This window comes from Microcystis sp. LE19-195.1E, assembly GCF_027532095.1.
Classification (GTDB): Bacteria; Cyanobacteriota; Cyanobacteriia; order Cyanobacteriales; family Microcystaceae; genus Microcystis; species Microcystis aeruginosa.
Map to the genome: position 1 here is coordinate 1 of NZ_JAPZSZ010000011.1, position 41,304 is coordinate 41,304.

At 41.6% G+C, this 41,304-nt stretch carries 47 protein-coding genes, 1 pseudogene and 1 riboswitch; of the genes and pseudogenes, 33 read left to right on the forward strand and 15 right to left on the reverse strand.

Annotated features, from left to right (window positions below):
• The first annotated feature begins 183 nt into the window (after window positions 1–183).
• From O9300_RS00730 to O9300_RS00755, 6 genes are all read left to right on the forward strand, one after another.
• Window positions 184–630: a hypothetical protein gene (locus tag O9300_RS00730; protein ID WP_287969460.1), complete on the forward strand. Its 447-nt coding sequence runs from the start codon at window positions 184–186 to the stop codon at window positions 628–630.
• A gap of 103 nt (window positions 631–733) precedes the next feature.
• Window positions 734–1,297, forward strand: coding sequence for a hypothetical protein (locus O9300_RS00735; RefSeq protein ID WP_287969461.1), 564 nt, complete (start codon window positions 734–736; stop codon window positions 1,295–1,297).
• The gene (locus O9300_RS00740; protein ID WP_287969463.1) at window positions 1,294–1,527 is read left to right on the forward strand and encodes a hypothetical protein; all 234 of its coding nucleotides are present in this window, start codon (window positions 1,294–1,296) and stop codon (window positions 1,525–1,527) included. Before O9300_RS00735 ends, O9300_RS00740 begins: the two co-directional genes overlap by 4 nt.
• Entirely contained in the window at window positions 1,505–1,963 is a 459-nt protein-coding gene (locus tag O9300_RS00745) for a hypothetical protein (RefSeq protein ID WP_287969464.1), read from the forward strand. Before O9300_RS00740 ends, O9300_RS00745 begins: the two co-directional genes overlap by 23 nt.
• A gap of 46 nt (window positions 1,964–2,009) precedes the next feature.
• Window positions 2,010–2,174, forward strand: coding sequence for a hypothetical protein (locus O9300_RS00750; protein ID WP_287969466.1), 165 nt, complete (start codon window positions 2,010–2,012; stop codon window positions 2,172–2,174).
• The gene (locus O9300_RS00755; RefSeq protein ID WP_287969467.1) at window positions 2,167–2,382 is read left to right on the forward strand and encodes a D-Ala-D-Ala carboxypeptidase family metallohydrolase; all 216 of its coding nucleotides are present in this window, start codon (window positions 2,167–2,169) and stop codon (window positions 2,380–2,382) included. Before O9300_RS00750 ends, O9300_RS00755 begins: the two co-directional genes overlap by 8 nt.
• A gap of 450 nt (window positions 2,383–2,832) precedes the next feature.
• Here O9300_RS00755 and O9300_RS00760 read toward each other — a convergent pair whose 3' ends face one another.
• Window positions 2,833–2,988 (reverse strand): DUF2256 domain-containing protein, encoded by a 156-nt coding sequence (locus O9300_RS00760; RefSeq protein ID WP_190718840.1) that lies wholly within the window; start codon window positions 2,986–2,988, stop codon window positions 2,833–2,835.
• Between the two features lie 36 nt (window positions 2,989–3,024).
• Here O9300_RS00760 and O9300_RS00765 point away from each other — a divergent pair, with 36 nt between their 5' ends.
• Window positions 3,025–3,825, forward strand: coding sequence for an RNA methyltransferase (locus O9300_RS00765; RefSeq protein WP_287969469.1), 801 nt, complete (start codon window positions 3,025–3,027; stop codon window positions 3,823–3,825).
• 27 nt (window positions 3,826–3,852) lie between these two features.
• Complete coding sequence (locus tag O9300_RS00770; RefSeq protein ID WP_287969470.1) at window positions 3,853–5,034, forward strand: serine hydrolase; 1,182 nt, start codon at window positions 3,853–3,855, stop codon at window positions 5,032–5,034.
• 3 nt (window positions 5,035–5,037) lie between these two features.
• Here O9300_RS00770 and O9300_RS00775 read toward each other — a convergent pair whose 3' ends face one another.
• Window positions 5,038–5,304, reverse strand: a complete 267-nt coding sequence (locus tag O9300_RS00775) for a glutaredoxin family protein (protein WP_002750529.1) — start codon at window positions 5,302–5,304, stop codon at window positions 5,038–5,040.
• A gap of 8 nt (window positions 5,305–5,312) precedes the next feature.
• Here O9300_RS00775 and O9300_RS00780 point away from each other — a divergent pair, with 8 nt between their 5' ends.
• The 8 genes from O9300_RS00780 (at window position 5,313) to O9300_RS00815 (ending at window position 13,648) form a co-directional block, all read left to right on the forward strand.
• Entirely contained in the window at window positions 5,313–5,552 is a 240-nt protein-coding gene (locus O9300_RS00780; RefSeq protein ID WP_287969472.1) for a hypothetical protein, read from the forward strand.
• A 571-nt stretch (window positions 5,553–6,123) separates the two neighbouring features.
• Complete coding sequence (locus tag O9300_RS00785; RefSeq protein WP_002731745.1) at window positions 6,124–6,828, forward strand: Uma2 family endonuclease; 705 nt, start codon at window positions 6,124–6,126, stop codon at window positions 6,826–6,828.
• A gap of 183 nt (window positions 6,829–7,011) precedes the next feature.
• Window positions 7,012–8,085: a ParA family protein gene (locus O9300_RS00790; RefSeq protein WP_287969475.1), complete on the forward strand. Its 1,074-nt coding sequence runs from the start codon at window positions 7,012–7,014 to the stop codon at window positions 8,083–8,085.
• Window positions 8,069–8,830 (forward strand): HEPN domain-containing protein, encoded by a 762-nt coding sequence (locus O9300_RS00795; RefSeq protein ID WP_287731708.1) that lies wholly within the window; start codon window positions 8,069–8,071, stop codon window positions 8,828–8,830. Before O9300_RS00790 ends, O9300_RS00795 begins: the two co-directional genes overlap by 17 nt.
• Before the next feature lie 146 nt (window positions 8,831–8,976).
• Window positions 8,977–10,695 carry an ABC1 kinase family protein gene (locus O9300_RS00800; RefSeq protein ID WP_287969477.1) on the forward strand — a complete coding sequence of 573 codons (1,719 nt, stop codon included), beginning with the start codon at window positions 8,977–8,979 and terminating at the stop codon, window positions 10,693–10,695.
• A 36-nt stretch (window positions 10,696–10,731) separates the two neighbouring features.
• The gene (locus tag O9300_RS00805; RefSeq protein WP_002734118.1) at window positions 10,732–11,109 is read left to right on the forward strand and encodes a hypothetical protein; all 378 of its coding nucleotides are present in this window, start codon (window positions 10,732–10,734) and stop codon (window positions 11,107–11,109) included.
• Window positions 11,110–11,238: 129 nt separating this feature from the next.
• Window positions 11,239–12,576 carry an anthranilate synthase component I gene (locus tag O9300_RS00810; protein WP_287969478.1) on the forward strand — a complete coding sequence of 446 codons (1,338 nt, stop codon included), beginning with the start codon at window positions 11,239–11,241 and terminating at the stop codon, window positions 12,574–12,576.
• A 106-nt stretch (window positions 12,577–12,682) separates the two neighbouring features.
• On the forward strand, window positions 12,683–13,648 hold the full coding sequence (locus O9300_RS00815; protein WP_287969479.1) for a permease: 966 nt from the start codon (window positions 12,683–12,685) through the stop codon (window positions 13,646–13,648).
• A gap of 479 nt (window positions 13,649–14,127) precedes the next feature.
• On the opposite strand, the gene O9300_RS00820 is transcribed toward O9300_RS00815, so the two are convergent.
• The 3 genes from O9300_RS00820 to O9300_RS00830 all read right to left on the reverse strand — a co-directional run bounded on the left by O9300_RS00820 (window position 14,128) and on the right by O9300_RS00830 (window position 16,127).
• Window positions 14,128–14,382 (reverse strand): type II toxin-antitoxin system RelE family toxin, encoded by a 255-nt coding sequence (locus O9300_RS00820; RefSeq protein ID WP_002746390.1) that lies wholly within the window; start codon window positions 14,380–14,382, stop codon window positions 14,128–14,130.
• Complete coding sequence (locus tag O9300_RS00825) at window positions 14,379–14,588, reverse strand: hypothetical protein (protein ID WP_002760925.1); 210 nt, start codon at window positions 14,586–14,588, stop codon at window positions 14,379–14,381. The genes O9300_RS00820 and O9300_RS00825 overlap by 4 nt, the downstream gene beginning before the upstream one ends.
• A gap of 948 nt (window positions 14,589–15,536) precedes the next feature.
• Window positions 15,537–16,127 carry a PEP-CTERM sorting domain-containing protein gene (locus O9300_RS00830; protein ID WP_287969481.1) on the reverse strand — a complete coding sequence of 197 codons (591 nt, stop codon included), beginning with the start codon at window positions 16,125–16,127 and terminating at the stop codon, window positions 15,537–15,539.
• A gap of 458 nt (window positions 16,128–16,585) precedes the next feature.
• Window positions 16,586–16,720: riboswitch (guanidine-I (ykkC/yxkD leader) on the forward strand.
• 68 nt (window positions 16,721–16,788) lie between these two features.
• Between O9300_RS00830 and O9300_RS00835 the strand changes: the two genes are divergently transcribed.
• The 13 genes from O9300_RS00835 (at window position 16,789) to O9300_RS00895 (ending at window position 27,720) form a co-directional block, all read left to right on the forward strand.
• Entirely contained in the window at window positions 16,789–17,967 is a 1,179-nt protein-coding gene (locus tag O9300_RS00835) for an agmatinase family protein (protein WP_287766111.1), read from the forward strand.
• Between the two features lie 51 nt (window positions 17,968–18,018).
• A complete protein-coding gene (locus tag O9300_RS00840; RefSeq protein WP_287667454.1) occupies window positions 18,019–18,375 on the forward strand; it encodes a hypothetical protein in 357 nt (118 codons plus the stop codon).
• A 15-nt stretch (window positions 18,376–18,390) separates the two neighbouring features.
• Window positions 18,391–18,747 (forward strand): hydrogenase maturation nickel metallochaperone HypA, encoded by a 357-nt coding sequence (gene hypA / locus O9300_RS00845; RefSeq protein WP_036402098.1) that lies wholly within the window; start codon window positions 18,391–18,393, stop codon window positions 18,745–18,747.
• Between the two features lie 58 nt (window positions 18,748–18,805).
• Entirely contained in the window at window positions 18,806–19,495 is a 690-nt protein-coding gene (gene hypB, locus O9300_RS00850; protein WP_287969482.1) for a hydrogenase nickel incorporation protein HypB, read from the forward strand.
• Window positions 19,496–19,558: 63 nt separating this feature from the next.
• Window positions 19,559–20,599 (forward strand): aliphatic sulfonate ABC transporter substrate-binding protein, encoded by a 1,041-nt coding sequence (locus O9300_RS00855; protein WP_287969483.1) that lies wholly within the window; start codon window positions 19,559–19,561, stop codon window positions 20,597–20,599.
• 142 nt (window positions 20,600–20,741) lie between these two features.
• Complete coding sequence (locus O9300_RS00860) at window positions 20,742–21,557, forward strand: ABC transporter permease (RefSeq protein ID WP_271929506.1); 816 nt, start codon at window positions 20,742–20,744, stop codon at window positions 21,555–21,557.
• 70 nt (window positions 21,558–21,627) lie between these two features.
• Window positions 21,628–22,386, forward strand: a complete 759-nt coding sequence (locus O9300_RS00865) for an ABC transporter ATP-binding protein (protein ID WP_271929508.1) — start codon at window positions 21,628–21,630, stop codon at window positions 22,384–22,386.
• Between the two features lie 511 nt (window positions 22,387–22,897).
• A complete protein-coding gene (locus tag O9300_RS00870) occupies window positions 22,898–23,860 on the forward strand; it encodes an orange carotenoid-binding protein (RefSeq protein WP_012265170.1) in 963 nt (320 codons plus the stop codon).
• Window positions 23,861–24,089: 229 nt separating this feature from the next.
• A complete protein-coding gene (gene frp / locus O9300_RS00875) occupies window positions 24,090–24,416 on the forward strand; it encodes a fluorescence recovery protein (protein WP_002746320.1) in 327 nt (108 codons plus the stop codon).
• A gap of 167 nt (window positions 24,417–24,583) precedes the next feature.
• On the forward strand, window positions 24,584–25,099 hold the full coding sequence (locus O9300_RS00880; RefSeq protein ID WP_079210141.1) for an alpha/beta hydrolase: 516 nt from the start codon (window positions 24,584–24,586) through the stop codon (window positions 25,097–25,099).
• Window positions 25,100–25,172: 73 nt separating this feature from the next.
• Window positions 25,173–26,087 (forward strand): DNA adenine methylase, encoded by a 915-nt coding sequence (locus tag O9300_RS00885; RefSeq protein WP_287969485.1) that lies wholly within the window; start codon window positions 25,173–25,175, stop codon window positions 26,085–26,087.
• Between the two features lie 29 nt (window positions 26,088–26,116).
• Window positions 26,117–26,893, forward strand: a complete 777-nt coding sequence (locus O9300_RS00890) for a type II restriction enzyme (protein ID WP_287969487.1) — start codon at window positions 26,117–26,119, stop codon at window positions 26,891–26,893.
• 143 nt (window positions 26,894–27,036) lie between these two features.
• Window positions 27,037–27,720 carry a DALR anticodon-binding domain-containing protein gene (locus tag O9300_RS00895; RefSeq protein WP_287969489.1) on the forward strand — a complete coding sequence of 228 codons (684 nt, stop codon included), beginning with the start codon at window positions 27,037–27,039 and terminating at the stop codon, window positions 27,718–27,720.
• Between the two features lie 320 nt (window positions 27,721–28,040).
• Here the strand turns inward: O9300_RS00895 and O9300_RS00900 are convergent, their stop codons facing one another.
• A complete protein-coding gene (locus tag O9300_RS00900) occupies window positions 28,041–28,871 on the reverse strand; it encodes a hypothetical protein (protein WP_287969491.1) in 831 nt (276 codons plus the stop codon).
• A gap of 367 nt (window positions 28,872–29,238) precedes the next feature.
• On the opposite strand from O9300_RS00900, the gene O9300_RS00905 reads away from it, so the two are divergent.
• Window positions 29,239–29,733 carry a hypothetical protein gene (locus O9300_RS00905; protein ID WP_287969492.1) on the forward strand — a complete coding sequence of 165 codons (495 nt, stop codon included), beginning with the start codon at window positions 29,239–29,241 and terminating at the stop codon, window positions 29,731–29,733.
• 277 nt (window positions 29,734–30,010) lie between these two features.
• A complete protein-coding gene (locus O9300_RS00910; RefSeq protein WP_287969493.1) occupies window positions 30,011–30,601 on the forward strand; it encodes a Uma2 family endonuclease in 591 nt (196 codons plus the stop codon).
• A 259-nt stretch (window positions 30,602–30,860) separates the two neighbouring features.
• Here O9300_RS00910 and O9300_RS00915 read toward each other — a convergent pair whose 3' ends face one another.
• Both O9300_RS00915 and aroC read right to left on the reverse strand, forming a co-directional pair.
• Complete coding sequence (locus O9300_RS00915; protein ID WP_287969494.1) at window positions 30,861–32,063, reverse strand: glycosyltransferase family 4 protein; 1,203 nt, start codon at window positions 32,061–32,063, stop codon at window positions 30,861–30,863.
• A 13-nt stretch (window positions 32,064–32,076) separates the two neighbouring features.
• Complete coding sequence (gene aroC, locus O9300_RS00920) at window positions 32,077–33,177, reverse strand: chorismate synthase (RefSeq protein WP_287969495.1); 1,101 nt, start codon at window positions 33,175–33,177, stop codon at window positions 32,077–32,079.
• A 255-nt stretch (window positions 33,178–33,432) separates the two neighbouring features.
• Here aroC and sfsA point away from each other — a divergent pair, with 255 nt between their 5' ends.
• Complete coding sequence (gene sfsA, locus O9300_RS00925; RefSeq protein ID WP_287969496.1) at window positions 33,433–34,152, forward strand: DNA/RNA nuclease SfsA; 720 nt, start codon at window positions 33,433–33,435, stop codon at window positions 34,150–34,152.
• A gap of 128 nt (window positions 34,153–34,280) precedes the next feature.
• Here the strand turns inward: sfsA and O9300_RS00930 are convergent, their stop codons facing one another.
• From O9300_RS00930 to O9300_RS00960, 7 genes are all read right to left on the reverse strand, one after another.
• Window positions 34,281–34,892 carry an NYN domain-containing protein gene (locus O9300_RS00930; protein ID WP_061432916.1) on the reverse strand — a complete coding sequence of 204 codons (612 nt, stop codon included), beginning with the start codon at window positions 34,890–34,892 and terminating at the stop codon, window positions 34,281–34,283.
• Between the two features lie 22 nt (window positions 34,893–34,914).
• The gene (locus O9300_RS00935) at window positions 34,915–35,583 is read right to left on the reverse strand and encodes an energy-coupling factor ABC transporter ATP-binding protein (RefSeq protein ID WP_287969497.1); all 669 of its coding nucleotides are present in this window, start codon (window positions 35,581–35,583) and stop codon (window positions 34,915–34,917) included.
• Between the two features lie 282 nt (window positions 35,584–35,865).
• Window positions 35,866–36,135: a UPF0367 protein family gene (locus O9300_RS00940; protein WP_002742026.1), complete on the reverse strand. Its 270-nt coding sequence runs from the start codon at window positions 36,133–36,135 to the stop codon at window positions 35,866–35,868.
• A 188-nt stretch (window positions 36,136–36,323) separates the two neighbouring features.
• Window positions 36,324–37,988 carry an HsdM family class I SAM-dependent methyltransferase gene (locus O9300_RS00945; RefSeq protein WP_287969498.1) on the reverse strand — a complete coding sequence of 555 codons (1,665 nt, stop codon included), beginning with the start codon at window positions 37,986–37,988 and terminating at the stop codon, window positions 36,324–36,326.
• Window positions 37,981–38,247: an AccI family restriction endonuclease gene (locus O9300_RS00950; protein ID WP_502846384.1), complete on the reverse strand. Its 267-nt coding sequence runs from the start codon at window positions 38,245–38,247 to the stop codon at window positions 37,981–37,983. Before O9300_RS00950 ends, O9300_RS00945 begins: the two co-directional genes overlap by 8 nt.
• A gap of 212 nt (window positions 38,248–38,459) precedes the next feature.
• Window positions 38,460–39,398 carry a Bpu10I family restriction endonuclease gene (locus O9300_RS00955; protein WP_287969502.1) on the reverse strand — a complete coding sequence of 313 codons (939 nt, stop codon included), beginning with the start codon at window positions 39,396–39,398 and terminating at the stop codon, window positions 38,460–38,462.
• On the reverse strand, window positions 39,313–40,626 hold the full coding sequence (locus O9300_RS00960; RefSeq protein ID WP_287969504.1) for a DNA cytosine methyltransferase: 1,314 nt from the start codon (window positions 40,624–40,626) through the stop codon (window positions 39,313–39,315). The genes O9300_RS00955 and O9300_RS00960 overlap by 86 nt, the downstream gene beginning before the upstream one ends.
• Window positions 40,627–41,166: 540 nt before the next feature.
• Here O9300_RS00960 and O9300_RS00965 point away from each other — a divergent pair.
• Window positions 41,167–41,304: pseudogene (locus O9300_RS00965) on the forward strand (photosystem II D2 protein (photosystem q(a) protein)); the annotation flags it as partial.

Here is a 41,304-nt window from a genome sequence, read left to right on the forward strand (position 1 = left end):
GACCGACGACTGAAAATTTCTGGAGCCCAGTGGAATGAAGAAAATATCCCTCAAGTGCTTAAACACCGCTGTGCTTACCTAAATAACAGTCTTTAGCTATTGAATAGTATTTATGTTCTGACAAAACTGACTTGCTCCCAGGACGATGCGCGTCCAACGTGGGGGGAAATTTCTTTTAGATTAATGAATGAATCTAGCACGACAATTACTCAATCAGAGTTACTGTCATTGGCTAATAAAATTAAAACAGAGTTTGGAGTCGCTAACGGGTATATTTGGAGAAAAGGAAGAAAATTATACTCTTATATAGAAAAAGACAAGGGGTATCAATTGCAGTTATTGTGTCGAGATGTTTCTACAGCAAAAGAGTTAATCAATAAAATTTTAGCTTTGCAAAATCACACCCCTGATTGGAAGTTTTTAAAATCTAACATTGCCGATGATGAAAATGAATCTTTCCCCTATAACCCCGGTAATCACACAATTTTAGGGAAAAGCCGCAAAAAACCCCGCCGCCGTCCGATGGTTGATGTTCGCTTCCAGTATGGCACGGCTACTATCTGGGGAGTGAATAAGCCGATCGCTCTTTACGATCGCTCGTTTACTTTTATCGATCCGATTATTAGTTGATATTTCTCTCCTTACGGAAGGTCTATACCTTTCCGAATTTTTCTAGAAGCCAGAAGCTTTGCTAGAAATAGAGTACAACTTACGCGATCTTAAATGAGACTTTATGTCGAGACGATTCAACAATCTTGAGGACGTGGTAAACACCTTCACTGAAGAGCAGCTTCTTGCGCTTCCGGCAAACAACAAATATCGAAAATACTTGGAATGGAAGCGTGATCCAGAGAAGCGAAGACTTCCTGAAACGTCAGTGCCTACAAAAGGCCGAGCGCGAGAGGTGGCACTTTCTCCTTTTGGCCAGCCCTTCGATGTTGATAAGCGGGTGATAGTAAAAATGACTACACGAGCATTCGATAAACTAGCTGATCTAGGTGGGGCGAGTTTATACAACGTTGTCACCATCCTCCCCGATACGGCTCGACCGATGGGGGGATTCCTTCCGGCTAAGGCTATTCTATCTCAGCGATTAGCAGCTCCTCGAACCGTTTCCGCAAGCTCGAATAGAATCACTGGCCGATCCTATAAAACCAGTTCAGGGCCTAGTTATACGATCCCCTTTGGTCGCCTGAGCGCTAGTTCTTTCGAGTTTGCTGCTCAAAGCTCGATCGCATTAAGTCAAGAAGTCAATTACATTATTACGTTTACCCCTGAAAGGTTGCGTCAAAGATGATGATCGAAATTGGGCAGTTAAGACAGGCTTTTTCTCTTTGGATACCTACAGGACAATCGCTGGAGGATTTAGATCTGCTATTAAACGATTTTTCCGTAGCAAGAAACGCTTTAGATAATTTTTTACAAGGAGTTATCTCTTTTGAGAATTATCTTGATATAGCTAATAGCTGTGGCGTTGACATTGATGATTACCTGGGAATAGTTGATGACAACTTATCAGTTCTCTAACACTAATAATTGGCAGCAGATCGCTAGTGCCAACTTAGTAGCGCAAGATGTGCAGCCATTGGCAGCCAGGCGATTTTTCCCGATTCCCGATTATATTGTTCCCGTACAAATTGAGTCTCCCGTCCTAGCAATTTATCCTTTTTCGGCAATGGCCGAAAATAATTGGAAATATGCCGGAACTGCTTATCAAAGGATTTTTACAGGGATAAATGTAGGAGGGACTGCGGATACTTGGCTAAATGCTCGAAAATTTTATTTAGATCAAGTTTCTATCCTGCAATTCCAAAAGGTTTCTACTACTTATGAGTTGTTGTTAAGGATTCCTTACTGGATTCGTCAAATAAGTTTAGTCGTCTTGGAATATACCGGACCGATTATCGACACATCCGAGCAAAAACTCGATCTAATCTTGGAGAGATTACCTAATTTACCATGATTCCACTCACTTTATTGGCTGTTGTTTGTCCTTTATTCTTTTTAAAATGTCACAAAAAAATAAAATTGCATTACTTCTTGTCGGCGCGGGATTATTAAGCGGAATTGTCTTGAGTTATTATCTTCCCCCCGAAAAATTGACTATGGCTCTGACTGCACCGACTGCTGTAGTGGGCGCCGGACTAGCGCAATGGAATAGTAAGGATGATTGAGACAATTAACTCTCAACATCTTTGGGGTCGAGCGGTTGATATCCGTCCGCTCAATCAGGGACACTTGGTTAAGTTTCAGGCGTGGCTAGATCAGCACTGGTATGGAGCGCTAGGGTATGGAGCGGCCCGCGGTTTTATTCACCTCGACACAAGAAACGCTAAAGGTTGGCGTTCCGGTGGTCAAAAAGGGCCACGATGGAATTATTAGGGTCGTTGTCATTTCCAATTAATCAATCGCCATTAAAGCGATTGATTTTTTTCTAGGGGTATCAGCTTACTAAATTAGCCGTAAAATTAAAAGCTAATAGAGTACCTAAAACAATAGACCTCTTGCAGAAATCAAAAATCGTTGTTAGGGTTAGGAGTCAGTAGCCAGTAGTCAGTAGTCAGGAGAATTAAAAATGAGCATTAATCAATTAAATGGTCTATTTACAGATTTTATGCCATTTAATCCTTATTTTTGCCGTTTTTGAACCATGAAAAATTAATTATGCAAGAGGTTTAATTAATTATCCATCTAAACCGTCAGCCGTCAGTCGAACGCTTTTTCACCGGATTAGTAAACAGTGAACTAAAAACTCAAATCTGATCCCTGATCAGCTGTCTCCTGTCTCCTGTCTCCTCACCTAAGGGAAGATTTTTGCTGTTTGCAGGAGATCTACTGATTCACCGAGGACTTGCGACGACGACAGCGTTCTGAACAGTATTTGACCTCATGCCAACAGTTTTGCCACTTTTTGCGCCAAGTAAAGGATAAACCGCAAACGGGACAAATTTTACTGGGAAGATCGGACTTCGAGACCTGACGTGCCATGATTAAACTTAAAAAGTCAAAAACTGCGCCTTATCTATGAGTGTAGATGAAAATAATCAGAGTTCCCCACTTGATCGCCTGAGAATTATTTTGGTTGAACCAGCCGGAGCCTTAAATGTGGGTTCCACCGCCAGAATTATGCGGAATATGGGCTTAAGTCGCTTAATTATCGTCAATCCTGCCTGTGATATCCTGGGAGAAGAAGCGCGACGCATGGCAGTACACGGGATTGAAGTCCTAGAAAACTGTTCACGGGTAGCCACCCTTGGGGAAGCTTTGCAGGGTTGTCATCGCATCATTGCCACCACCTCGAAACCCCGTCACCTGAATACTCCCCTCGAAACACCCCAGGCCGCCTTACCCTGGTTACTCACCCCTAACCTGGAATCGGCCTTAATTTTCGGGCCAGAAGACCGGGGTTTAAGTAACAGCGAACTGAACCACGCCCAGCGTTTTGTCGGTATTCCCGCTAATCCTCAATATTCCTCCCTCAATCTCGCCCAAGCGGTGGCGGTTTGCTCCTACGAACTGTACCAAATGGCGACGGAAAATAGGCTCGAACCCCCGTTAGAAACGCCCCCTAATGCCACTTTTGAGGCTCTAGAAGGCTATTATCAGCACTTGGAGAGCTTTTTGCTCAAAATTGGCTATCTTTACCCCCACACCGCCGCCGCTAGGATGGAGAAATTCCGGCAATTTTATCATCGGGCCCGGCCCACGGTGGAGGAATTAGCCCTGCTGCGGGGTATTATCGGTCATATTGAAAGTATCGGGCAACTTTTTCTCGGTCTTGATAGTCTCAAGGGCAAGAAAAAAAATTCTCCTAGCGATCGATAATAAATCTGGATACCCTTGAGGAAAACCGTGACTCGTCAAGTAACTCGTCGTCCTACTAAAGTCCAATCTGGCCCTGGGTCCCCTAGGGCCATGGACTTAAACAACAAAAAAAAGTCTTTACCGGTTAAAAGGGCAAAAAAACAGCGTAAAACTAACCTAATCGCCTCTTTTCTCCTTCAGCTTCTTCGCTTCTCTATCCTTGGTGTCGGTTTAGGTGCGATCGCTGGTACGGTTTTAACCGTGGTGGATCCGAGCAAATTACCTCTACACCCAAAACCCACCACTACCAATCCCCCGACTCCCCAACCCGTCACCCCAAAACCGACCACGTTAGTTTTCAACGAAAATCTCAGCAGCCTCAACCAGAAATTACAGGCTTTAGCGGTCAAATATCCGAAATTACAGGCGGGAGCTTTATTTATTGACCTCGATAACGGTGCTTACGCTAATTTTCGCGGAGATACTATTTTTGCTGCCGCTAGTACGATTAAAATCCCGATTCTGGTCGCCTTTTTTGAGGATGTGGATGCGGGAAAAATTCGTCTCGATGAAACCCTTGTGGCCACTAAGGATGTCATGGCCAGTGGGTCCGGGGATATGCAGTATCTAGGAGTGAATAAAACCTATACTGCCCTAGAAACCGCCACTAAAATGAACGTAATTAGCGATAATACCGCTACTAATATGTTAATTAAGCGCATGGGCGGCAAAAAGGCTCTTAATCAGCGTTTTCAAGCTTGGGGTTTGACCAGTACGGTAATTAATAACGCTTTACCAGACTTGGAAGGAACCAATACCACAAGTCCGAGAGATTTGGTGACAATCTTAGGAAAAGTTAATCAAGGGGAATTACTTAGTTTACGTTCCCGCGATCGTCTATTGAATATTATGCAGGAAACGCGCACTCGCACCCTGCTGCCGCAAGGTATCGAGAAATCCGCCGATATTGCCCATAAAACCGGTGATATTGGCTCGATGTTAGCGGATGCGGGGATTATTGATATGCCCAACGGGAAACGCTATCTAGGAGCAGTGATGGTCAAACGTCCCCACAATGATAGTAACGCTAGGACTCTGATTCAACAAATATCGCGCACGGCCTACCAACACTTTAAATGGTATCAAACTCAACCCGCAGCCAAACCGCAACCGGTCGCCCAATCTTCTCCCTCTCCTAGTCCGGTCGTTATTCCTGGTCCGGGTAATTAGCTCCTAGGTTAAATTATTGGCTAAAAGACGGGCCAATTGTTCGGCATTTGCCCGGGGGGAAAGACGAGGAAGGATTTTTTCCCCCGTGGCCAGTTTTTGACAGAGGACGGGGATTTCGTACTGATAAGCGTTAAACCAATCCTCTCGACTGGTAATGTCCCTAATTTCTAACTGCCACTCCGGTTGACGGATTTTTTCTAGTTTCTCTAGCAACCCTTCGCAAAGATGACAGTCCGGTTTACTGTATAAAATTAGTTCTATGGTAGTCATAAATATTTATGTTCATTACCTCCACGATTAGTCTCTCATCAACAATTCTACAAACTCCCACACCCACAACGACTTTAAATAATAATTTAGTTAATTCAGGTAGTCAAGATCTAGTCTATATCGGTGTGTTTCTTCTGGCAATTACCCTAGTCATTGTTATTGGTATTATCAATCAAAAAATTGAATACGCTCTCATTTTTGCCGCCACTCTCACTGTTATTTTAATTGCTTTCTTCTGGTTTTTATAAGTCCTTCAACCAAGGAAATTGAGGGCAAACCCCCCTTAATAAAGCTTGACGGCTCTCGTTGATTCACCTTCACCGAATTGTTAACTAATTCGAGTTCAGACTTGACAAAAATCTCCCTAGGACCGAGCGGAAGAACGTAGGTTGGGTTGAAGCATGAAACCCAACGCTCGATTATGTTACGCTACCGCTAAACCATGCTATAAATAATTGTGCCTCCCTACTTATACAAGCAAAAAGCTGCATCTCACATTTGCAGAAATACCGACAATTAGCAATTATCAGTGACTATTAAATTGGTACAAAAATATGAACAATCGCGTGTAAGCATCCCACCGAAAAACTAATGCGCTCCGGGGTTTGGGGGGTAGAACCCCCCAAAAGCTTGGATTGAGTGATAAAACCGAAAGTAACGCCCGATTTTAGCAGAAAGTTTCCCCTTAAAAATCGCAACTTAGTTGATTTACAAAAATGAGATGTACCCCAAGCAAAACGATCGGACTTATAATATAAGTGTATTGATTGTGGCTTGTGGCTAGAATCACCCCAAATTGACTCAATGGGTTTATAAACGATGACAACCCTAGATATTGCTACCGATATTGTCTGTCCTCCCACCGATTTATGGAGTGATGAACCACCCTTGGAAAGTGATCTGCATTTACAACAAATTATTTTATTATTATCTTGTCTTGATTGGCTCTGGCAAGATAGAAACGATTACTATGCCTCGGGCAATTTGACTATTTATTATAACGAAAGACAACTGAAACAGCGAGATTTTTGTGGACCAGATTTTTTCGTGGTTTTAGATACGGAGAAACGTCCCAGGAAAAGTTGGGTTGTCTGGGGAGAAGGGGGTAAATATCCCAATTTAATCATCGAAATTCTCTCCGATTCCACCGCTAATGTGGACAGAAAAGCCAAAAAGGAACTATATCAGCATACTTTCCGGACTCCTGAATATTTTTGGTTTGATCCTAATACTTTAGAATGGCAAGGATTCACTTTAATCGAGGGACAATACCAACCGATTACCCCTAATGAAAACGGTTATTTATGGAGTAAGCAACTAGGATTATATTTAGGGATTTTTGCCAATAAATTGCGCTATTTCACCGAATCGGGTGAATTGGTTCCCACCCCTCAAGAGTCGGCCCGACAGGAAAGATTAGCCAAAGAACAGGAAAGATTAGCCAAAGAAAGAGAACAACAACGGGCGGAAAAATTAGCCCAAAAGCTGCGAGAATTGGGCATTAATCCCGATGAAATTGCTTAAATATCCGGTTGGGGGTGTTAGGGCAGAAACCATGGCGCAATTTTTCCTTAATTGCTAGGCATTAACACGAGGAATCCGAAGGTTAGCCCTATTCTTCCCTAGAAATCATGGCAAAATCTGCTTAACCCCCACTGATGTTATAATAATGACCAAGGGCAACAATCTTCAAATATAATTAATGCCATGGTGCAAAAAATAGCTTTTTTTAATCATAAAGGTGGAGTCAGCAAAACTACAACCACTTTTAACCTTGGTTGGATGCTTACTGAGAAGGGCAAAAGAGTAATTATTGTCGATACCGATCCCCAATGTAACTTAACTGGTATGGCTTTGACTAATGAAAGTGAAGATAGGGAGGAAAGACTACAAGCCATTTACAATACTTACTCTAATATTAAAACAGCTTTAGCACCTGCTTTTGAGTCTCAACCGAGATTAATCGAAGCTGTGGACTGTATTCCTATTGATGGTCGTGATGACTTATTTTTACTGCCTGGTCATGTGGGATTAGCTGAATATGAAGTTACCCTAGGTATTGCTCAAGAACTTAGTGGGTCAATTCAGGCTTTAAAAAATCTCCCCGGTGCGATTACATATTTATTAGACAAAACTGCCGAAAGATTTCAAGCTGACTATATTTTAATCGATATGAGTCCCAGTTTGGGGTCAATCAATCAAAATATACTGATGACCAGCAACTTTTTTATTGTGCCAACCACAGCGGATTTTTTCTCGGTTATGGCTATCGATTCTTTAACTAAAATCTTGCCTAAGTGGCACCAATGGGCTAAGGCAGCTAGTGCTTTACCAATTCTCAAAACCGCCAACTATCCCTTCCCCGAAGTTAACCTACATTTTTTGGGAACTATTGTTCAGAACTATCGAATTATTCGTGGAAAAGAAACAAAAGCCTTTGAAAACTGGATTAACACAATCGAGGAAAATATCGGCAATAAAATGATTCCAGCCCTAGGAAAAAATGGCATGATGCTACCGAAATTTATCTACGATCAGAATGGTGTACCAGACTGCTGTACTCTAGTAAAAATTCCTAATTTTAATAGTCTTATTGCCTTATCTCAAGAGCATCAAATGCCTGTTTTTGCGCTAACTTCTGAACAATTGAAATCAGCTAAGTGGCAGGGTAAAGTGTTAGGTAAAGCCCAAGAAAAACAAGAGGACTTTAAAAAGATTTTTTCTGACTTAGCAGACAAAGTTATCGGTCTTACCTCCGAGATTTATGCAGTTAGCAATTGAACAATTTCGCCTTAGCATTGCCCGCGTTCGTGACTTGATCGCTATCCACAATTCCCTCAAATCTCAGACTACTTCCGCCCTAGATGTATCGGATATCCTCAGAGCCGCTTTAGTCCTGACTGTAAGCGCTTTAGATTATTATATTCACGAAGTGGTTACTCTAGGAATGCTAGAAATTTATCGAGGCCAACGTTCAGAACCTTCTCCCACTCCTAACAGTTCTCAATCTGCCTTTTCTCGTTTTAAAGTCTCCTTGAATGGCGCACGACAAGAACGATTGATAGCTATTAGTATTGGCTCTTGGTTAGAGAACGAAATTCAACAAAACTACGGTTCTTTTTTTGGTCAAGAATCTCGCTCAATTTCCGAGGTACTACCAATGATTGAAAATCTCCTCACCAACAAACTTAATAGTAATCATTGGCTAGAGGCTGAAATTAGAGAAAAACTCAGCTATGAAAGCTATCAACAACCGAACAAGATAGCGGATGCCATTAGACTAATTTCAGCCAAGGAATTGTGGAAAGAAGTGGCCAGCAAACTAAATAAACCAGCTAAAGATATTAAAAACCAACTTAGCGCAATTGTTGAGCGAAGGAACAAAATCGCCCATGAAGCTGATATAGACCCGAGTTATGGCATTGGCAGTCGCTGGAATATCGATGAAAATATGGTTAATGATGCCGTTAACTTTATAGAACAGCTTGTTGAAAATATCCATCAGGTACTTGAGGACATCCACTAGCCGAGAATTTCCCCGGTAGTCTAGTTATAAATACTTATGATTTCTCAGGGAATTATAACAATCATTAAATAATGTGTAGTTTTGTATACTGATGTCAGGAACTTAGCTACAATATGAAGTGGCGTAAGATATATAGAGATTAGCTAGTGAGTCGGCATCAAGACAGTCAAACTGACCGGAAACGAGAAGAAACACAGTTCACTCCTTACAGTGCAGCAGCGATCGCTCAAGAATACCGTTACAAACCTTGGCAATTGTTCGGTCGCGCTTTCGTGATTATTTGGTCTTTAGGATTATTTCTCCTCAGTCTCCTCTGGGACAAATGGACAAAGCAAGAAGAAGCCAATAAATACCAGCGTGCCAGCGAACTTAGGCAAATTCTCACCCGTTTGGGTCCCACCTTCATCAAAGTCGGTCAAGCTCTCTCTACCCGTCCCGACCTCGTTCGCAGAGACTTTTTAGACGAATTAGTTAAACTGCAAGACCAACTTCCCCCCTTCGATAACGACATTGCTTTTGCCATTATCGAGACAGAATTGGGGATGCCTGTAGAAAAAGCCTATCGAGAAATATCCCCCACCCCGGTAGCTGCCGCTAGTTTAGGACAGGTTTACAAAGCGATACTCCCCACCGGCGAAGAAGTAGCCGTTAAAGTGCAACGGCCCGGGCTGCGGGCGCTTTTAAGCCTCGATTTATACCTAATGCGCTGGGCTGCCCAAAAATTCGGTCGTTTATTACCCCTCAATCTCGGCCACGACCTCACCCTGATTGTCGATGAATTCGGCATCAAACTCTTTGAGGAAATCGACTATCAAAACGAAGGTCGCAACGCTGAAAAATTCGCCACCAACTTCCAAAATAACCCCGAAGTTAAAGTTCCCAGTATCTACTGGCGTTATAGTGGTCGCCGCGTCCTCACCCTGGAATGGATTGATGGCTATAAACTCACCGATACCGAGAACATCAAAGCTTTAGGATTAGACCCCAATAATATCGTTAAAATCGGCGTCACCTCCGGATTACAGCAACTCCTCGAACACGGCTTTTTTCACGCTGATCCCCACCCGGGTAATCTTTTCGCCACTTTTGATGGTCGCATGGCCTATATCGATTTTGGCATGATGGACCAGTTAGAGGAGGAAACTAAAGAAACCCTCGCTAGTTGCGTCGTCGATTTAATTAACAAAGACTACGAAAACCTGGCCAGCAACTTTGTCAAACTGGGATTTTTAACCCCAGAAACGGATATAAAACCAATTATTCCGGCTCTAGAACGAGTTTTAGGCAATGCCATCGGCCAAAGGGTCGGTGACTTCAATTTCCGCACCATTACCGATGATTTCTCCGAATTGATGTACGAGTATCCCTTCCGGATTCCCGCCAAATTCGCCCTGATTATTCGTTCCCTCGTCACCCAAGAAGGTTTGGCCCTCACCCTCGATCCTAACTTCAAAATCGTCCAAGTGGCCTATCCCTACGTTGCTAAACGTCTCCTGACCGGGGAATCGCCCCAACTGCGGCGGCGTTTACTGGATGTGCTGTTCAAAGACGGTAAATTCCAGTGGCAACGCCTAGAAAACATGATTACAATGGCTCGCTCGGAAAGTAACTTCGATTTACTGCCCACCGCGCAATTAGGCATCACTTTTCTTCTATCGGAAGAAGGTCGTTATCTGCGTCGTCAATTGCTATTAGCTTTAACGGAAGATGACCGTCTCCATACTGCCGAAGTGCAACGTCTCTGGGGTTTAATTCAAGGAGAATTGCAACCGCGGCGACTCTTGGATGTGGCCATGAGCGCTTTTCGGGAATTATCGTCCCAAGGTGTGGCCGCTGTCCTTCCGGGAGAAACCAGTTCGCGTTAAAGTGTTTAAGGTCATCATCGGTTAATCACTTTTTCTATGGATTATTATTTTCTGCCCCAACCGCCCTATTTTCTAGTTTTTGCCGGTTTATTTATCGGTATTACCTGCGGGGCCGCTTTTGAAGCTAGTCTCAAGCAAGTGGTTAACAATTGGTATAAAAATAAGGGTTCAGACGATCAAAATCTTTTAAAATCTAGTTCCTTACAAATTCCTTTTATCGGTATTTGTGTAGGAATCTGTCTTTTCCTTGCCTCGGGATTAGATATATTTATTCTCAATGGTTGGGTTGCCTACGCTATCTCTCTCCCTATGACTATCTTTATTGGTGGTTTGGTTTGGAGTCAGTTAGGGGAATTATTAGGCCAATTACAGCGCGGCGGTTCTAAAGAAATTGACCTCGATTATCGGGGATAATTAGGAGGCAGCAAACATTTAGGACTAAGATAATAGGTGTTAGCAGATAGGAAAGAGCAACTCCCCCACAACTAACACCAAACCCTTATTTATACCCAATTGACCAGCTATTTTGGCCCGCGATTTTAGATGCAAAAACCTTTAGCATGGCATTGGCGATCGCTTCCTCTGCATCAGCGCACCGGTTCCGAGGTTTTTGCCTGCTTATTCTCCCAAGATGCGATCGCTACTTTACTAGAAAGTCCCTATCCGGGTAATTCCCTCTCCCGTTACTCTCTTTGTGCTGGTTCCCCGCGTCAGCTTTGGACCCCCGCACTAGGGGAAATTTTGCCCTTTTTAAGCAGTTTACTCCCCCAAACTCGATCTGATGTTCTTCCCGATCATCTTCCTTTCCATGGCGGTTGGTTGGGGTGGTTAGGCTACGATTTAGCTTGGGAAATAGAAAAATTACCCGACAGGAAAGCTGATACTCTCCCTTTTCCCGTCGCTTATTGGTATGAACCGGATAGTTTTGCCATTCTCGATCACCAAGCACAAATTCTCTGGTTAGCTGCCAGCAAACCCGAAGATTTAGATAAATACGAACAATCTTTAACCACTAACCCCGATTTTGAGTTTATCGATCCTCGTCCCTCTCCCTTAATCTTTTATACTTCTCAACTCGACTACGAAAAAGCTGTTAAAAAAGCGTTAGATTATATCAGAAAAGGCGATATTTTTCAAGCAAATTTATCCCTAAGATTTCAAAGCACAACTAGGGCAAAAGGATGGCAAATTTATCGCAGTTTACAACAGATTAACCCTTCTCCTTTTGCCAGTTATTGGCGCACCCCTTGGGGCGAAATGATTAGTTGTTCTCCCGAAAGATTGGTGAAATTAGAAAGAGGAATAGCCAGCACTAGACCAATCGCTGGAACCCGTCCCCGGGGTAAAACTGAGGCACTCGATCGACAATTGGCCGAGGAACTATTAACTAATAAAAAAGAACGCGCCGAGCATATTATGCTAGTGGATCTAGAACGTAATGATCTGGGTAGAGTTTGTGAATGGGGATCGGTTGATGTTGATGAATTACTGACGATCGAGCGTTATAGTCACGTTATGCACTTGGTCAGTAATGTTCAAGGAAAACTAGATAAAAAGTATCATGCTATTGATTTAATTAAAGCTCTTTTCCCCGGGGGAACAATTACCGGTTGTCCGAAAGTTCGTTGTCTAGAAATTATCGAAGAATTGGAACCGGTGCGACGCAATTTATTCTATGGTTCCTGTGGCTATATTGACCTACGGGGTCATTTAGATTTGAATATTCTCATCCGTACCCTATTAATGACTACTCAAGGGAATTTAAACACCGTTTGGGGACAAGTGGGAGCGGGAATAGTTGCCGATAGCGATCCCGAAAAAGAATGGTTAGAATCCCTTCATAAAGCTGAGGCACAATTAATCGCTTTACATTCTTTTTAATTTTTGATTTCAACAAACTAACCTATTGTTGCATCTAAAACCGATCTTTTTACTTTTTACCTTATCTGCTATTTTGTAGGATAGCTTCCGATCTTGAACCCTATTCATGAATCAAATTTCTATCGCTGTTACTTTTTTTCTTAGTTTAGTCTTGACCTCGCTTCCCTTTTTACTTTTCGGGACGGCCGTTTCCAGTTTTTTGCTGGTTTTCGTCAATAAACAGCGATTAGCGGCGATATTTCCCCGTAATCGACTGTTAGGAGCGATCGTTGGCAGTGCCATCGGATTAATCCTACCGGTCGGACAATACGGCACGATTCCCGTCGCTAGAAGATTCTTATTAGAGGGAGTACCCCCAGGGGTGGTGTTTAGCTTTCTCACCGCTGCACCTACCCTAAATATCGTCACTCTTTGGCTAACTTGGCAGACTTTCACCTATTCTAGTATTTTCTTCTATCGATCGCTTTCGGTCTGGTTAATGGCAATTTTTATCGGCACTCTCTTTAGTTTCTATCGGGAAAAACCCCGCACCGATAGCGAAATTCCCCTAGAATCGAGTTTAGTTCTTTCCGGTAGTTTTTTACCGGAGGAAGCAGCCAGTCAACCCCTACAAAGAGTCGGCAATCTTGTTTATGAGTATAAAACTAGAGATAGGCAAGCTTGGCCAATTTCTCTGCAGCTATTTCTCGATAACTTTATTGATGAAGCACTGGAATTAGGGGGATTATTAATCATTGGCTGTGCGATCGCTAGTGTCTTTCAGCTATTATTACCTCAGAGTCAATTAATTGCCTGGGGGAATACTCCCGCTACTCAAATTCTCGTGCAGTTGTTTTTTGGTTTCACTCTCGCTGTTAATGCTAGTCTTAGCACTTTTGTCCCCGGTTCTTTAATTACTAATCTGTCCGTGGGTTCCACTCTAGCTTTTTTACTGGTCGCTTCCCTCATTGATATTAAAGCTTTTATCCTCCTCCTATCAGCTTTCCGTCCTAAAATCGTCCTTTATTTCGGAATTTTATGCCTGTTAATGACTTTTTTAGTGGCTCTGATCCTCAGTTTTTATCTAGGTTGAATTCCTTCCGGGTCAGAAAAATTTTCTCTTGACAAAAGCCCCTTGACATGATATTATATTCATAATGGAAAATCCGTGCGCCTGCGAACCCTATTTTCCAATGGTCTTAACTATGATTTATGTGATTATTTGATTGACTATGATTCGTTCATTCAATCAATCTTCATCTCTAATCCACTAGGGTTAGGCATTTACTTTTCAGAAACTCTTAACTAGCTCCCTAATCATAGTCCATCATTCAATCATTCCAATCATAGTTAAGACAGCATCCTCAGATAATTCTGATAAACGGTTTGGGTATAGGGATGATTTTCCCCTAATACTTGGGTAGCAATCTTAATCGCTTCTCGATAGAGAGGTTCTACTTTGCTTAAGATTTGGGAACTCCATAAAGATGATGATCCTGTTGATTAGCAATATCTATAGGCAACCCAACCTACGTTCATCTTATATTGAATTACACCCACCTACTGAGAGGTTCAATAAGCATCTTTTCGATGAATACTACTCAATATGATAATCAGCATTTCTTGATCTTGAATTTTGTAAATGATGCGATAATCCCCTATTCTAATTCGGTAGGTTTCATCATATCCTTTGAGTTTCTTGACTCCGCTAGGACGAGGTGTATCGGTAAGTAGTCTAATGGCAGTAATTAAGCGTTCGCGTTGTTGTTTGGGTAAGTTGTTTAGTTGTTTTTGAACGGGTTTCGGAATAATAACTCTGTAGTTCACGCTTGAGTTGCCTCATATTCTTCGAGGGTTAGATAGTCTCCTGCTTGATAAGCTGATTCAGAAGCGATTATGTTAGCTTGCTCTTCTTCTGTAATTTCTATTGCAGTATGTCGTTCTTTGATAAAGAGCAAAAAGTCAAGTAATTCAGTCAAAAGGGTGTCAGGTGTCTGCTCGATTTCTTTAATTAGTTGTTCTTTGAGTGTCATAGCTTTATCAGTCATCAGTCATCAGTAATCAGTTATCAGTAATCAGTTATCAGTTATCAGTTATCAGTTATCAGTGATTAATTCAATCATAGTCTATCATTCAATCATTCCAATCATAGTCGATGATTGGTGGTGCGTTACGACGGATTGTTAGCTTGAAGTCAAAGCGTAAATTTTTGCCGTCTAACGCACCCTACTAGACTGTTTCAACTAAAATAGGGCAATAGATTTCGGCTTAAAATCTTAGATTATAGAATTTATAGCATTTTTCTAATACACCAAATTAGCTGAAACAGTCCAGTAGGGCTAATTCATGAATTAGCCCTACAATAGGCTACGTTTTTCTGGATGTTGTCAAAATTTCTCTTGACAAAGGCGACTTGACATGATATTATATTCATAATGGAAAATCCGTGCGCCTACGAAACCTATTTTCCAACAGTCTTAACTATGATTGATGTGATTATGTGATTGACTATGATTCGTTCATTCAATCAATCTTCATCTCTAATCCACTAGGGTTAGGGATTTACTTTTCAGAGTCCATCATTCAATTACACCAACCACAGTCGATGGTGGTGGGTTAGGACGGATTGTTAGCTTGAAGTTAAAGCGGAAATTTGGGCCGTCTAACTAAGTTTTACTAAATCTGGATGTTGTCAAAATTTCTCTTGACAAAGGCGACTTGACATGATATTATATTCATAATGGAAAATCCGTGCGCCTACGAAACCTATTTTCCCAAGCATTTAAACTCTAACTCATCTTAATTCTGCTTGCCGGAGTTATGGTGATAAGAAAGGGCGTAGGCTGCATCTTGTATTTGTGACTTTCTCTCACATATTGGTGAGCAGCAGAAGTTATTAGGGGCGAATGCAATTCGCCCCTACAATAATATTATCGAGCCAATGGTAGGGGCGCAAACATTGCGCCCAAAATTTAACCCGTTTAGTTGTCCTGTTTATTTGACTTGTTAGATTGAGCTAGGTTGTGCTTCAAGAAAGCACCAAATCCTAATACACCTAAGCCGAAAATTGTGCTAGGTTCGGGAACGGATACAGATTGGGAGACGGTAAGGTTTAATTCCCCTGTATTATCGGCGAAGATATCGTCGTTAATTCCTAATTGAAGTTGAGTTGCACCCACTGGAATGGAAACTGTACGTCCTAACCCAATAGCAAAAGGTGTACCGATGATGGCTCCAGTTGCATCAGCAAACGTACCTACTAGCTGATTTAGGTAAGTATCCCAATCAGCCGTCATATATTTGCTGGGAAACCCTAATCCGCTACTCCCCCCAAAGCCATTTGTGGGGGATGAGCCGAAATAACCTTTTGCCTCTACTTCAGGAGAAGTTCCATAAGCACTGGTCTTCCCGTTGAGATAATTAATTGTCAGAGCATTTCCGGCGGCAAAATCTAACCCAGAACTGCTATTGATTGTACTTGGAGCTATGTTATCGTTCACTCCATATTGATAAGCTGTATTCAGAGTCGTATTATTCCAGAGCCAAGGAGCAGCTTTGCTGTTAACGGTCACTGGAATTGTAATAGTTGCCGCTTGTACTCCACTGGCGATGGAGAGACTGATAAGTATTATCCCCTCCCAACGGAGTTTTTGATTAGTTTTGCTAATGTCACAAATAAACGCCTCCTAAAAAATATTGTTGAGCTTGCAATTACGCCATAACTTACCAAAAATGACAAGCGTTGTCAAGTGTGAAGATAATCGCGCATGAGAGCAGACTTGACAACGCTTTAAGAGCAAGGCTTTCGTTGTGTCGCAATTCATTCTTCATATTCTGATCTGACAACGCCAAAATTTAGGCACTTTTTCCCTGAAAATTAGGTAGTTGACCACCTGAAAACTGGTAAAACCCTACACCCCACACCCTGCCCCCACCAAGAGACTTTTTCAGCAAACCATATTTAAGCGGGAAAAATCCCTTTTATGTAGTCTGTGATACTGTTTTTTGGATTGAGATCGTCTAAGGTCAAAGAAATTGCTTCTAGGGTTCCGATTTAAGCGTCCTTAAATGTCAGGTCCGAGAGGAGCAAGCTAGTCTTAAATGAGCGGATCAAAAATTTTTTCCGTCTAAGCTGGCTACACGGCGGGATAAAAGCCCGGGAGACTTTAAGGATAACTGTTTTGAGGCAGTGTCTTTGAAGACTCCCGGGTTATTGTATTTTGAGGTGAAATGATGTCCGAGGAATCTACTTTTCAACCCCCGCATTTAACTGAAGCTCAACAGGCCCTAGAAAAAGAACGCCATTTGCCCCTAACCGGTTGGCAACAGGAAGTTTCTCAGGGGTTAACCTACGGTTTAGAGGCGGCCGATAGTATTCGCGATCGCAGTATTCCCACCTTTTCCAGGGGTGAGTTACCCCACTATGCGGGAATTAACACCTTTATGAAGGCTCCCTATTTGGAAGATGTGCGGAATGTGGGCAATTATGACGTGGCAATCGTGGGTGTTCCCCATGATTCGGGGACAACTTACCGACCCGGAACTCGTTTTGGTCCCCAGGGAATTCGGCGGATTTCGGCCCTTTATACACCCTACAATTTTGAATTAGGGGTAGATTTGCGCGAACAAATTACGCTCTGTGATTTGGGGGATATTTTCACCATTCCTGCTAATAATGAAAAGTCCTTCGATCAAATCTCGAAGGGGGTTGCCCATGTCTTTAGTTCCGGCGCATTGCCGATTATTTTAGGGGGTGATCATTCCATTGGTTTTCCGACGGTGCGGGGTATTTGTCGGCATTTAGGGGATAAAAAAGTCGGTATTATTCACTTTGATCGCCATGTGGATACCCAGGAAACAGATTTAGATGAACGGATGCACACTTGCCCCTGGTTTCATGCCACCAATATGAAAAATGCTCCTGCCAAGAATCTCGTCCAATTAGGGATTGGTGGTTGGCAAGTTCCCCGTCAAGGTGTTAAAGTTTGCCGCGAGCGGGCCACTAATATTTTGACCGTCACCGACATTGTAGAACGAGGCATTGATGCCGCCGCCGAATTTGCCTTAGAACGAGCTTTAGATGGCACGGATTGCGTTTGGATTAGTTTCGATATTGATTGCATTGATGCCGGTTTTGTCCCCGGTACAGGTTGGCCGGAACCGGGCGGGTTATTACCCCGTGAAGCCTTAGCTTTATTGGGTAAAATTATCCAAAAAGCTCCCATTTGTGGTATGGAAGTGGTGGAAGTTTCCCCTCCCTACGATATTAGTGATATGACCTCTTTGATGGCTACCCGTGTTATTTGTGATGCCATGGCTCATCTGGTTATTTCAGGTCAATTACCCCGTAAAGAAAAGCCCTATTATATTCATTCTGATGCCAATATGGAGGTTGATGAACCTTGGATTTAAGGACAAAAGCAGCAATAATTAGAGAGGTAACACATTCGCGAAGAAACACCGATGGCCAAAGGATTTGGAACTCCTATTAACAAAAGGTTAGGTTACGTTTTAACTCTAGTATCTGATCCTAAAATTTATGCTGCTGCTGAAAATGCTTTGCCCTATCTTGATCAAGATGAATCAGATGAACCTTTTGCTGGTATTACTAATGACTTGTCAATGGCGCGTGTCTGGAAAAGTCGCAAACAAGCAGAAAAAAGTGTTCAGAATTATCTTGGATTTTTAATGGATTGGATGACTAATGAAAATTTAGACAGATTAACTATTTTAATTTGTTCTTTAAACGCTAACAACAAAGGAGAGTTAACGACCGAAATTGCCCAAAAAATGCAGCTAGAGAGAGTAGAAAAGGAGTAGCCACTTCAGCATATTATGCACGAAACTGATATGACCAAGGCGTTAATTATGACAGTTCGAGATTGGTATGATAGCCAACCTGAAAAGCTCAAAATTGAAAAAATTCATCTCATGGTTGGTGAATTTACCTGTGTCGAACCGGTCAGTTTACAATTTGCCTTTGAAGTTCAAACTGCCAATACTTTTCTTGCCGGCGTGGAATTAGCTATTAAAAATATTCCCCTAATTGCTTATTGTCATTGCTGCCAAAAAGATTATCAACCCCAAATTGGCCAGCAATATTCCTGCCCAACTTGTCGATCACCGATGGAGGATATTCGTTCAGGTCGAGAGTTAAAAATTGACCACATTGAATATTCTTTAGATTTTTAAACAAAGTTGGGCGATCGCTTCTACAAGTTCGATGATCAATTATTCATTGTCAATTAAAATGCACCAAACTTTTGACGCGGCCCTAGAAATTAATCTACTTCATGCCAATCAAGCAGGAGCCGATCACAACCGGGAACATTTTGACGAGTGGGGCATTACCTGTTTAAACCTGATGAGTAGTCCTGGTGCCGGTAAAACTGTGTTATTGGAAAAAACCCTCGCAGCCTTAAAAGATCAATTAAAAATGGCTGTTATTGAAGGAGATATGACCACAGAACTAGATGCAGAGCGCCTGAGACAATATGGAGTTCCCGTGATTGCCATTAATACGGGTCGCTCCTGTCACTTAGATTCCAAAATGGTAGCTGGGGGAATTCATCGTTTCAAAGAAGATTACAACCCCAAAGAGTTTGATTTGTTGTTGGTGGAAAATGTCGGAAATCTAGTTTGTCCCGCCGAATTTGAGGTAGGGGAACACGCTAAAGTTGCTCTATTAAGTATTACTGAAGGAGAAGATAAACCCCTCAAATATCCAATTATGTTTCAAGAAGCGGATTGTCTGATTATTACTAAATTAGATCTGGCTCCTTATTTAGAGATTGATTTAAAACGTTTAGAGGCAAATGTTCGTTCTATGAATCCCGATGTAAAGATTATCGCTCTTTCTGCTCAAACAGGAGAAGGTTTAGAAGAGTGGTTAAATTGGCTAAAAAGCCAAGTCAATACTCCGAGGTTTTTGAATTGTTAATCAGTAACAGTTTTTGAGATTTATTTCTGTTTTACTAGCTGTCATCTCTAAAGGCTATTACCTATGAAACGGCGCAATTTTTTCTCCTTACCTCTCGTTTTTTTTAGTAGCTTACTCCTGACCGTTAGTTGCAATCAAGCTCCTCAGCAAACCCCCAATGCAAGTAGTTCTCTGAGTAATACTGCCCCCATTGTCATCGGTTATAGTAACTGGGCCGGTTGGTGGCCCTGGGCGATCGCTGAAGAAGAGGGATTATTTGCTAAAAATGGGGCTAATGTTCAAATGAAATGGTTTGATGGTTATCTTGAATCCTTGCAAGCTTTAGCTGCCGGACAATTAGATGGAAATAGCCAAACTCTCAACGATACAATCGCTTTTGCAGGAGATGCAGTGAATGGTCAAGTTGCTGTTTTAGTCAATGATAACTCGTCGGGAAATGACAAAGTTATTGTCACAGAAGAGATTAAAACGATTCAAGATTTAAAAGGCAAAAAAGTTGCTGTCGAAGAAGGCGTTGTCGGTGACTTTCTCCTCAGTTTAGCCCTAGAAAAAGAAGGAATGAGCCGTAAAGATGTGCAAATTGTCCCCATGGAAACAGGGGCTGCTGCTGCCGCTTTTGCATCGGGAAAAGTAGATGCAGTTGGTGCTTTTCCACCTTTTTGGTCAACAGCCCTTAAACGAAAAGGTTCTAAAGAATTAATTAGTTCTAAAGCTTTTTCAGGTGCTATTCCTGATTTGTTAGTTGTCAGTGCCAAATTAATCAAAGAAAAACCAGAACAGGTTCAGGCTCTTGTCAAAACCTGGTTTGATGTTCGAGAGTTTATGGCTAAAAATCCCCAAAAAGCCGATGAGATTATGGCCAAGCGTGCGGGCATTAGTCCAGAAGAATTAGCCCTATATAAAGAGGGAACGAAGTTTTTTACCTTAGAAGAAAACCTAGAAGCCTTTAGTCCAGGGAAAACCATGAAAAATATGCCCTTTGCTGCTCAAAAAATGGCTGATTTTATGATGGAAGTTGGCTTTATTAAAAAAGTCCCCGATCTAACAACCATTCTAGATGCCCAATTTGTCAAGGCGTTGGCAAATCAAGACAAAAAAGCCTAATTAGCCCCTCTTGTAGATCGAGAAATTAAAGGTTCCAATTCTCTATCTACAAGATTGATTAGGGAGACAAGTTGACTGCAAGAATTGTTTGATAACTGGGTGATATTGGCTATCAAAATTATTCTTTTCTTTGGAAAATCCCATGACCACAACACCTAAAACGCTTCCTCAAAGCACTTTTTGGCGGATTACCGAGGATATTCCCGAATCCCTAAAGTGGACTTTAATGGTTTCCTCTATTATTGTCCCGCTTATTTTCTGGTTACTAATCTCTAGTTTTGCGGGCATTGAATCCGTATTTTTGCCTTCTCCTTTAGCCGTTATTCAGGCCTTAGGAAAATTGGCAGAACAGGGCTTTTTAATTCAAGATACTATGACCAGTTTTTTACGAGTAGTTGGGGGCTTTTTTTTGGGAGGATTGTTTGCTATTCCCCTGGGGATTTTAATGGGAACTTTTCCGAGTATTCGTAGTTTAATGGAACCGATCATTGGCGTTGTACGTTATATGCCCGCTCCTGCTTTTATTCCCCTATTGGTTATTTATTTGGGTATTGGAGAAACGTCAAAGATTATGCTGATTTTTATCGGGACAATTTTCTTTAATACTCTGATGATTATGGATGCAGTTAAGTTTATCCCCCGGGAATTAATCGAAGTAACTTATACTCTTGGGGGAACTCGAAAACAGGTTTTATTTAAAGTGATTACTCCCTATATTATTCCTAATATTATCGATACTTTTCGCGTTAATATGGCGGCCGCCTGGAATTTGGTAGTGGTGGCGGAATTGGTGGCGGCCGATAATGGATTAGGCAAACGCATTTTATTGGCTCAGAAATTTCTGAGAACCGATGAAATTTTTGCCTGTTTAATTGTACTAGGAATTATTGGCTTTGCCCTAGATTTAAGTTTTCGTTTGTTTTTGCAGTGGACTTGTAAATGGTCAATTACTCGTTAACTTAAAAACTCAATAACAGAGTTTATTCTGTCACCAGTAAAGTTATTTTAATGATAAGAGAAGAACCTTAATGCACTTAGAAATTACTCAACTCAATAAAATTTTCATCACTAAACGAGGTGCTGTGGTCGCTCTAAAAGATATTAATTTACACGTTGAAAGTGCTGAATTTGTCTGTGCGGTCGGGGCCTCTGGTTCGGGAAAATCAACTTTGTTGCGAATGATTGCGGGTTTAGAGCTGCCCACTTCCGGCAAAATTACCGTTGATGGTGTTGAAGTGACAGGGCCAGGAGCCGATCGCGGCATGGTTTTTCAAAATTATACACTCTATCCCTGGATGACGATCCAAAAAAATGTTGAATTTGGCTTAAAACTACAGGGATTATCGACAAAAGAATGCTGGGAAGTGGCCTGTTATTATCTGGATATTGTCGGTTTAACTCAATTCGCTAATGCTTATCCTAGAGAACTATCGGGTGGGATGAAACAACGGGTGGCGATCGCCCGCTCTCTTGCCTGTCATCCCAAAGTCTTATTAATGGACGAACCCTTTGCCGCTTTAGATGTACAAACCAAAGAAAGAATGCACGAATATTTAATTGAAATTTGGCAAAAAATCAGGTGTAGTATTTTAATGATTACCCATGATGTGGATGAAGCGGTTTTTTTGGCTCAACGTATTTATGTTTTGAGTGCTAGGCCAGGGACTATACAACGAGAATTAACAATTAATTTACCCGTAGATCGTAATTATAAAATTAAACGACAAGCTCAGTTTTATGACTATACGGATGAAATTTACGGCCTGCTACGGGGTGAGAAATGCTAGAAAAAACTAGGGATCATCAAGAGTAGTCCCTGGTTCAAAACGAGTTAGAGCAGCAAAAATCATCCTTGAGAGATACTTTCCGTTATCTAGCATCGCCAAACAGCGATCGCTCGCTGCTGCCGCCAACCCTAAATAGGGTTTGCTGAATAAATCTAAAAAGCTTGTTGGATAAGGTTTTTAGGCTTTTTTGACCTCAAAAAGTGCCTAGCATTGGAGTGATCGGGGGTAAAATTCCTGGACTTTTTCCCTGAAAATTAGGTAATTGACCCCCTAAAAAACCCCACACCCCACACCCCACACCCCACACCCTGCCCCACGAAAAACTTTTTGCCGCCAACCCTAGATCAGTGATGGAACAGTTGTTCAACCATTAAGATTTTGTGATAATCCCGGGCAAGTGTGATCTAAAGTACAGCTTTTTTGGGAAAGTTTCTCCATCGGTGCTGCCTTGGGGCGCAAATATGATAGAATGAGAGTAAATTGATACAAAACTTTACTTCAAGGTGAATCTATGCCGTTTACGATCGAATCAGCGCGGAGCATTTTCCCCAACACGCTATCAGCGGATGTGGTTCCTGCCACGATTGCGCGTTTCAATCAGCTGAATACCGAAGATCAACTAGCCTTGATTTGGTTTGCCTACCTAGAAATGGGCAAAACCATCACCGTTGCCGCCCCCGGCGCTGCTAGTATGGTGTTTGCCGAAAAAACCATGAATGAAATTCGGCAGATGTCACCCCTGCAACAGTCGCAGGTGATGTGCGACTTAGCGAACCATGCTGACACCCCGATTTGTCGTACCTACGGCACTTGGTCTGCTAATATCAAACTGGGATTCTGGTATCAATTAGGACAATGGATGGAAGATGGCAGTGTTGCCCCAATTCCCAAGGGTTATCAACTATCTGCTAATGCCAGCGCAGTTTTAGACGGGATTAAAAAATTAGAGTCGGGACAACAAATCACCGTTCTGCGGAATTGTGTGGTCGATATGGGCTACGATCCCAAGAAACTAGGCGATTATAACCGTATTTCCGAACCCGTGGTTCCTCCCCAAAATATTGCCGAACGGACCAAAGTTAGCATTGAAGGCGTTACCAATGCCACCGTCCTCAACTATATGGACAACCTCAACGCCAATGACTTTGATGTATTAATTGAATTATTCACCCCTGACGGCGCTCTGCAACCACCTTTCCAACGTCCCATCGTCGGTAAAGAGGCAGTATATCGCTTTTTCCGCGAAGAATGCCAAAATTTGAAATTAATCCCCGAATGCGGTGTGGTAGAACCCGCCGATGACGGTTTTACTCAGATTAAAGTGACGGGAAAAGTACAAACCCCCTGGTTTGGTGCGGGTGTGGGTATGAATATGGCATGGCGCTTCCTCCTAACTCCTGATAATAAAATTTTCTTCGTAGCGATCGATTTATTAGCTTCTCCGAAAGAATTATTAAACTTTGCCCGTGGCTAAATAGCTACTGAGAGAAATCATTAAAAATTCTGATGAAACTTATTAGAGTTCCTTGTCAAGTGAACTCTTTTTTTTCTACAATTAAAAGGCTGACTTAAAAAATTGGGAAATACACCGGTTTCTTCTCTGATCTAGGTAAGAATAACTAAACAATCATTCTTAACAGATGTCGGCGAAAAGAGTCGAGGTAGTTCACAAACCCAAAATTATCATCCCTAAAACTAAAATCATGCCTATGAGTGAAATAATTTGGTCAGATACGGAACAAGAAATTGCTCAAACTGCTTTCCAAAAAGCCTATCAGCGAGAAACTAGCACTTTAATAGAACATATTAAAGAACAGTCTGGTCAGATCACGGTTTTAGATGATATCTGGCAAATGCACGATTATCTAAGCGCCCGACGACATCAGATTGATGGTAAATATGACTATCGCTATACTTCCCTAATTTTTGTCTTTGCTCAACTATTAAAGGAAGGATGGTTGAAGCTAGAGGATCTCAACGGTTTGGAAAAAGATAAACTAGCAAAAATCGCTGCCCTCTCGCGAATGTAAATTAATGATTAGCATTAAGCTATCAGCTTTCTGCTCCTAGTTGGGTGACTAAAAAATTCATCTCTAGATAATCAACCCCGTCTTAAGTTTTTCCTAAGCGGCAACCAATCCCGCTAGAATGAGTCAATCATCCCGATCGCTTATCGCTTGTTTTGCACCTTTGGTTTATGTTCAAAAATCTTTTACTTCCCCTAGGAATATCTATCTTTCTCGGTGTTTGTCAGTCTTTGTCAGCCGCCGAATCAGCTATCATCAAATACCACATCTTCCAAGGGTCTGTATCGGTATCAGAATTAAAGCAATTGAGCGAAACAGGCGAATTAGCTCCCGCTTTAGCGGCACAATTAAAGATGGCTAACCAAAAACCCGAAGAATTCCGTAAAATCCTTAATCGTCGGGTAGCGGTGGATGCCGTCTTTCTTTCCAAATTTCTTAATAGTTTTTTTGGCGAAAGTTTGCTAGATTATGCCGCCGAAATTGTCCACACCCCCAATCGAGCCGCTAGTCGGCAAGCTTTACGGGGTTCCTTAGTCACTTCTGCCCTCAACGATAACGAGATTCAAATCATCGAAGTCCTCGACAATTATCCCACCAGCGAGGTTCATGTGGATGGCAATCGTCTGCTGGATTTAATCAACCAAATTGAATCAGTATTGAAAAAAATGCCCCGTTTACCTTTCTGATACCAAATCCGCCTTTCAGGTTTTCTTGAATTGCACTGTAAATTGAATAAATTAGGATAATCTGGTAGGAATAATGACCACTTCTTTGTCTCAAAGGAAAACAGTTAGCGGCAAACCTTTTTTAAAGTGGGCGGGAGGCAAAACTCAACTGGTTCCCAATATTCTATCTTTGATTAATTCCCAGATTTCTCAAGATTGTCAGTTTAACTACATTGAACCTTTTGTCGGAGGTGGGGCAGTTTTATTCTCAGTCTTAAATAATTTTTCTTCTGTCCAAAAAGTCATTATTAATGACATCAATCCTGATTTAATCATGGCTTATAATGTTATTAAAAATAATGTCAAAGAATTAATAGTCAAGCTTAAAAAAATTCAGCAGGATTTTTATGAACTTAAAAATCTAGAGGAACAACAAAAGTTTTTTTTGGATAAAAGAATAGAATTTAATTCTCGCAGCTGCGATGACGATCTAGAAAAAACAGTTTTGTTATTATTTCTCAATAAAACTTGTTTTAATGGACTTTATAGAGTCAATAGCAAAGGACTTTTTAATGTCCCTTTTGGAAAATATGTCAAACCATTGATCTGCAATGAAGAAAACTTATTAGCTGTCAACCATCATTTACAAAAAGTAACGATCCTACAAGGAGATTTTGTCCAAACCCTAAATTATGCCAATAACAAGACTTTATTTTATTTTGATCCTCCCTATAAACCGATTAAAAAAACATCAGCTTTTACCTCTTATACTAAAGAAGATTTTAACGATGAGGAGCAAATAAGATTAAAAGAATTTATCGATCGAGTCGATCGGGCAGGTTATAAATTTATTTTAAGTAATTCCGACGTTAAAAACTTTGACTCTGACAATAATTTTTTTGATGATTTATATAAAGATTATAATATTCAAAGGGTAAAAGCCCGACGAAATATTAATTCCCAGGGCAATAATAGGGGAGAAATCTGGGAATTACTGATCAATAATTGACAAAAATCAAGTCTAACAGAAAAGACGACATGAATAAAAATATTTCTTCAAGAGAGCGAGGGTGGCAAGCTGTATTCGATAGATATAACTTGCACGATCATGATTTTTGTAATCATCCTTATTTTATTAAGGGTGAACAGATTAAAGCAGCCACAAAACATTTTGAAACTACAGGGGAAAGAGAAGTAAGAATTTTATGTAAACAAGATACAAGAGAAAGCCGTCCAGAAGTTTTTAAAAAGCTAGGATTGTTTATTTTACCAGTCAAGAATGGAGAGTACGTGATATTAAAGGGCGAGGGTTATGTTGATATTCCTATCATAGAAACACCCATACAAAATTATCGAACTTTATTAGATTTTCAATTAGAAACTTCTTTGATAGGTGATTCAGAAATGCAACATCTGGACTTCGCTTACGCATCGAGTCTAATTCGTCACTTTATCAAAGATAATAGCCTAGTATTAACCATTCGTGGTAGAAAATATACCCCTGAATTTACAATAAAAATTAATGATCATGTTCTTAAAATTAAAGGTGTACAAACAGAGGTGGATGCAGGATATGAAGGCAAGAACCAAATTGTCCTGATTGAAGCCAAAAACTTAAGTATAGACAATGTAATTATCAGACAGTTGTATTATCCATCTAGACAATGGCAACTGCATACTAAAAAGAAAATTGTTACACTATTTTTTGCTAAGAAATCAAATATATATTATTTATGGAAATTCGAGTTTGAAAATCCAGACAATTATAATAGTATTAAGCTGGTGGACTCAGCGAGATTTGCAATAATCAGCTAAATTTATCGTAGTTCTCATATCAGTTAGACACAATTAACTGATTGTTGATTAAGCGTATCAAAATCTAGAATGTCTCTCATGAGAACACTAGAATAAACCGACCATTTTGATCCGCAAAAAACGCCTCGTTTACCCTTCTGAGTATGAATTTTATCTGCAATCATCCCTCGATCGAGCATTGCTTAAAACAACAATTAATTAATATTTTTCCAGAAAACAACCATAAATTAACTTTCTATCGTTGCCCAAAAACTGATATTATCCTCTATCGTTCACCTCTGTTTTATTATTTTACGTCCGCTCAATGTCAAACCATATTTAACCATTTAATCACCTTTTTTCCACAAATTCAGCTTAGGGAAGGATGGCTAGAATTATTATTAGATCAGCAATTTTTGTCCTTTTGGTTACTGAAACTAAACGATTTAATCGAGCAATTTTTCTCGGATGAGCTTCCTCTCCATCCCAGAGGAGAATTTTTCTTTTTATTTCAATACACTCACGCTCGCTATTCTGGTTTGTTACAACTGCTCAATCGGGAAAAAATTAGATTAATCGAGTCTGAACTATTATCGTGGCATCATCCCGCCGAAATAGCTTTAATCCTGCAAATTTTAACCGTTTGTGATTGTTGGGAACGCCAGAAACCCTATCCCCTAACCGCAAATTTTTGCGAGGCAATGCTCAATTTTGAGCGTAACTGTCGCATTATCGGAGAATCGGCCCCAATTCAGCGATCGAGATTAATCCTGATTAGCGTCAGTCAAAAACTACTTAACCGTCTTCTCCGTCAAAAATGGCAACTGCTGCCGATGACGGAACTATAACGAAGACAGGAGACAGGAGACAGGAGACAGGAGACAGGAGACAGGAGACAGCTATCAGGGATCAGATTTGAGTTTTTAGTTCACTGTTTACTGATCACAGCAAAAAGCGTTTGACAAAAGCTCACGCCGAATCTGACGGAGTAACTGCTGACGGCTTGGATGTGTAATTAATTTTGCTTAGGTACTTATAAAAATATTAACTTTTATGAATTTAGTGGACAAAACCATCAGCTTATGATAGATTTTAATTAGTGTGAGGAGCGAACCAGAATAGAGAGCCGAGACGAAACATGGACAGTCGCCGGCTCTCTTTCTGTTGTTCAGGAATTATTTTCTTCTTGGCGATATTTAATAAAAGTGGGCAAATCAACCCGAAAAGAGGAATATTTCGGGGAAGGGGAGATGATAGGTGCGGGCCAATCCCTATCTTTCTTATTTAAGGATTCTACTGGCTCAATTGTCTCTAATTCCGCTAAAAACTCATCGATGGGAGCCACTTCATCCCTTTCTTGATTCTCTGTCTGAGACCAAGGCTCGATTGCGGCTGCCTTGGCGACAATGGCTAAATCCGGGGGAGAATTGCGATCGCTACCGCGCTGGAAATACTGGGCTAAGGCCGCTTTATACTGGAGGGTGTAGCGTTGCTGACGTTGGAGACGGGTGCGTAATTCCTGCAATTGCTGGTCATAGTTGCACAGTTTTTGGCTTTTTTCCTGATAACTTTCCTGAATTAAGGCACATTCTCGCTCTAAACGGGCTAATTGTTGACGCGTGCGGGTCAATTCTGCGGTCAAATTGGCAATAATCATCGGTTGCCGTTGTTCTGCTTGACGATACTGTTCGATTTCCCCTAAAGCTCGCTGTAATTGTTGCTTTTCGTATTGCAGTTCCTCGTTTTGCTGCTGGATTAGGGTATCGCAACTTTGCCAGCGACGATGTTGCTCGGGGAACTGCGATCGCAGTTCCCCGAGAGCTTGCTCCCGTCGCCAGATCTCCGCTTGTAATTCTTGATTTTGTTGACGTAAATGAGAGGATAGAGCTGCCCAATCTGTCTCATCTGTTGATTGACTCTCATGCTCGACAATTTCAGCAGTAATGACAGTATCCGCATGGGTGAGATGATCGAGGTACAGGTCGGAATTATCGTTCATAAAAGCCAAAGGATGAGGAAACCTAGAAGTTTAGAGACGTTAAAAGCCTTCTATCGTTCCCCAAAAAAAATGGGAACCGCATTGTTAGAGACTGCCGCGCGGTTCCACTGCCGATCCTTAAGAGGAGAACACTATAAATAACCATAAGCTTATTAGGAATTTTTGTCAATACTTAATGAGAAATTTTTTCAATAAGTTGGGAGGGGAGAGGGGAATCGACTAATTCGTAGATAGCTGTAGTGCGGGTGTCTGGCCCTGGGGCCAGGGAAGAATTAGCCACAGCAAAATTGATACAAGCATCGGTCGAGCGGGTTAGTGGCTCGATGTGCTTCAATAATTCTATAGTTTTTATTTTCCTTGTCGTATCATGCCGCGTCCCCCGAAGAAAACCCCTAGCACCCCTGAACCCCCCGAAGAGCCAATTAAAGCCACTCCTCCCCTACAACCTCTACAAATTATTAAAAAGGGTTCTAGGGCTGCAGTACCCCCCAAACCTCCAGAAACCCCTCCAGAAATAATTGAGGAAAAACCAGCCGAGGAAACGGTAAAATCAGTCAGTAGTGAGATAAAATCTCCTCTCCGTCCCCGTTCCGATTCGGCTCCTCTATTCCGAAAACCAATTCCCAAAGCAGAAATTCCCGTCATCGAAAAAGCGACGGGAGCCAATGGCGAAGTATTTAATCTGACCGATTCTGTCCTCATTACCGAACCTTTTGGTACTCGTATTGCCGCTATTATCGATAGTTTTTATGCCGATGCTCAAGGCGAAATCTGGGCGCAACTCAAACCAGTGGAAGTTAATCCCGATTGTCGCTGGGAACAGGCCTGTATTCGCTCTCAGGGTTTGGTAAAAGCTGAGTAAGACAGTTATCAGTTATCAGTTATCAGTTATCAGTTATCAGATTTGAGTTTTAAATGTGCAGTATTAACAAGTAATTTAGATAATATCTCTTGCATAATTAATTTTTGAGGGTTCAAAAACCTCAAAAATAAGGATTAAATGGCATAAAATCTGTAAATAGACCATTCAATTGCTTATTATTCATTCTTAATTCTCCTGACTACTGACTCCTAACCCTAACAACTTTTATCTGATATCATGTTGAGAAAAATTCCCTCTCTAAATTTGGGTTGAAATTATGATAACTACATTCATCGAACGAGAAGCAGAACCAATTTTAATTAGTGACTTAACCTGGAGAGAATTTAAAGCTGTTGAACAGCTAATCGATCGCCCAGGGTTAAAGTTATCTTTTTTAGATGGAGTTTTGGAGATTAGAAAAATGCCAGGGAAAAAACACGAAACTATCAAAGAACGTATTGGTGCTTTACTAGAAATTTATTTAGAATTTTTGGGATTAGATTTTACTCCTACTGGTTCTGTCACCTTAGAAAATGAATTTGAAAAGGTTAAAAGAGAAGGTGATAAATCCTATGAGTTGGGAGCAAATAGAAAACATCCTGATTTAGTGATTGAGGTGGTTGTTAGTAGTGGAGGAATTAATAAACTGGAAGCATACAAACGCTTACAAATCCCTGAAGTTTGGTTTTGGATGAACGACGAGTTATTGTTTTATAGTTTAGGAAATGAGGGACATGAGGCTGTTAGTAAATCGCAACTTTTACCGAGTTTAGATGTAGGTTTATTGATGCGTTGTATTAGTATAGAAAATCATGCTCAAGCACTGCGGGAATTTAGAGCAGGGATAAAAGTTATTGAATCAACATAACAATATAAAATGGTGATTTTTTCCGCCTATCTAAAGATTATGGGTTAACTTAAGAGTTGCAGAATGCCAAGAATTAAATTCTCAATATTCTATCAAAAGGGAACAAGTTTTTAACCGTTTCATCGCCTCCGTATTATTAGAAGAAAGACGAGCCGGTAATATTCCTGCTTGGCAAGGAATTAGAATTGTAAGAGAAAGGATTTAATAGCGATATTAATCCTTTAAAAGACAGTATTTTTGGGAAAATGCTCTCATTTCATCAACTCAATAACCAATCTAGATGATTCTGTAAACATTGCTTGAGGTCGTAGCGTTGCTTGATAGTTTCCCTGGCCTTTAAACGCAGATTTTGCCAACCCTGGGGATAATCTAACACTTCATCCACGCGATCAGCTATTTGTTGGGGAGAAAAGAAATCCACTAATAAACCATTTTCCCCATCAGTAATTAATTCTCGCACGGGGGGAGTATCGGAACCAATCACGACGCAACCCATGGCCATAGCCTCTAACATTGACCAAGAAAGCACAAAAGGACGAGTAAGATAGATATGGGCTGCCGATGCCTGTAAAACCTGTTTATATTGACCGTAGGGCAGAGAACCGGTAAAATGCACCCGGGATAAATCCAAAGAAAGGCTTTCTAACATCAATTGTTTATAGGTTTTGCCGTCCGGTAGAGTTTTTCCATAAGCGACTCGATCCTCACCGACAATCACGATATGACAGTTAGGCCGACGGGCTAAAATTAGGGAAACAGCCGTCATAAATTGAGGAAAACCGCGATAAGGTTCCATTCCCCGGGTTGCATAGGTGACAATCTCCTTAACACCGGATAAATCTAAACCTATCTCTGGAATGACTAACTGCACATCGGGACGGGGACAGAAATAGTCCGTATCGATGCCATCGTGCAAAACCGTCAGTTTTGAGTGAAATTCGCAGGGAAATTGCTGTTTTTGCCAGATAGTCGGCGCTAAACCTCGATCGCAACTGACCAGATCGATCAGGATTGGCGCATTTTTAATTCTAATCCGGGCCTCGGCATCAGCATTGAGGGGATCCGCCGGATCAAAATCAGCATCGGAACCGTGGGCATGATAAAACCATTCAAAATAGGCTAAAAACTTAGTTTTCGGGAAAATATCCTTGATAAATAGGCCCGGCCCCCAGCCAGAATGTGCATAGACAATATCGGGATAAAATCCTTGATTTTTCAGTTGTTGGCAAACACCATAAACCGCTTGACCTTGTAAAACCGCACTTTCGAGGGGACGGACATAATGATGGGTTTGGGGAGAAACAGCGCGACTTTCCTTGTAAATAAATTTTTTTACCCCCGCTATCTCTCCCTCTTGCCTGGTAGTGCCGAAAATAACTTGATTTCGGGGTTCTTGAGCCAAAACCGTGATTAAATGGCGAAATTGGGCGGGAAAATTGGCATGAAGGAATAAAAATTTCATCGCGGGTAAAGGTTTAGAAAAAGCGATCGCTAACCGTACATTGTCCCTGAAAACGGAGCAGATGATCGCATAATACCAAAGCCATCATCGCTTCTACCATGGGGACGGCCCGGGGTAAAACACAAGGATCGTGTCTTCCTTTGGCTGCCAGGGTGGTTTCTTCCCCGGTGCGCGTCACGGTTTTTTGTTCTTTACCGATAGTTGCGGTGGGTTTAAAAGCGATGCGGATAATAATATTTTCACCGTTACTGATTCCCCCTTGGATACCCCCCGAACGATTGCTCGTGGTGCGAATTTCCCCGTTATCATCGATAAAATACTCGTCATTGTGTTCGCTGCCGGTTAAGAAGGTTCCCGCGAATCCCGATCCGATTTCAAATCCCTTACTCGCGGGTAAGGACATCATCCCCTTAGCTAAATCGGCTTCTAGCTTATCAAAAACGGGTTCTCCTAGACCTTTCGGCACATTTCTGGCTACACATTCCACCACACCGCCGATCGAGTCCTTATCCAGGCGAATTTGGTCGATCAGGGCGATCATTTTGGCGGCCGTTTCCCCGTTGGGACAACGCACTATATTACTTTCCACCTCGTCGAGGGTGACGGTGTTGGGGTCGATGATTGCCTCAATATCTTTAATTCGCTTCACATAGCCGATAATCTCGACATTATAGACAGATTTAAGGATTTTTTTAGCGATCGCTCCTGCAGCCACCCGGCCGATGGTTTCCCGGGCCGAGGATCTGCCTCCTCCTTTCCAGTTGCGAATGCCGTATTTTGCTTCGTAGGTGGCATCCCCATGGGAAGGTCGGAATTTCTCGGCCATTTCGTTGTAATCTTGCGAACGAGCATCCTGATTCCGCACTAAAATAGCGATCGGTGTACCGAGGGTTTTGCCGTCAAAAACGCCCGAAATTATCTCACAAATGTCATTTTCCCGACGCGGGGTCACGATTCTGCTTTGTCCCGGTTTGCGACGGTCTAAATCGATTTGAATCTCCTCTTCGGAAATTTCTAAGCGCGGGGGACAACCATCGATAACCACTCCTACCCCACCCCCGTGAGATTCTCCAAAAGTGGAAACCCGAAATAGTCGTCCGAAAGTGTTACCCATAATCTCAATGTCTATTAAGCCTCAAGGTTTTATTGTACCTGAACGGTTCTCGGTTTTTCGGGAATAGGGGTTGGGGGTTGGGAATTATGAATTATGAATTATGAATTATGAATTGGGTGGTGGGGTGGTGGGGTAGTGGGGAATTTAGCCGAAATTTCCCCATCTCCCTATCTCCCTAAATCCCTATCTACTGTCTTCAGGTTAATATCCCAAAAAAAGGCTATTCTTTACCTTATATTCCTCGGCAGAAATTTCATGACTCCCTTGTTGGTTCACACTTATCCTTCTCTTGTCAAGGGTATTTTAATTAAACGTTACAAACGCTTTTTTGCCGATATACAATTGGACAACGGAGAATTAATTACGGCCCATTGCGCTAATACCGGACCGATGACAGATGTATGTGTAGAAGGTCAACCGGTTTATCTTTCTCGCAGTGATAACCCGAAGCGAAAATTAGCTTATACCTGGGAGATGATTCAACTGGGGGAGACTTGGGTGGGAGTTAATACCAATCTTCCTAATCAGGTGGTGAAAAATGCCCTGTTGCAAGGAGTTTTTCCCGATTTGGTCAAAAATGACACCGAGGTGCGATCGGAAGTGGCCTACGGTCAAAATAACGGCAGTAGAATTGATTTTCTTTTGAGCCATGGGGATAATTCCCTCACCTATATTGAGGTCAAAAATACCACTTGGAATCAGGGAGAAACGGCACTTTTTCCCGATACTGTCACCACGCGGGGACAGAAGCATTTACAGGAATTAATGGCTTTATTGCCGGCAGCGGAAGCGATTATGCTCTACTTTATTAATCGGGGTGATTGTTACCGATTTGCTCCGGGGGATAGTAAAGATGCTAAATACGGGCAGTTATTGCGTCAAGCAGTGGCTAAAGGAGTCAAAGTTTTACCCTGTCGCTTCCAAGTGACACCCACGGGAATTTATTATTTAGGTTTAGCAGAATTGCAACTGTGAAACCAGTGGTTTAGATGGGCCAGCTTTTGACAAAATCCCCCAGACCGCAACTGACCTTGAAAAGCTTAGAGACACAGTTACCTGTGCCTCTAATGGGGATTTTGTCGATACATATTTGGGGTAATTTGTCAAGGTTTTTGATAACTAATTCCGTGGCGCATTTTCTCTAATTTCTGTTGCACCTGAGCATCGAGAGAATGGAATAAAAAACGCCCTTTGGGACTTTGAGAAGAACTCTGGGATTTTCTCAGACGACGACCGGTTAAATCCACCTCGATTTCCAGACGTTGAGCGGAAATCCACTGGGCCCCATAACCCATAACGGTCATTTTTTGGGCATTATCAGAGGTAGCGACGATAATCCGTCCGATAGCTGGGGCGCGATCGTGCCAAAAATCGGCGCAGGTTTTCTCGATATAGGTGTCGGCGGTTTGAGCGTGAGCGGTAAAATAAACCGATAAATGGTTAGTGTAGCGTTCTTGGCTGCCGGGGGTATCTTGAAGGTAGGAATCGAAGACGATTTGGGTTTGATAACCCTGATGGTGGGTGTAACCGATTAGGGTTTCAATTAACTTGTCTCGCGCCGGTTCGAGACCGTGGCGATCGCTGATTTTTTTCAGGGACGGCCAAGCGCCGATGACGTTGTAGCCGTCAACCAGCAGAAGGGAACGATCAGAAGAATTAACCATGGCTTTGAGAGTAATTGGTGTAGCATTAAGGGCAGTTCTAAAAAACAGCATCCTAATGATATTAACAAAAAATTTAAGATTCAACCGCCGCACTTGCCAATAATCTCGCTTTTAATTCTAGGGGATTTCCCCGATCCGTTACCTTACCCCCCTCTAACAAAAATGCCCCATCGCTGTAATCCAATTCCTCCAGGCGATGCGTCACCCAAAGGGCTGTAATCCCTCGGTTTTTGACCAATTTCTGCACTTGAGAGACTAATTCTAACTGGGTATCCCCATCCAAAAGGGCGGTGGGTTCATCAAAGAGCAAAACCTCGCAATGACGAGCTAAAGCCCCCGCAATGGCGATTCTTTGCTTTTGTCCGCCACTGAGAGCATAGATCGGTCGTTTTTCCATTTCTAATAAATTCACCGCCCCTAGGGATTCCCGCACCCGGGCCCTAATTGCCGGCGTGGATAAACCCTCGGATACCAACCCAAAAGCCACATCTGCCCCCACTGTTGGCATAACTAACTGATGGTCGGGATTTTGAAAAACAAAACCGAGGGGGTTAGGTATCTCTATTTCCCCGCGACTAGGCTTTAATAATCCCGCTAAGAGCCGCAGCAGGGTTGATTTACCGCTGCCATTTGTCCCCAACAACATCCAAAATTCTCCTCTGGGAACTTGCAAAGAGCAGCCATTTAATACTGATTTCCCATTCGGCCAGCTAAAGCAGAGGTCTGTTACTTTTATAGTCATGAATTATCAGTTATCAGTTATCAGTTATCAGTTATCAGTTAAGCTAAGACTTATTTAAACCGCTTATTCTTAATGATCAGCCGAATCTCCTCCGCCCCCCCTTGCCCCCCCGACGTCGGGGGGGTTGCCTCTTGCCTATTGCCTCGTCTCAACAAGCAATTTAAATTATGAACAGCTTATCAGTTATCAGATTTGAGTTTTCAGTGGAAAGTGTTATCTAGGCGGTTGCCGTTTTCTTGTCACTGATTACTGATTACTGCTCACTGATAACTGATTAAAGAACTATTCTGTGGCTAAAGCGACAAACCCCGGCGCTCTACCAGTGGAGGCAGCCCCGGATTTTTGTGAAACAATCACCGCACTGATCTGATCGCTCAAAACCGCCACCTTTTTATCGGTTTGTTTTTCGCAGGTTAATTCTAATAATTCTGGATTTGGCGATCGCATAGCGTTAGTAATTGTTTGATACAAAGCGTCTGCTGCTGCTTCTTCCTTGCGCTGCACGGAAATGGGGATGGGCGAGAGTTTCAGGGTAATATCGATCGAATACATAGTTTAGCGTTCCCTTCCAAAAAACAAGTCAAAAACCATTGTATAGCAGGGGTTGGGAAGTCAGTTATCAGTTATCAGTGATCAGATGTGAGTTTTCAGTTCACTGATTGCTGTTCACTATCACCGATTAACTCTCGGCAGTTGGTGTGCATGGGCGTTGTTAGCTGGCAATCACTTGCTTCAATGAATTAGCAGGGTGCGTTCCCCAAAAATCTATCGGTGCAGCAGTAGGAGCCAGATGAGGGAACGCACCCTGCCTCGATAGCGATCGCACTATGGAGCGCAGCGGAATTGCCGTCCGCTGCAGCGCATTGTTGGGAGTCCATAAGTCTTTTGATCAGAGCATTACTCGTGAGAATTGCTTTTTGGTGATCATTTTGTGCAATACTAATTACTTCTTCAGCATCTTCATCACTGATCATTTCAAATTGTTTCTGGCTTGGACATAAGCTATCATTCAAATCCCTTGGTTCAAACTTGTCTAATTCATCACCATAACTTCGTTTATTGATTTTTATTATTTCCTGTCCAATATCACTGAGCAAATACACAAATAATTTATTAATACATTGTTCTCCGAATTTATTTGGATAAAAGGAATGAAAGCAGGTAAAGTTTATTGCTGTTGTGAAATTGCGTATTACTTTTAACCTGCCCCTGCTAAAGACGCCGAATAAAATTGGAGCCGGTTTTCTCTTTTCAATTTTGTACCATGTGTTCCTTGTTTTTGTAAGATACCTCCCATGGTATCCCAATTTTTCGCCTTCTTTGATGTAATTTCGTATTTCAGAGTTGTCGTGATCTTTTACATCTAAACAATGGACTGGCTTATCCTCATTGTATAGTATATTAAAATCATGCTCAGTAAATACTGCTTTGCGGATTTGAGAGCTTTTTGTAATACACTTACAAATATTGTTATCACTCAACTTCCGTTGCTCAATTTTTGATTTTTTTAACGCAAAAAATTCATTTGCGCCAGTAGCAATACCTCTCGTAAACGTACCGTATAGGGACAACTTACAGAAGCCATTTGGAGATACTTGTTCAGTGAACAATGATGAAATAATAGGTGTCCACTTTTGGTTGTATGGTAAATTCGATGGTTCGATTTCCCACTGATAGAATTTACTAATATCAGATATTTTATCTATTTCATCAATTTTTTTGATCTGTAAAATTTTAATGGTTTCTTTTTTTCCGTCATTTTTACAAAGAAGCACACAAACGGTTGTCGTTGCCTCTGGGAAAATTTCTTTTTCATTGGCAAAGATTATTATTTGCTTCAATAAATGATTTTCAAGGAGACTTTTTTTGATTTCTTTTCCGTAGCCAGTATTAAAAAACTCAAAAGGCATAATATACGCCAAGTTACCATTGATTTTAAGTTCTCTTAAAGACTTGACAAGGAATAGGGAAGAGATATTAGAGTAACCGATAAGTTTCTTACCTATTTTTTCTTCAATTTTTGGTAATATATCATGACGCTTAAGAAATTTCTGAAATCGCATATATGGTGGATTACAGATGATACCGTCAAAATTTTCAGTTTCAGCTTCGAGGTAATCACTATTGATAACTCTCAAATAAGGACTGTCACCATTACGATTGAGAAACTCAAATATATTTCTATCAATCTCATATCCCATGAAATGTACTTGATTACCTGAAGGTGTTTTTATTGCTTCATCATAAAAAACGCCTAAGCCAAACGCTGGGTCTAATACTGTTTCTGGATTATCTTTTAAAACCCACTGTACCATGAGGCGAGCAACGCACATAGGTGTAAAAAACTGACCGTAATCCTTCCTATGATTAAGTGGAGTTTCAGCTATATATTTTAACTCACGCATTAATAACATCCCTTAGAAATATTTTATTATCAAGGTATCCCTTGCCGCCTGCAAAAGTCACATAAAAAAGCAGACGACCCCTATCTAATTCTTTCAGAGCCGATTTATGTTCAGGCATATCAATTTTTCCAAGGACTTCTTTTCCAATTTGCCCATTGATCTTGATCGTAGTTTTACCTTGATTTTTTACATCTCTTTCTATTGAAAAATTATTTCCATCATTGTTATCGTTTGAGACCAGTGCCAAAATATCCTTGATTGTAAATTTTCTTAAATTGCTGCCTTATCTGGCATTATACCTGATCAGAATCTACTGCGAGACAATCGCTTGCGTTAAGATAAAATAAGGCGCGTTACATTTTATTAACGCACCCAAAAAGATCGGAGATCACACTCTTGACTACAGCGATAGCGATCAAACTTAGGCTGCGTTAGATTTGGTTAATGCACCCGACAATATCTGCGATCGCTCTAGAGTAACCACCCCCGCTCTAATCCTTGTTCTACCCCACCTTCCCAATCTTTTGTAAGGTGATTGCGGACAGTTTGATACAGATGCCATACGACATTGGGATCAATAGGTTTCTTGTGGTAACTGTCAGCAAATCGAAATTCCCTGTCTGTGTTTTTCTGTTTCCGAAAAACGTATATTTGATCAACCTCATACTTGTGGAGATTGACGGCACTGGTAAGCTTAAGCCATTCCATGACAACTATGTACAAAGAATTAGGGTTACGAGCTTTCAATTGTTCAGCAGCACGCGATGACCCTTCAAGCATTGTCTTATCCAGATACGTTTTGCATTCAATAGCTACAGCAGCTATATCAAAGTAGTGTATTTCAGAGTTTTCTTGCCAACGCGCAGTATATTCGCCCGGTTCCTCTGCAATTCTCAATTGCCCATCCTTTTCATGGTCGCGATTTGTCTTCAAATCAAGGTTTGCCGATATGGTTACCCCAATTACAAAGTCATGATCTTTGCGCTCAATGCGAGCATGAGCACGTTCCATCATACCTTGATAATTAGGTGGGGCAAAAAATATGTCCTTGAAGGCATGGGATTTGCCGATAAGTGCGTTTTTCCCAAAGTCTGCTACTAAATCCCGGAACAAGTAGTACAAAAATTCTTCCAGAACAGAGGAATGAAGATTAGAGCGAGAGTCAAACTTTTCTGCATAATGTTGTTGATCAAGAAAATCTTTATACTCTTCAAGCAGAACAACACGTTGTTGAACTATTTCTTGATCCTGATCTAGGCACTTCGCAGATGGCCCAATTAACTGGGTATTGGCTAGATGCCAAGCATTGTATTTTTCTCTAATCTCAGCGAGGTATTGACGGCTCTCTGCGTCCAAGTATTTCGTCTGATGTGCTTCTTTTTGAAGCAGATTGGAACCGTGTACTAACATCAAACAACTCCTTGCGTAAATGAATTGCTATCGCTCTAGCTAACAAAGGTGGAACGGCATTGCCTATTTGGTTATATTGGCATAAATGGGCATCTTCCAACCGCCCTTCGCGTTTTAGTAATTTATGGGAAGGAGTTGTTTTCTTGCCCATAAATCTGTACCAATCAGGGAATGATTGAAGGCGTGCTCCTTCTCGTGCCGTAATATTTCTGTGTTGAAAAGGATGTATAAAGTTGGCATAGAAAGAAGCGGCAATGGTATGAGACGGTTTATAAGGATGCAACCTGCGATTGTTCTGGTCATAAGCCTGATGAGACAGATTGCCATTGCCGTTACGTGTGCGTGGCATGTGTTCTGGAGGGACATCTGCGCTTGATTCCCCCCATCCTATATGTTTGAATCTTTCGACCAGACGAGGTGAATGATTCATTGCTACATGATTGAACAGCGCATTAGAATTTTCTCTTGCCCATTCCTGATAAGAATTTGTCGGTCTATGCAAATATGCCTGCACCTCGCACCCTTCACTAGCTTGTAGATTTGGCAAGTCAGATATTGCGTCCCACAAAGTTATCGCGGGGACAAGAGAAAATTCTCCCTTTGGGAATGATGATAATTGTTCATTTTGTTCTGGATAACCTGTGATATCTAGATTATGGTTTATTTGGGGTTCCCCGATTTTATCTATACCTAAATTGTTTCCAACAATGAATATTCTTTCCCTAGTTTGAGGCACACCGAAAGTGGCGGCATTCAATACCCAAAGTTCTACACTGTAACCAATATTTTCAAATGTGTTTTGGATAATGTCTATCACGCGCTCATGTGCCGCATTGTTTCGTGACAATAACCCTTTTACATTCTCCATTACAAAGGCTGTAGGTTGTAAATACTCAACCCATCGAGCAAAATCAACAAACAAGCTGTTTCGAGGATCCTTTGGATCTTTTTGCGCTGGACCAGCAATACTAAAGCCTTGACAAGGTGGCCCTCCAATGATTAAGTCAGGCGTAATAGAACAAACAGACTTGATTTCATCAGGTGCTTGGAAATCACGAATATCTTTCTCTACAACAACTTGCTGTTTATCATTCTCTCTTAAGGTATCACAAGCCCATTGATCAAATTCCAGCGAGCATAATAAATCATACCCAGCCAACTTAAACCCTAGACCAAACCCACCCGCACCCGCAAAAAGGTCGATCACCTTTAACTGCTTTACATCCATTCTCAATCCCTTTTCATTTTCACCTAAAACACAACCATAATTAGAACGTGTATTCTACCACTTAAGAAGGGATTGTGGGAAGACATGGCTGCGCTAACTATTAATTATACCGCCCCCTGCGGTCGAGCAACCCTCTCCATCCTACTATCCCACTTCCATCGGTCTAACACCCCTTAATAGGACTTAATAGCGCACCGTGCGGTTTAATCACCTCAATTTGGGGATAATTACCGCACAGAGGGGTCCAGCATTCCACTCAAGACGTGAAGACGACAATACCAAGCAATTGAGGCGGAATATCTCCCCATCTCCCCAAATCCCCATCTCCCCCCGCAACGCACAGGAAGTGGTCTCCCCGAAAAATTTTAGATTTTCTTAAGATCGACCTGAAAAACATTGGCTATTTTTTCCAATATAGTGTAAGTTAAGAAAAGTAAAGATTTCTCACAATTCTTCTACACATCTGCTGGCCTGCTCGGATAGATGGAGAAGAGAGCGCGGAATCTTAGCAATAATATACATTTTTCGGAGAAAACCCCCATGACCATTGCTGTCGGACGCGCCCCAGAAAGAGGGCTGTTTGATGCTCTCGATGACTGGCTCAAAAGAGACCGTTTCGTCTTCATCGGTTGGTCTGGTTTACTACTCTTCCCCTGCGCCTTCATGGCCCTAGGTGGA

What these genes read in the sequence shown, in the direction of transcription:
- O9300_RS00960 (WP_287969504.1), bottom strand. Translation starts at nt 40,626, where the DNA reads ATGGATGTAAAGCAGTTAAAGGTGATCGACCTTTTTGCGGGTGCGGGT.
- O9300_RS00730 (WP_287969460.1), top strand. Translation starts at nt 184, where the DNA reads ATGAATGAATCTAGCACGACAATTACTCAATCAGAGTTACTGTCATTG.
- O9300_RS00910 (WP_287969493.1), top strand. Translation starts at nt 30,011, where the DNA reads ATGATAACTACATTCATCGAACGAGAAGCAGAACCAATTTTAATTAGT.
- O9300_RS00945 (WP_287969498.1), bottom strand. Translation starts at nt 37,988, where the DNA reads ATGCGTGAGTTAAAATATATAGCTGAAACTCCACTTAATCATAGGAAG.
- sfsA (WP_287969496.1), top strand. Translation starts at nt 33,433, where the DNA reads ATGACTCCCTTGTTGGTTCACACTTATCCTTCTCTTGTCAAGGGTATT.
- O9300_RS00835 (WP_287766111.1), top strand. Translation starts at nt 16,789, where the DNA reads ATGTCCGAGGAATCTACTTTTCAACCCCCGCATTTAACTGAAGCTCAA.
- O9300_RS00775 (WP_002750529.1), bottom strand. Translation starts at nt 5,304, where the DNA reads ATGACTACCATAGAACTAATTTTATACAGTAAACCGGACTGTCATCTT.
- aroC (WP_287969495.1), bottom strand. Translation starts at nt 33,177, where the DNA reads ATGGGTAACACTTTCGGACGACTATTTCGGGTTTCCACTTTTGGAGAA.
- O9300_RS00765 (WP_287969469.1), top strand. Translation starts at nt 3,025, where the DNA reads ATGAGTGTAGATGAAAATAATCAGAGTTCCCCACTTGATCGCCTGAGA.
- O9300_RS00915 (WP_287969494.1), bottom strand. Translation starts at nt 32,063, where the DNA reads ATGAAATTTTTATTCCTTCATGCCAATTTTCCCGCCCAATTTCGCCAT.
- O9300_RS00890 (WP_287969487.1), top strand. Translation starts at nt 26,117, where the DNA reads ATGAATAAAAATATTTCTTCAAGAGAGCGAGGGTGGCAAGCTGTATTC.
- O9300_RS00790 (WP_287969475.1), top strand. Translation starts at nt 7,012, where the DNA reads ATGGTGCAAAAAATAGCTTTTTTTAATCATAAAGGTGGAGTCAGCAAA.
- hypA (WP_036402098.1), top strand. Translation starts at nt 18,391, where the DNA reads ATGCACGAAACTGATATGACCAAGGCGTTAATTATGACAGTTCGAGAT.
- O9300_RS00785 (WP_002731745.1), top strand. Translation starts at nt 6,124, where the DNA reads ATGACAACCCTAGATATTGCTACCGATATTGTCTGTCCTCCCACCGAT.
- O9300_RS00815 (WP_287969479.1), top strand. Translation starts at nt 12,683, where the DNA reads ATGAATCAAATTTCTATCGCTGTTACTTTTTTTCTTAGTTTAGTCTTG.
- frp (WP_002746320.1), top strand. Translation starts at nt 24,090, where the DNA reads ATGCCTATGAGTGAAATAATTTGGTCAGATACGGAACAAGAAATTGCT.
- O9300_RS00870 (WP_012265170.1), top strand. Translation starts at nt 22,898, where the DNA reads ATGCCGTTTACGATCGAATCAGCGCGGAGCATTTTCCCCAACACGCTA.
- O9300_RS00825 (WP_002760925.1), bottom strand. Translation starts at nt 14,588, where the DNA reads ATGACACTCAAAGAACAACTAATTAAAGAAATCGAGCAGACACCTGAC.
- O9300_RS00935 (WP_287969497.1), bottom strand. Translation starts at nt 35,583, where the DNA reads ATGACTATAAAAGTAACAGACCTCTGCTTTAGCTGGCCGAATGGGAAA.
- O9300_RS00900 (WP_287969491.1), bottom strand. Translation starts at nt 28,871, where the DNA reads ATGAACGATAATTCCGACCTGTACCTCGATCATCTCACCCATGCGGAT.
- O9300_RS00895 (WP_287969489.1), top strand. Translation starts at nt 27,037, where the DNA reads ATGAATTTTATCTGCAATCATCCCTCGATCGAGCATTGCTTAAAACAA.
- O9300_RS00955 (WP_287969502.1), bottom strand. Translation starts at nt 39,398, where the DNA reads ATGTTAGTACACGGTTCCAATCTGCTTCAAAAAGAAGCACATCAGACG.
- O9300_RS00780 (WP_287969472.1), top strand. Translation starts at nt 5,313, where the DNA reads ATGTTCATTACCTCCACGATTAGTCTCTCATCAACAATTCTACAAACT.
- O9300_RS00755 (WP_287969467.1), top strand. Translation starts at nt 2,167, where the DNA reads ATGATTGAGACAATTAACTCTCAACATCTTTGGGGTCGAGCGGTTGAT.
- O9300_RS00905 (WP_287969492.1), top strand. Translation starts at nt 29,239, where the DNA reads ATGCCGCGTCCCCCGAAGAAAACCCCTAGCACCCCTGAACCCCCCGAA.
- O9300_RS00805 (WP_002734118.1), top strand. Translation starts at nt 10,732, where the DNA reads ATGGATTATTATTTTCTGCCCCAACCGCCCTATTTTCTAGTTTTTGCC.
- O9300_RS00860 (WP_271929506.1), top strand. Translation starts at nt 20,742, where the DNA reads ATGACCACAACACCTAAAACGCTTCCTCAAAGCACTTTTTGGCGGATT.
- O9300_RS00795 (WP_287731708.1), top strand. Translation starts at nt 8,069, where the DNA reads ATGCAGTTAGCAATTGAACAATTTCGCCTTAGCATTGCCCGCGTTCGT.
- O9300_RS00840 (WP_287667454.1), top strand. Translation starts at nt 18,019, where the DNA reads ATGGCCAAAGGATTTGGAACTCCTATTAACAAAAGGTTAGGTTACGTT.
- O9300_RS00855 (WP_287969483.1), top strand. Translation starts at nt 19,559, where the DNA reads ATGAAACGGCGCAATTTTTTCTCCTTACCTCTCGTTTTTTTTAGTAGC.
- O9300_RS00735 (WP_287969461.1), top strand. Translation starts at nt 734, where the DNA reads ATGTCGAGACGATTCAACAATCTTGAGGACGTGGTAAACACCTTCACT.
- O9300_RS00930 (WP_061432916.1), bottom strand. Translation starts at nt 34,892, where the DNA reads ATGCTGTTTTTTAGAACTGCCCTTAATGCTACACCAATTACTCTCAAA.
- O9300_RS00750 (WP_287969466.1), top strand. Translation starts at nt 2,010, where the DNA reads ATGTCACAAAAAAATAAAATTGCATTACTTCTTGTCGGCGCGGGATTA.
- O9300_RS00810 (WP_287969478.1), top strand. Translation starts at nt 11,239, where the DNA reads ATGCAAAAACCTTTAGCATGGCATTGGCGATCGCTTCCTCTGCATCAG.
- O9300_RS00880 (WP_079210141.1), top strand. Translation starts at nt 24,584, where the DNA reads ATGTTCAAAAATCTTTTACTTCCCCTAGGAATATCTATCTTTCTCGGT.
- O9300_RS00885 (WP_287969485.1), top strand. Translation starts at nt 25,173, where the DNA reads ATGACCACTTCTTTGTCTCAAAGGAAAACAGTTAGCGGCAAACCTTTT.
- O9300_RS00760 (WP_190718840.1), bottom strand. Translation starts at nt 2,988, where the DNA reads ATGGCACGTCAGGTCTCGAAGTCCGATCTTCCCAGTAAAATTTGTCCC.
- O9300_RS00745 (WP_287969464.1), top strand. Translation starts at nt 1,505, where the DNA reads ATGACAACTTATCAGTTCTCTAACACTAATAATTGGCAGCAGATCGCT.
- O9300_RS00865 (WP_271929508.1), top strand. Translation starts at nt 21,628, where the DNA reads ATGCACTTAGAAATTACTCAACTCAATAAAATTTTCATCACTAAACGA.
- O9300_RS00940 (WP_002742026.1), bottom strand. Translation starts at nt 36,135, where the DNA reads ATGTATTCGATCGATATTACCCTGAAACTCTCGCCCATCCCCATTTCC.
- hypB (WP_287969482.1), top strand. Translation starts at nt 18,806, where the DNA reads ATGCACCAAACTTTTGACGCGGCCCTAGAAATTAATCTACTTCATGCC.
- O9300_RS00740 (WP_287969463.1), top strand. Translation starts at nt 1,294, where the DNA reads ATGATGATCGAAATTGGGCAGTTAAGACAGGCTTTTTCTCTTTGGATA.